Annotated in this window: 49 protein-coding genes (1 of these 49 only partly in view); 13 read left to right on the top strand and 36 right to left on the bottom strand. The window is 59.6% G+C overall.

Going from position 1 to position 57,671, the window contains the following annotated elements; translation table 11 throughout:
- The 6 genes from recX to EGT36_RS20320 form a co-directional block, all read right to left on the bottom strand.
- A protein-coding gene (gene recX / locus EGT36_RS20345) for a recombination regulator RecX (RefSeq protein WP_004437614.1) crosses the window boundary here: on the bottom strand, positions 1-156 show its 5' end (the start). It extends 435 nt beyond the left edge of the window; 156 of the gene's 591 nt are visible here — the first part of the coding sequence; the start codon lies at positions 154-156; the stop codon falls past the left edge of the window.
- A 62-nt stretch (positions 157-218) separates the two neighbouring features.
- Positions 219-1,139, bottom strand: a complete 921-nt coding sequence (locus EGT36_RS20340) for an SMP-30/gluconolactonase/LRE family protein (RefSeq protein ID WP_022563414.1) — start codon at positions 1,137-1,139, stop codon at positions 219-221.
- Between the two features lie 32 nt (positions 1,140-1,171).
- Positions 1,172-2,119, bottom strand: a complete 948-nt coding sequence (locus EGT36_RS20335) for an ABC transporter permease (RefSeq protein WP_125270919.1) — start codon at positions 2,117-2,119, stop codon at positions 1,172-1,174.
- On the bottom strand, positions 2,116-3,057 hold the full coding sequence (locus tag EGT36_RS20330; RefSeq protein ID WP_004437626.1) for an ABC transporter permease: 942 nt from the start codon (positions 3,055-3,057) through the stop codon (positions 2,116-2,118). The genes EGT36_RS20335 and EGT36_RS20330 overlap by 4 nt, the downstream gene beginning before the upstream one ends.
- The gene (locus tag EGT36_RS20325) at positions 3,054-4,517 is read right to left on the bottom strand and encodes an ATP-binding cassette domain-containing protein (RefSeq protein WP_125270918.1); all 1,464 of its coding nucleotides are present in this window, start codon (positions 4,515-4,517) and stop codon (positions 3,054-3,056) included. Before EGT36_RS20325 ends, EGT36_RS20330 begins: the two co-directional genes overlap by 4 nt.
- Positions 4,518-4,607: 90 nt before the next feature.
- The gene (locus tag EGT36_RS20320; RefSeq protein WP_004437634.1) at positions 4,608-5,624 is read right to left on the bottom strand and encodes an ABC transporter substrate-binding protein; all 1,017 of its coding nucleotides are present in this window, start codon (positions 5,622-5,624) and stop codon (positions 4,608-4,610) included.
- A 303-nt stretch (positions 5,625-5,927) separates the two neighbouring features.
- Between EGT36_RS20320 and EGT36_RS20310 the strand changes: the two genes are divergently transcribed.
- Positions 5,928-7,163: a GAF domain-containing sensor histidine kinase gene (locus EGT36_RS20310; RefSeq protein WP_125270917.1), complete on the top strand. Its 1,236-nt coding sequence runs from the start codon at positions 5,928-5,930 to the stop codon at positions 7,161-7,163.
- 1 nt (position 7,164) lies between these two features.
- A complete protein-coding gene (locus EGT36_RS20305; RefSeq protein WP_035207518.1) occupies positions 7,165-7,887 on the top strand; it encodes a response regulator transcription factor in 723 nt (240 codons plus the stop codon).
- A 4-nt stretch (positions 7,888-7,891) separates the two neighbouring features.
- Here EGT36_RS20305 and EGT36_RS20300 read toward each other — a convergent pair whose 3' ends face one another.
- Both EGT36_RS20300 and EGT36_RS20295 read right to left on the bottom strand, forming a co-directional pair.
- Positions 7,892-8,908, bottom strand: a complete 1,017-nt coding sequence (locus EGT36_RS20300; protein WP_004437641.1) for a DNA topoisomerase IB — start codon at positions 8,906-8,908, stop codon at positions 7,892-7,894.
- An 86-nt stretch (positions 8,909-8,994) separates the two neighbouring features.
- Positions 8,995-10,224: a PQQ-dependent sugar dehydrogenase gene (locus EGT36_RS20295; protein ID WP_125270916.1), complete on the bottom strand. Its 1,230-nt coding sequence runs from the start codon at positions 10,222-10,224 to the stop codon at positions 8,995-8,997.
- A 184-nt stretch (positions 10,225-10,408) separates the two neighbouring features.
- Between EGT36_RS20295 and EGT36_RS30580 the strand changes: the two genes are divergently transcribed.
- Positions 10,409-10,594, top strand: coding sequence for a hypothetical protein (locus EGT36_RS30580; RefSeq protein WP_004437649.1), 186 nt, complete (start codon positions 10,409-10,411; stop codon positions 10,592-10,594).
- Here the strand turns inward: EGT36_RS30580 and EGT36_RS20285 are convergent, their stop codons facing one another.
- From EGT36_RS20285 to EGT36_RS20275, 3 genes are all read right to left on the bottom strand, one after another.
- Complete coding sequence (locus tag EGT36_RS20285) at positions 10,595-11,221, bottom strand: class I SAM-dependent methyltransferase (protein ID WP_125270915.1); 627 nt, start codon at positions 11,219-11,221, stop codon at positions 10,595-10,597.
- Between the two features lie 7 nt (positions 11,222-11,228).
- Positions 11,229-11,897: a pseudouridine synthase gene (locus EGT36_RS20280; RefSeq protein ID WP_022563420.1), complete on the bottom strand. Its 669-nt coding sequence runs from the start codon at positions 11,895-11,897 to the stop codon at positions 11,229-11,231.
- A gap of 137 nt (positions 11,898-12,034) precedes the next feature.
- Positions 12,035-12,622 (bottom strand): IMPACT family protein, encoded by a 588-nt coding sequence (locus tag EGT36_RS20275; RefSeq protein ID WP_125270914.1) that lies wholly within the window; start codon positions 12,620-12,622, stop codon positions 12,035-12,037.
- A gap of 68 nt (positions 12,623-12,690) precedes the next feature.
- On the opposite strand from EGT36_RS20275, the gene EGT36_RS20270 reads away from it, so the two are divergent.
- The gene (locus EGT36_RS20270; RefSeq protein ID WP_125270913.1) at positions 12,691-13,920 is read left to right on the top strand and encodes a TIGR03862 family flavoprotein; all 1,230 of its coding nucleotides are present in this window, start codon (positions 12,691-12,693) and stop codon (positions 13,918-13,920) included.
- Here EGT36_RS20270 and EGT36_RS20265 read toward each other — a convergent pair.
- From EGT36_RS20265 to EGT36_RS20255, 3 genes are all read right to left on the bottom strand, one after another.
- Entirely contained in the window at positions 13,912-14,973 is a 1,062-nt protein-coding gene (locus EGT36_RS20265) for a quaternary amine ABC transporter ATP-binding protein (protein WP_004437660.1), read from the bottom strand. The two genes, EGT36_RS20270 and EGT36_RS20265, sit on opposite strands and share 9 nt — an antisense overlap.
- On the bottom strand, positions 14,966-15,853 hold the full coding sequence (locus tag EGT36_RS20260; protein WP_006698119.1) for an ABC transporter permease: 888 nt from the start codon (positions 15,851-15,853) through the stop codon (positions 14,966-14,968). Before EGT36_RS20260 ends, EGT36_RS20265 begins: the two co-directional genes overlap by 8 nt.
- A 212-nt stretch (positions 15,854-16,065) precedes the next feature.
- Positions 16,066-17,064 (bottom strand): ABC transporter substrate-binding protein, encoded by a 999-nt coding sequence (locus EGT36_RS20255; protein ID WP_125270912.1) that lies wholly within the window; start codon positions 17,062-17,064, stop codon positions 16,066-16,068.
- Between the two features lie 364 nt (positions 17,065-17,428).
- Between EGT36_RS20255 and EGT36_RS20250 the strand changes: the two genes are divergently transcribed.
- Positions 17,429-20,392, top strand: coding sequence for a PAS domain-containing protein (locus tag EGT36_RS20250; RefSeq protein WP_125270911.1), 2,964 nt, complete (start codon positions 17,429-17,431; stop codon positions 20,390-20,392).
- A gap of 17 nt (positions 20,393-20,409) precedes the next feature.
- Here EGT36_RS20250 and EGT36_RS20245 read toward each other — a convergent pair whose 3' ends face one another.
- The 10 genes from EGT36_RS20245 to EGT36_RS20200 form a co-directional block, all read right to left on the bottom strand.
- Positions 20,410-21,354 (bottom strand): 2-hydroxyacid dehydrogenase, encoded by a 945-nt coding sequence (locus tag EGT36_RS20245; protein WP_125270910.1) that lies wholly within the window; start codon positions 21,352-21,354, stop codon positions 20,410-20,412.
- Between the two features lie 245 nt (positions 21,355-21,599).
- A complete protein-coding gene (locus EGT36_RS20240; RefSeq protein ID WP_172965679.1) occupies positions 21,600-23,948 on the bottom strand; it encodes a polysaccharide biosynthesis tyrosine autokinase in 2,349 nt (782 codons plus the stop codon).
- 107 nt (positions 23,949-24,055) lie between these two features.
- Complete coding sequence (locus EGT36_RS20235) at positions 24,056-24,961, bottom strand: UTP--glucose-1-phosphate uridylyltransferase (protein WP_004437677.1); 906 nt, start codon at positions 24,959-24,961, stop codon at positions 24,056-24,058.
- Between the two features lie 67 nt (positions 24,962-25,028).
- Positions 25,029-26,024 (bottom strand): glycosyltransferase family 2 protein, encoded by a 996-nt coding sequence (locus tag EGT36_RS20230; protein WP_125270908.1) that lies wholly within the window; start codon positions 26,022-26,024, stop codon positions 25,029-25,031.
- The gene (locus tag EGT36_RS20225; protein WP_006698114.1) at positions 26,024-26,968 is read right to left on the bottom strand and encodes a glycosyltransferase family 2 protein; all 945 of its coding nucleotides are present in this window, start codon (positions 26,966-26,968) and stop codon (positions 26,024-26,026) included. The genes EGT36_RS20230 and EGT36_RS20225 overlap by 1 nt, the downstream gene beginning before the upstream one ends.
- Positions 26,965-27,963: a glycosyltransferase family 2 protein gene (locus EGT36_RS20220; RefSeq protein ID WP_125270907.1), complete on the bottom strand. Its 999-nt coding sequence runs from the start codon at positions 27,961-27,963 to the stop codon at positions 26,965-26,967. Before EGT36_RS20220 ends, EGT36_RS20225 begins: the two co-directional genes overlap by 4 nt.
- A gap of 17 nt (positions 27,964-27,980) precedes the next feature.
- Positions 27,981-29,162 carry a glycosyltransferase family protein gene (locus EGT36_RS20215; RefSeq protein WP_125270906.1) on the bottom strand — a complete coding sequence of 394 codons (1,182 nt, stop codon included), beginning with the start codon at positions 29,160-29,162 and terminating at the stop codon, positions 27,981-27,983.
- Between the two features lie 65 nt (positions 29,163-29,227).
- Positions 29,228-30,019 carry an endo-1,3-1,4-beta-glycanase ExoK gene (gene exoK, locus EGT36_RS20210; RefSeq protein WP_125270905.1) on the bottom strand — a complete coding sequence of 264 codons (792 nt, stop codon included), beginning with the start codon at positions 30,017-30,019 and terminating at the stop codon, positions 29,228-29,230.
- A gap of 4 nt (positions 30,020-30,023) precedes the next feature.
- Positions 30,024-31,172, bottom strand: a complete 1,149-nt coding sequence (locus EGT36_RS20205; protein WP_125270904.1) for an acyltransferase family protein — start codon at positions 31,170-31,172, stop codon at positions 30,024-30,026.
- Positions 31,173-31,543: 371 nt separating this feature from the next.
- Positions 31,544-33,022 carry a lipopolysaccharide biosynthesis protein gene (locus EGT36_RS20200; RefSeq protein WP_112637325.1) on the bottom strand — a complete coding sequence of 493 codons (1,479 nt, stop codon included), beginning with the start codon at positions 33,020-33,022 and terminating at the stop codon, positions 31,544-31,546.
- A 117-nt stretch (positions 33,023-33,139) separates the two neighbouring features.
- Here EGT36_RS20200 and EGT36_RS20195 point away from each other — a divergent pair, with 117 nt between their 5' ends.
- Entirely contained in the window at positions 33,140-34,105 is a 966-nt protein-coding gene (locus EGT36_RS20195; RefSeq protein WP_004437703.1) for a glycosyltransferase family A protein, read from the top strand.
- Positions 34,106-34,156: 51 nt separating this feature from the next.
- Positions 34,157-35,122: a polysaccharide pyruvyl transferase family protein gene (locus EGT36_RS20190; RefSeq protein WP_004437706.1), complete on the top strand. Its 966-nt coding sequence runs from the start codon at positions 34,157-34,159 to the stop codon at positions 35,120-35,122.
- A 178-nt stretch (positions 35,123-35,300) separates the two neighbouring features.
- On the opposite strand, the gene EGT36_RS20185 is transcribed toward EGT36_RS20190, so the two are convergent.
- Both EGT36_RS20185 and EGT36_RS20180 read right to left on the bottom strand, forming a co-directional pair.
- Positions 35,301-36,290 (bottom strand): glycosyltransferase family 2 protein, encoded by a 990-nt coding sequence (locus EGT36_RS20185; RefSeq protein WP_112637324.1) that lies wholly within the window; start codon positions 36,288-36,290, stop codon positions 35,301-35,303.
- Between the two features lie 109 nt (positions 36,291-36,399).
- On the bottom strand, positions 36,400-36,678 hold the full coding sequence (locus EGT36_RS20180; protein WP_004437712.1) for an exopolysaccharide production repressor protein: 279 nt from the start codon (positions 36,676-36,678) through the stop codon (positions 36,400-36,402).
- 339 nt (positions 36,679-37,017) lie between these two features.
- Here EGT36_RS20180 and EGT36_RS20175 point away from each other — a divergent pair, with 339 nt between their 5' ends.
- On the top strand, positions 37,018-37,284 hold the full coding sequence (locus EGT36_RS20175; protein WP_004437715.1) for a DUF6074 family protein: 267 nt from the start codon (positions 37,018-37,020) through the stop codon (positions 37,282-37,284).
- Positions 37,285-37,355: 71 nt separating this feature from the next.
- Here the strand turns inward: EGT36_RS20175 and EGT36_RS20170 are convergent, their stop codons facing one another.
- Both EGT36_RS20170 and rpsU read right to left on the bottom strand, forming a co-directional pair.
- Complete coding sequence (locus EGT36_RS20170; RefSeq protein ID WP_006698105.1) at positions 37,356-38,255, bottom strand: tetratricopeptide repeat protein; 900 nt, start codon at positions 38,253-38,255, stop codon at positions 37,356-37,358.
- Positions 38,256-38,388: 133 nt separating this feature from the next.
- Positions 38,389-38,616, bottom strand: coding sequence for a 30S ribosomal protein S21 (gene rpsU, locus EGT36_RS20165; protein ID WP_003508541.1), 228 nt, complete (start codon positions 38,614-38,616; stop codon positions 38,389-38,391).
- A 316-nt stretch (positions 38,617-38,932) separates the two neighbouring features.
- On the opposite strand from rpsU, the gene EGT36_RS20155 reads away from it, so the two are divergent.
- The 5 genes from EGT36_RS20155 to EGT36_RS20135 are packed head-to-tail and all read left to right on the top strand — an operon-like array spanning position 38,933 to position 44,426.
- The gene (locus EGT36_RS20155) at positions 38,933-40,186 is read left to right on the top strand and encodes a sarcosine oxidase subunit beta family protein (RefSeq protein ID WP_125270903.1); all 1,254 of its coding nucleotides are present in this window, start codon (positions 38,933-38,935) and stop codon (positions 40,184-40,186) included.
- Entirely contained in the window at positions 40,186-40,596 is a 411-nt protein-coding gene (locus tag EGT36_RS20150) for a hypothetical protein (RefSeq protein ID WP_037090607.1), read from the top strand. Before EGT36_RS20155 ends, EGT36_RS20150 begins: the two co-directional genes overlap by 1 nt.
- Positions 40,597-40,607: 11 nt before the next feature.
- Positions 40,608-40,922, top strand: a complete 315-nt coding sequence (locus EGT36_RS20145; RefSeq protein ID WP_125270902.1) for a sarcosine oxidase subunit delta — start codon at positions 40,608-40,610, stop codon at positions 40,920-40,922.
- Positions 40,919-43,879, top strand: a complete 2,961-nt coding sequence (locus EGT36_RS20140; RefSeq protein ID WP_113730393.1) for a sarcosine oxidase subunit alpha — start codon at positions 40,919-40,921, stop codon at positions 43,877-43,879. Before EGT36_RS20145 ends, EGT36_RS20140 begins: the two co-directional genes overlap by 4 nt.
- Positions 43,872-44,426: a sarcosine oxidase subunit gamma gene (locus EGT36_RS20135; protein ID WP_125270901.1), complete on the top strand. Its 555-nt coding sequence runs from the start codon at positions 43,872-43,874 to the stop codon at positions 44,424-44,426. Before EGT36_RS20140 ends, EGT36_RS20135 begins: the two co-directional genes overlap by 8 nt.
- Here EGT36_RS20135 and EGT36_RS20130 read toward each other — a convergent pair.
- From EGT36_RS20130 to EGT36_RS20095, 8 genes are all read right to left on the bottom strand, one after another.
- Positions 44,423-45,466, bottom strand: a complete 1,044-nt coding sequence (locus EGT36_RS20130; protein WP_113730389.1) for a DUF2332 domain-containing protein — start codon at positions 45,464-45,466, stop codon at positions 44,423-44,425. The genes EGT36_RS20135 and EGT36_RS20130 overlap by 4 nt on opposite strands.
- Before the next feature lie 21 nt (positions 45,467-45,487).
- Positions 45,488-45,976, bottom strand: a complete 489-nt coding sequence (locus tag EGT36_RS20125; RefSeq protein ID WP_004437750.1) for a MaoC family dehydratase — start codon at positions 45,974-45,976, stop codon at positions 45,488-45,490.
- 54 nt (positions 45,977-46,030) lie between these two features.
- Positions 46,031-47,986 (bottom strand): glycogen debranching protein GlgX, encoded by a 1,956-nt coding sequence (glgX, locus tag EGT36_RS20120; protein WP_125270900.1) that lies wholly within the window; start codon positions 47,984-47,986, stop codon positions 46,031-46,033.
- 197 nt (positions 47,987-48,183) lie between these two features.
- Positions 48,184-49,812 (bottom strand): alpha-D-glucose phosphate-specific phosphoglucomutase, encoded by a 1,629-nt coding sequence (locus tag EGT36_RS20115; protein ID WP_006698100.1) that lies wholly within the window; start codon positions 49,810-49,812, stop codon positions 48,184-48,186.
- Between the two features lie 4 nt (positions 49,813-49,816).
- Complete coding sequence (glgA, locus tag EGT36_RS20110; protein ID WP_125270899.1) at positions 49,817-51,259, bottom strand: glycogen synthase GlgA; 1,443 nt, start codon at positions 51,257-51,259, stop codon at positions 49,817-49,819.
- 5 nt (positions 51,260-51,264) lie between these two features.
- Positions 51,265-52,527: a glucose-1-phosphate adenylyltransferase gene (glgC, locus tag EGT36_RS20105; RefSeq protein ID WP_004437759.1), complete on the bottom strand. Its 1,263-nt coding sequence runs from the start codon at positions 52,525-52,527 to the stop codon at positions 51,265-51,267.
- Positions 52,528-52,548: 21 nt separating this feature from the next.
- Positions 52,549-54,756 carry a 1,4-alpha-glucan branching protein GlgB gene (glgB, locus tag EGT36_RS20100; RefSeq protein ID WP_004437762.1) on the bottom strand — a complete coding sequence of 736 codons (2,208 nt, stop codon included), beginning with the start codon at positions 54,754-54,756 and terminating at the stop codon, positions 52,549-52,551.
- Positions 54,756-57,218 (bottom strand): glycogen/starch/alpha-glucan phosphorylase, encoded by a 2,463-nt coding sequence (locus EGT36_RS20095; RefSeq protein WP_004437765.1) that lies wholly within the window; start codon positions 57,216-57,218, stop codon positions 54,756-54,758. The genes glgB and EGT36_RS20095 overlap by 1 nt, the downstream gene beginning before the upstream one ends.
- Positions 57,219-57,671: the final 453 nt, after the last annotated feature.

Below are 57,671 nucleotides of genomic sequence, written 5' to 3'. Positions count from 1 at the left end.
GTCGCGCAGCTGCTTTTCCGTCATCATGCGCTGTTCCAGCCGGTATAGAGCGGAATTGCGTGCCCAGGAGAGCATGCGGCTGGTTGGTTCAACGGCCGGGGCTTTGCCGTCGAACTCCATATCGTCAGTCAGGAAAAGGTTGGAATCGTCACTCATCGGCCAATTATAGCGCTCTGAAGCGATCTTGCCACTTCCTGCCAGACCAGCGTTTTCGGATTTCAGGGTGTCTGTGCACCGGTTGCGGCGACATAGACCGAATAGAGCGATTTTGTCGCGGTGATGAACAGGCGGTTCTTTTTCGGCCCGCCGAAGGTGAGGTTCGCCACTGTCTGCGGCACCTTGATCTTGCCGATGAGCGTGCCGTCAGGCGCAAAGCAGTGCACGCCGTCACCGGCGCTCGTCCACAGATTGCCGGCCGTGTCGAGGCGAAAGCCATCTGGCAGGCCATTGTCGATATTGCAGAATTCCCGGCCGTTGGCGAGTTTTACGCCATCCACGACGTCGAAGACGCGGATATGGCGGGGTCGGGTGACATCGTGGCTGTAGGAACTGTCGGCAATGTAGAGCTTCGTTTCGTCAGGCGAAAATGCGAGGCCGTTCGGCTGCACGAAGTCGTCGATGGCGATGTCGATCTTTCCGGTAGCGGGATCGAGCCGGTAGACATTGCGGGTCTTCTGCTCCGGCTCGGCCTTGTAGCCCTCGTAATCGGACAGAATGCCGTAGGTCGGGTCGGTGAACCAGACGCTGCCATCTGATTTCACCACCACGTCATTGGGTGAGTTCAGCCGCTTGCCGTAGTAGCTATCGGCAAGGACGGTGATCGAGCCGTCGACCTCGGTGCGGGTGACGCGGCGGCCTCCATGTTCGCAGGACACAAGACGTCCCTGCCGGTCGCGGGTGTTGCCGTTGGTGAAGTTGGAGGGCTGGCGATAAACCGAGATTCCGCCATCCGGCACCCAGCGAAGCATGCGCTCATTGGGGATATCGCTGAAAAGCAGGCAGTTCAGGTCGGCGAACCACACCGGTCCTTCTGCCCAGCGGCAGCCCGAATAAAGCTCTTCCAGCTCGGCATTGCCGACGATCAGGTGGCGGAAACGGTCGTCGTGAATTTCGTAAGGTGAAGTCTTGTCTGTGGTCATGAGCGTGGTCCGCTTTGGCTTGTCGTTCGGGGTCAGCGCGTGGCCTTCGGGCCACTCGCCAGAAGAATGACGGAGATGATGATGAGACCGGTGAGGATGAGGCGGATGCCCGCGCCGAAACCATAGGTATTCAGCATCGAGACCACCAGGAACATGAAGAGCGATGCGCCCCATATGCCGGGCACGTTGGAATCCCCTCCCGCCACCGCTGTGCCGCCGATGACAACGACGGCGATGGACATCAGCAGATATTCCGAGCCCATGTTGAGCGCCGCACCGCCGGAGAAGCTGGCGAGCAGATAACCGGCAATTGCCGCCAGCACCGCACAGAGGACGTAGGTGACGAAGCGTGCGCCATCCACGGGAATGCCGGTCATGCGGGCAGCGAAGGTGCTCTGGCCGATGGCGGCAATCCAGCGTCCGTAGAAGGAGCGGTCCAGCAGCAGCCATGCAATGACGGAAAGCAGCAGGGCGACCAGGGCGACGTTGGGAATGCCGAGAAAACTCGATGTGGCGAATGTGGCCAATGTTTCCGGCGGCTTGATGCGCAGGCCGCGGTTCGACCAGATGGCGATGGACTGCACGATGAAGCTCATGGAGAGCGTCGCGATGATCGGCGGGATGCGCAGGAGCTTGATCAGGGCATAATTGCCGATGCCGATGGCGATACCGATGAGGATGGCGATCAGCAATCCCGGCAGAATGAGGCTGTCCGATACATCCATGAACTTCAAGGCAAGCGTCCTCGACAGCGTCATCGTCGCGGGAACGCAGAGGTCGATATTTCCGGGCCCGAGCGTGATGACGAACATCTGGCCGATGCCGACGATGACAGAAAAGGCCGCGAAGGTGAGTGCTGCGTGCGACAGGCCGAATGAGCTTGCGCCGCCAGTGAAGAGCACGGTGATGATCCACACCGCAATGGTTGCGGCAAAGGACCAGATCCACGGTTTTCTGGTGAGGGAAGAGAGCCCGTTCATTGGTTTTTCTCCCGCTTTTCGAGACGGTTGAGCAGGATGCGCAATGCCAGCACGATGATGAGGATTGCCCCTTGCGCGCCAATCTGCCAGTCCGGCGAGATGCGCATGAAGGAGAGGAAGGAGCCTGCAAGCGTCAGCGTCAGCGCGCCGATGACGGCACCGATGGGCGATACTCTTCCGCCGACGAATTCGCCGCCGCCGAGGATGACGCCGGCAATCGACAGCAGCGTGTAGCGCAGCGCGATATTGGCGTCGGCCGATGTCGTCAGGCCCACGAGGGCGATACCGGACAGCACCGCGAAGAAACCGGCCAGCGCAAAGGTGGCGGCGCGGATGCCGATGACTGACCAGCCGGAACGCTCGACAGAGCGGAAATTTCCGCCGACGCCGCGCATCAACACGCCGAACGAGGAGCGCATGACGATGTAGTGGGCGATGACCGCAATCAGGATACTGGCGACGATCGCGATCGGCACGAAAGGCGGTTTTGCCGTCATCAACGTGCGGATGAAGGCAGGCGCCTGGCCGCCGGGCGAGGGGAGAATGAGCACGGCGAGGCCGCCCCAGACGAAACTCATGCCGAGTGTGACGACGATGGAGGGCAGGGCGCGGATATGGATGATGGCGCCGAGCAGTGCATAAACCGCGATCGCCCCGGCAAAGATCGCAATACCGAGCAATGGCGTCGTTTGCAGGAAGGTCGCGGTGACGCAGGCGCAGAAACTGACGAAGGTGCCCATCGACAGGTCGAGATCGTTGACCGACATGATGAGCATCTGCGCAATGGTGGCGAGTGCAATCGGCACTGCCAGATTGAACAGGAGGTTCAAGCCGGTGTAGCTCATGGCACGCGGCTGCATGTAGAAGACCGCGGCGAGCAGGAAGGCGAGCGAGGCGGCGGGAATGATGAGGCGGAGCGCGTTTGCCGAAAGTTTCATGCGTGGTCTTCTCCGGCAAAGGAAGCGGCCAGCACATTCTGCTCGGTAACGTCGTCGCCGACGAGTTCCGCCTGGATGGCGCCGTCGCGGAAGACATAAACCCTGTCACAGAGACGGATTTCATCCATCTCGGTCGAGTACCAGATGAAGGTGCGGCCGTGAGAGGCTTCAGTTCTCAAGATATCGTAGACCTCCTGTTTGGTGCCGATATCGACGCCGCGCATCGGATCGTCCATCAAAACGGTGCTGGCGGAGGTGGCGAGCGCACGGGCAAAAAGCACTTTCTGCTGGTTGCCGCCGGAGAGAGACAGGATCTTGTTGCCCATGTCGGGCGTGCGAATTTCGATGCGCTTTTTCCACTGCGCGCCCAGTTCGCTCTCCTTGCTCCTGTCCACAATGCCCGCGGATGAAATATCCCGCAGCGACGCGATGGAGAGGTTCTTCAGGATGCTCCACAGCGGGAAGGTGCCGTTGAGGCTGCGGTCGCCCGCGACGAAAGCGATATCGGTCTTGCGCGTCGGCAGCCAGCTGCTGTTGCGGGCAAGATAGAGGTCGAGAAGCGCTTCGGTCTGGCCATGGCCGCCGAGGCCGGCAAGGCCGATGATCTCTCCGCGGAAAGCCTCGAAGGCAAGGCCTTCGCCCCGGCGCGCCGGCATGGAAAGCATCTTTTCGCCAGCCTTGCGGCTCTCACCCTTTTGCCTGTCCTGCGGCTTGACGACGCTGCCCATGGCCTCCACCAGCGTCCGCGTGGTGAATTCGGCGGCGGGCCGGTTGGCCACCACGCGGCCATCCTTCATGACAACGATGCGGGTGGCGGTTGAAAGAATTTCACCGAGAATATGCGAGATCAACAGAACGGAGCCGCCGGTGCGCACAAAACGCCGGACATAATCCATCAACTGTTCGGCAAGGCCCGCGTCTAACGAGGATGTCGGCTCGTCGAGAATGACCAGCCTCGGGGCTTCAGGCGTGCGGCAGAAATTGATGGCGATTTCCACCATCTGCCTCTCTGCAATCGAAAGCTCGGCAATCGTCAGTTCGCAATCGATGCCGTGGCCGGGAAAAATCTCGTCGAGCGTCTGGCGGATCATGGAAAGAGCGCGCCCGCGCCAGTTCCGCCCGTTCATGGCGGCATGCATGATGCGGACGTTTTCGCTGATTGTCAGATTGGGGCAGAGCGAGAGTTCCTGAAAGACGCAGCGCACGCCGCTCGCACGCGCAGCGGCTATGCCGTGGCGGTTCTGGTTCCCACGATAGGAAATGGAGCCTTCATGCGGTGTGAGCCCGCCATTGATGACATTGACGATGGTGGATTTGCCTGCGCCGTTGTGGCCAACGAGCCCGAGGCATTCCCCGGCGCGGATGACGAGATCGGCCCCATCCAGCGCCCTGACCGCGCCGAACACGACCTTCACGCCGCGCGCGGCGACGACTTCTTCCGCCTCGATGATGTCATTCATGAGCAATTACGCCAGTGATCTGAAATTGAATGTAGGCATCACTGCGGCGCTTCCTTCGAAAGCGCCGCAGGATCAGGCAGGAACCGCGGGTTACTTCGCCGCGGAAATCACCTTCTGGGCATCCTCAAGCGAATATTCCACATTCGCCACGCCACCCTTCTGGGTGTTCTTGAGGTTGTCCTCGAGATTGGCCTGGTCGATGCGCAGGAAGGGCACCGTCAGGTCCTTCTTCACATCCTTGCCGTCGAGAATTTGCTGCGCCACCCAGAAAGCCAGCGTCGAAACACCGGGTGCGATGGAGACGGACATGGTCTCATAGCCGCTCGCATCCTTCTGCTGTTTCCACCATTGCAGCTCGTCTTCGCGGTTGCCCATGACGATGGTCGGCGTCGGGCGCTTGGCGGCGGCAAAAGCCTGGGCCGCACCGTAACCGTCACCACCCTGCGTTACGACGGCCGCGATCTCGGGAAGGCTTGGCAAAATGCCGGCAACGGCGCGCTGGGCGACATCCTGTGCCCAGTCGCCATTGACCGAACCAACGATCTTGAATTGCGGGTTCTTGGCGACGGCGTCGACAATACCAGCATGGATTTCGTCATCCACGGAAACACCGGCCAGGCCGCGAATTTCGAGCAGGTTGCCGCCCTTCGGCATGGCCTTGGCAAGGTAGTCGATCTGGCTTGCGCCCATGGCCTTGAAGTCGACCGCAATGCGCCATGCGCAAGGCTCGGTGACGATGCCGTCGAAGGATACGACGGTGATGCCGGCATCGCAGGCTTCCTTCACCGCGCCGTTGAGTGCAGTCGGCGAAGCGGCGTTGATGACGATGGCGTCGTAACCCTGCAGGATCAGGTTCTGGATCTGCGCCGCCTGTTCGGTCGCCTGGTTTTCGGCTGTCGTGAAGGCGTCAGCTGCGGCCACCTGCTTGTCGGCAACCGCCTGCTTGGTGATCTTGTCCCAGCTGGTCAGCATCGCCTGACGCCAGGAATTGCCTGCGTAATTGTTTGAAAGCGCAATCTTTTTTGCCGACGTATCGGCATGAGCGGTGATCGGCAGCGCTGCACATGCGACAGCGGCCGATGCCAGAAGCATCTTCCTGAAAGCCATTTGATTTCCTCCCTCGTGGCTTGCCCTTTTCGAGCCCGGAATTCTCGCACGCCGCAAATCTCCTCGGCGGCAGGCGGAATTCCTTTGCACTGGAGCTCCTTTCCCCAGTAGAAGCGAGAATGACCAAGAAGATTTGGCTTGTATAGGCGGATCGCGGCAATCTTCCTGCGGATTTCCGCATAAAGCTTGCGGGAACCCGCAGGACGAAAGGCCACTGCCGGGCGCAGAATGAAGAATGCGGACCCGATGGGTTAAATCTTCGCCGCAGGAATTGGAGGCAGACGCTTGGGAGGGCGTCCGCACATGCTGGATACGCCGAAAAGTGCTCTTTTTCATCACTATATGGGCATTTCGAGGCTGCTCGCCGGGCAGCTGGAGTTTAATGCCATCATTCAGGCGGTCGCAACCGAGATCAGCCATATCATCCCGCATGATCACATGGATGTCTGCATCAAGCAGCTGGATGACAAGTATCACATTGCCTATGAGAGCGGTCTGGTCAGCGCCTGGAGCCGACAGCCGCCCGCACTTCTCACCGGAAGCCCGATCCGGTCGCTGTTGTCGGGCTCGGTCGAATATCTTTTAAGCGGCGACGCCTGTTCCGATCCGCGCTTTCATTTCGAAGGGTCATTTTCCAGCCCCATCATCGAACTTGGCCTGCACAGCCGCCTGCATGTCCCCATGAAGGTGCATGGCGACATCATCGGTGCGCTCAGTTGCTCCTCGCACCAGTCGAACGCCTATACGATGGAAGATGTCACCAACGCCCGCGCCGTTGCGGATTTGCTGGCGCCCTATTTCTACGCCATTCGTGCCGCTGAACAGGCCAAGCGCTCGGCCATCGAGGAGGCGCGCGCCAATGCCCGCGAAGAAGGCCTGCGCCTCGGCGCGCTGCAATTGACGGAAGCGCTGGAGGCCGAGCGGCAGCGCATCGGCATGGACCTGCATGACCAGACTCTGGCCGACCTGACGCGGCTTGCGCGGCGTATCGAGCGCATGAGCCACACTCCCGATATTTCCGGCGAGATGCTGGAGCCGGTGGTGCGCAGCCTGCAGCACTGCATGCAGGATCTGCGCGAGATCATCGAGGAGGCGAAGCCTTCGATCCTGCAATTGTTCGGCGTCGTTGAAGCCATCGAGACCTATGTGGACCGCTCCGTGCGCGACAGCGGATGCGCTATCGACTGGTCAGTGAAGGACGAGACGGAGGGGCTGGTTGAAAGGCTGGACAAGACGGTGGCCATATCGCTCTTCCGCATCGTGCAGGAGGCCGTGAACAATGCCATTCGCCATGCCCAGCCCGAAACGATTGCCGTGAGACTGGCCGCAATCGACGGCGGGTTGCGGGTGACGGTGAGCGATGACGGCAATGGCGGCGGTGACAGTGGTGCCCCCGGCGGTCTAGGCATGGGCAACATGAAGACGCGGGCGCGGCTGATCTCTGCCCGGTTCGACAGAGGCGGCAACCGTGGTGGGGCGGGTACATGCATCACCGTCACCCTGCCTGCGGGCGCTTTCAATTTCCGGGAGGAGATGTGACATGGACGTGCTCATCGTTGAGGATGATGCCCTGCACCGGGCCTATCTGAACGAGGCGGTAAGAGCCGCCCTGCCGGAATGCGACAAGGTGCTGGAGGCGGCAAACGGCAGAACCGGCGAAAAGCTGGCGCGGGAAAATCGCGCCGCCCATATCGTCATGGACTTGCAGATGAACGAGCGCAACGGCATCGAGGCGGCCCGCACCATCTGGAAGGAAAGGCCGGATACCCGCATCCTGTTCTGGTCCAATTATTCCGACGAGGCCTATGTACGTGGCGTTTCCCGCATCGTGCCTGAGGGTGCCGCCTATGGCTATGTGCTGAAATCCGCCTCCGATGACCGACTGCGGCTGGCCCTTCGCAGCATCTTCATCGAGGCGCAATGTGTGATCGACCGGGAAGTGCGCGGCCTGCAGGAGAAGAGCCTCGGCAAGGCGCATGGCTTTACTGATTCCGAATATGAAATTCTTGTCGATGTCGCGCTTGGACTTACCGATAAGGCGATTGCGCGCCGGCGGAACCTGTCGCTGCGCAGCGTGCAGAACCGTCTGCAAAGTCTCTACGAGAAGCTGAACGTGCATCAGGCGGCCGGCGATGACGAGGCGGAAGGCCGGTATAATCTTAGAACCCGCGCCGTTACCGTCGCTTTCCTGCGCAAGCTTTTGAATTACAGCGCGCTGGAAAAGGCCGAGCGCGAACTGGCGGAATGGCTGGGAGGCCGCTGACCTGTCAGGGTAAAAAGGCCAGCAGACGTCGTTCATCCGCCCTGAGGCCGGAGACGGGTTTTGCCCCGACCTTCAAGATGCGGCTGAGCTTTTTCTGGGCCTTTTCCTCCGTGGCGATATCGAGAACAGCGGGGTGCACATAGCTCTTGCGGCAGATGGCAGGCGTATTGGAAAGCTCGGTCGCCGCAGCCTGGCACATGCCTTTTATGCTCGGTTTTTCACCGGCTGCCACATGCTCCATGGCGTTGCAGAAGGCCGCGAGCGTTCCGCCCCAGGTGCGGAAGGTCTTGGCGGAAATGCCCTGGCCGCCGATGCGTGAGAGATATGCGTTGAGATCGCTGGAATCGACGGAGTGAACCCGGTTTTCACTATCCTGCCAGACGAAGAGTTCCTTGCCGGGCAGATCGGCGATCTCTTCAAGAATTTTCTGGAGGCGGGGGTGGCGTAATTGCCGTTTCACCTTCTGCCCGCCTTTGGCGGCGAAGCGCAATTCGATGGTTTCACCGAAGGAAACGTGCCGCTTGAGCAATGTCGTTGCGCCATAGGTGCCGTTACTCTCAAGATAGGAGCGATTTCCGACGCGCAAATAGGCGGCATCAAGCAACAGGGTGAGGGCTGCAAGCGTCATTTCCTGCCCGTGGTCCTGTTTACCGACGTCGGCCATGGCGCGACGGCGGATGGCAGGGAGCGCCCTTCCGAAGCTTTTGAGCTGGAAGAACTTCGTTTCTCCCCTGAGCGTATGCCAGTCGGGATGATAACGATATTGCTTTCGGCCGCGGGCATCAAACCCGGTGGCCTGCAGATGCCCCGACGGGTCGATGCAGATCCAGACATCCTTATACGCGGGCGGTACACCGAGCGATTTGATGCGCTTCAGCTCATCACTATCGCAGAGGAGTTCGCCGCCCGGCAGCCGGTAACAGAAACCGCGTCCGCGCTTTTCGCGGGAAATACCCGGTTCCTGATCGCTGACATAGGCAAGTCCGATTTTGGCAAGAAGGCGGGTTGGCGGCTGTGGCATTGTTTTTCCCGGCAGGTTTCACGCTGCGGCAAACGAAAAACAGGCCGCCTTCGTTCCGGCGGCCTGCTGTTCCTGTCATGGCTTTCTCAGGTGGCCTTGGCGATCCGTAAAATTTGCGAGTTGCCGCCGCCGCGTTCTTCAGTCACGGCGTAGACAGCGCCATCCGGACCCACTTTCACATCACGAATGCGCGCTTCCAGCGGCAATCGGCTTTCCGTCGCAACCCTGTCGCCGTCAATGTGCAGGATGACGAGGCCTTGGCTCACCAGACCGCCGACGATGAAGGCCCCCTTCCACTCGGGAATCTGGTCGCCGTCGTAAAAGGCCATGCCGGACGGGCCGATGACGGGGTCCCAATAATAAACCGGCTGTTCCATGCCTTCCCTCGCGGTGGCGCCTTCGCCAACGGACCGGCCGCTATATTCGACGCCGTAGGTGATCACCGGCCAGCCATAATTGAGGCCCGCCTTCGGCAAGTTCAGCTCATCGCCGCCTTTCGGGCCATGTTCCACTGTCCAGAGCCTGCCCTGTCCATCCAGCGCTGCCGATTGGAGGTTACGGTGGCCATAGCTCCATATCTCGGGGAGGGCGTTCTGCTGGCCGGCGAAGGGGTTGCCCTCGAAGGCCTTGCCTTCGGCATAAATGCGGAAGACCTTGCCGAGCCCGCTCGAGAGGTCCTGCGCCTGCACACGCGGCGTTGCGTCTGAACGTTCACCGACAGTGACGTAGAGCTCATTGTTCTGGCCGAAAACCAGCCGTGATCCGAAATGCTTGTCGCCATCATAGGTCGGCATCTGGCGGAAGATCACCGAGACGTCTTCCAGTTTCGCCGCTCCACCGTCTTCTGTCAGTTTGGCCGATGCGACGGAGGTGCCGTTACCGCCCTCACGCGGCTCGGAAAAGGAGAAGAAGATTTTACGGGAGGTTTCGAAATCGGGCGCCAGCGCTATGTCGAGAAGCCCGCCCTGTCCATCGGAAGCCACCTCCGGCACGCCTTCTATCGCCGACCCGGCCTTGCCGTCAGCGACGATATGCATGGCGCCCTCCTTGGCAGCGACGATCATGCGACCATCGGGCAGGAATTCCATGGACCACAGATGCGGCAGACCATCGGCGACGACGGTTTTTTCGATGCTCGGCTGGGCAGTAGCCTGCGGCGCGCGCGTCTGGCCCTCAAAAGCCGGTTTCTGATCCGGCGCATTCGGCCGTTTCGTTTCGGCAGCCGGGGCGGTCTGTGCGTTGGCTGCACCGGCCAAAGGAACGGCAAGCATCGCGCACAGGATCGTCGAATTCAGAAATCGGTTGTTGTGGAACATGGGTCTCCCTTCCGTCGTTTAGGTCACGCAGGAAACCATTTGGGGAGGATTTCGTTTCCTTCGACAGTTTCAAGAAAACTTGATCATTGCGTGTGCAGGCGTCACGCTCTTTTCTCATCCATGCGAATTCATAGGGAACCGCGAGCCGTGCGCTGCGTTTGGCCTCTGTTATACGGAGGGCGCCATGCAAATCATCGACAACAAGACCATAGACGCGAACAGAACCAAGCCGATCCTCAACGTGGCGGAGTTCTGCCGCCGTTATCGGCTCGACAAGGCTGAGGAAGTCAGGCTCAGAAAGCTGTTCGGTGAGTTCGCCTCGCGGCATGAGCTTCTGATGAACGCGCAGCGAAAGCCGAACTTCCGCTGATCATTCATCCTCGTCGTGGGATTTTCCGAAGATCATGAAGACATCATAGCGGGTGTTCTTACCCAGTATCTGATGTGAGGGTCTGCGAACACCCGGCATCGGGTCGGCGCGGAGCGGCCACTTCAGAACCACCCGCTTCGTCGCATTCTCCAGCGCAGCCTCCATCAGCTCAACCTGGTCCGGGTCGGCGCCGACCAGTTCTCTCAGCACCCGCATCTCTTTTTTCACCAACGCCGTGTTTTGGCGCGGCGGATGCATGGGGTCGACAATCACCACCTCCGGTGACAGCTCTTTCAGCAGATGCCGGGAGTCGCCATGGAGCAACGTCATGCGCGCCGCCGCCTCGGCATAAGCGCCGCCCGCTTCCAGTGCACGACGAATGCCGTCAGCGAGGTGGGCGTGCATTTCCGGCGAGCGCTCGATGAGGGTGACGTCAGCCCCGAGCGATGCGAGCAGGAAGGCATCCCGCCCGAGGCCAGCCGTGGCATCGACGATTTTTGGCGTGCGGCCCTTGGTGAAACCTGCGGCCTTGGGCAGTGCCTGTCCGCGCCCCTCGCCGGAACGAAAACGGTGCCCCACCGCGCCGCCGACGAAATCCACCACGAAACTATCGTTTTGTTCCTTCATATCGACCTCAGAACGGAGAGGGCACGGTATAGATGACATCCCGGCCGTCCGGATGACGGAATGCCACTTCCTGCGCATGCAGCATCAGGCGGGGCGCGGCGGAAAGCGCCTCACCTTCGGCATAAAATTCATCGCCGAGAATGGGATGGCCAAGCGCCTTCATATGCACCCGCAATTGATGGGTGCGCCCGGTGAGGGGAGTGAGCGCCAGCCGCGTCGCTGGAAGCGGCAGTCGTTGCAGCACCTGCCACAGGCTCTGCGCGGACTTGCCATTTTCGTGGTCGACCCGGTGGCGGGGCTTGTTCTCGGGATCGATGGCGAGCGGCAGGTCCACTTCTCCGGCCTCTCCCTCAACCTCTCCCCAGACAATGGCAACATAGGATTTGCGCGTCTGGCGGTTTTCAAACTGCGACGCAATTGCCGCGTGCGCCTTGCGGTTCAGCGACATCAGCACGATGCCCGAGGTGTCCTTGTCCAGCCGGTTGATCATCAGCGCTTTCGGGAACTGCTTCTGCACACGCGTCATGAGGCTGTCGGAAAGCGCCGGATCGCGCCCCGGCACCGATAACAGCCCGCTCGGCTTATCAAGCACCAGCAGATCGTCATCGCGGTGCACGATGGTGAGCCAAGGGTCGAGTGGCGGATTATAGATAGGGTTGGAAAGCTCGGATGACATGTCGCTTCCTTAGCACGAATTGCGCATTCGGACAGGCGGTAGAGCATTTCCAGGAAAGGTGGCCCCGGTTTTCCGACCGGAAATGCGCCGAAATAAAGAGTTAGAGGGTTTCCGCGATTCCAAGAAAAGCGAAAACTCTAGTCGGGAATATGGAGATTGACGCGTCCGCTGGTCAGGTCGCTGAGGAGCTGCGTTAGTCGTTCAGTTTCCTCGGCCGGAACCGAAAGCACCATATCCGCGCCGGTGCCGGTAAAGTCTTCCCTCTCAAGCCGCAGGTTCGGCGTGGCGGAGAGGCGTGATTTCACCAGTGCCAGGTCTGAGAAAGGGCAACTCAGCGTGGCGCTGACATAAGCGATGACCGGTGACGTCTCGCCGAGGCGAAGACAGGCGGCCGCCGTGCCGCCATAAGCGCGCATCAGCCCGCCGCTACCGAGCAGAATGCCGCCAAACCAGCGGATGACGAGAACCGCGACATTGTCGAGTGACTGACCGTCGATAGCCTGAAGGATCGGTTTACCGGCCGTTCCCGAGGGTTCGCCGTCATCGCTAAAACGATAGGTCTGACCCGCTCGCCATGCCCAGCAATTATGGTTTGCATCGGGATCGGAATGTGCCGCGAGGAATGTTTTCGCATCCTCTTCACCCGTCACCGGCGCGGCAAAGGCGATGAAGCGGCTTTTCTTGATATCCTGCGAAAAGGTGACGGGGCGGTCGAGCGTGAACATGGGCGCTTCAATATCGCATATATTCGCCTGCGGAAATCGCTATAAGGCTTTCAACGGTGAAGATGGCAATGGAGAGGGTTTTGGGCGAGGCGAGGCAGGTCGCAATTATCGGCGGCGGACCGGCGGGGCTGATGGCGGCAGAGATGCTCTCGGCTGCAGGCCATGCCGTGACGGTGTTCGAGGCGATGCCGACAGTGGCGCGCAAATTGCTGATGGCCGGAAAATCCGGTCTCAACATCACCCACGCCGAAGATTACGACAGTTTCCGCCACCGGTTCGGCGATGCGGAACCGAGGCTGCGCGCCGCTCTCGATGATTTCACGCCTGATATGCTGCGCGACTGGGCGCAGGGGCTGGGGCAGGAAACTTTCGCCGGCACTTCGGGCCGGGTGTTTCCCACCGTCATGAAGGCTTCGCCGTTGCTCCGGGCATGGCTCGCCCGGCTGGAGGCGCAGGGGGTGACCATCAGGCCGCGGCATCGCTGGACGGGTTTTTCCGGCGAGCACCTGGTTTTCGCGACACCGGAGGGCGAGATCATCATCAAGGCCGATGCCGTTCTTCTGGCGCTCGGTGGCGCAAGCTGGCCGCGTCTCGGTTCGGACGCCGTATGGGTTCCGGCGCTGGCGGAGAGAGGCGTGGCGCTTTCCCCGTTCCGCCCCGCCAATTGCGGTTTCGACGTTGACTGGAGCGATGTCTTCCGCTCGCGTTTTGCGGGGGAAGCGGTGAAATCCACCATCACCATTTCGCCAGCCGGAGCCTTTCAGGGCGAATTTGTCATCACGAAGCATGGTATTGAGGGCAGCGTGATCTACGCCCATTCCGCCGCGCTGCGCGACCGGCTGGACGAGGCGGGCAAAGCGTCGCTCGCAATCGATCTTGCGCCGGGACGTACGGTGGAACGCCTCAGCGGCGATCTGGCGAAACTCGGACGGAAAGAGAGCTTTGTAAACCGCATGCGCAAGGCGGCCGGCTTATCGGCCGTGAAGGCCGGGCTCCTGCGGGAAATCTTTCCCGACATCGCCGCCATGCCGGACGAGTTCGTTGCCGCGAGAATAAAGCATGCAGAGATACCGCTCTTGCGGACGAGGCCGATTGCCGAGGCAATTTCGTCCGCCGGCGGTATCGCGTGGAACGGCCTTGATGAAAACTACATGCTGGAAAAGCTCCCCGGCATATTTGCTGCCGGGGAAATGCTGGATTGGGAAGCGCCCACCGGCGGTTATCTCCTGACCGCCTGTTTCGCCAGCGGCAAGGCGGCCGCAAAGGGCATGGCCGCGTGGCTCGAAGGCTCAGCCTGACAAACGTTCAGCCATGCCTGCTTCCTCACCATGTGCGGTTCGGACGAGGCAGCGCATGATGGCATCGGTGGTGATTGCACCAAGCGCCTTGCCGTTTTCTCCGACGACCGTGGCGCTGCTGACATTTTCCCGGACCAGCGCGCGCAGGCCCTCTTCAACCGTCATATCCGCATCGAGCTGAAGGCGGGACTGGCCGGCAAATTCCGGCTGCACCACGGCGCCAAGGCGAATGACGCGGCCGCGATTGACCTCCTCCACGAAGGCCTCGATATAACTGTCCGCCGGCGACATGACGATTTCGGCGGCCGTTCCCTGCTGGATGATTTCGCCATCGCGCAGAATGGCGATCTTGTCACCCAGCCGCAGCGCTTCGTCGAGATCGTGGGTGATGAAGACCACGGTCTTCTTCAGCTCCTTTTGAAGTTCCAGCAGCACCGTCTGCATGTCGACGCGGATGAGCGGATCGAGGGCCGAATAGGCCTCGTCCATGAGCAGGATTTCGGCATTGTTGGTGAGCGCCCGGGCGAGACCCACACGTTGCTGCATGCCGCCGGAGAGCTGGTTGGGGTAATGGTTGGAGAAGCCCTCCAGGCCGACCCGCCTGATCCAGACCTCTGCCCTTTCTTCGCGCTCGCGCTTGTCGACGCCCTGCACCTCAAGGCCGTAAACGACATTCTGCAGCACGTTGCGGTGGGGCAGGAGACCAAATTTCTGGAACACCATCGCCGTCTTGTGGCGGCGAAATTCCAGAAGATCCGCTTCGTTGAGGCTGCACACGTCTGTGCCGCCATAGAGGATTTCGCCGGCGGTCGGGTCGATCAGCCGGTTGACATGGCGGATCAGCGTGGATTTGCCGGAGCCGGAAAGGCCCATGATAACGGTGATCTGCCCGCCCGGCATGGTGATGTTGATGTCACGCAGGCCGAGCACATGGCCGTGCTTGGCGTTGAGTTCCGATTTGGACATGCCGGCTTTGACGGCTTCGACATGATCCCCCGCTTTGGAGCCGAAAATCTTGTAAAGACTGCGAATTTCGATCGATTGACTAGCCATGCGCCACTTCCCGGTGTTTTTGCAGGCGAAGGCCATAGGCCTGGCTGATGCGGTCGAAAATGATGGCGATGCCGACGATGGCAAGCCCGTTGAACACGCCGAGCGTGAAATATTGGTTGGCGATGGCCTTCAGCACCGGCTGGCCGAGGCCCTGCACACCGATCATGGAGGCGATGACGACCATGGCAAGCGCCATCATGATGGTCTGGTTGATGCCGGCCATGATGGTGGGCAGCGCAAGCGGCAGCTGAACTTTAAAAAGCTTCTGGCGTTTGGAGGAGCCGAAGGCATCGGCCGCCTCCAGAACGTCACGGTCGACCATGCGGATGCCGAGATTGGTGAGCCGGATCATCGGCGGAATGGCATAGATGACGACGGCGATGACACCTGGGACACGGCCGATGCCGAGAAGCATGACGACCGGAATAAGATAGACGAAGCTCGGCATCGTCTGCATCACGTCGAGAACGGGGTTGATCACGTTCTGCAGGCGGTTGGAGCGCGCCATGGCGATGCCGATGGGCAGGCCGACGATAATGGACAGCACGGCGCAGACGAAGATCATCGAAACCGTCTTCATCGTGTCTTCCCACATGCCGAACCAGCCGATGGCGAAGAGAATGCCGCAACAGAGCGAAACAATGGTGGCGCTGCGGCTGCCGAACCAGGCAAGAGCGCCGACAATAAGAATAACGACCGGCCAGGGGGCGCCGATCAAAAGCCTTTCCGCCCAGATGAGGAAGCTCTGGAGTGGGGTGAACAACCCCTCGATTGCGCCGCCATAGGTTCGGGTGAACGCCCGGAACCCCTCGTCGATGACTTTTTTCAGCGCGCGCAGAGCATCGTCATTCATGGTCGGAAATTTGAAAAGCCATTCCATATCCTGTTCTCCATGACGAACCGGAGGCGGGGATCGATGTCCTCCGCACTCCGGGAGTAAAATCGCCAGAGCGCCGCGCGGCCAACTGGACGCATGGGCGGAACGCTCTGTTGAACCGGCGCATCGTTATCAGCCAAAGCCGGGTAGCCGATGCGGTTCGGCGTCGCCGCGGGAGACGCCGGTTGCCGGGCAGATATGTCAGGACGCGCTTTTTAAAGGGCGGCCTTGACCTTTTCCGCGACCTCGGGCGAGACCCAGCCCTTCCACAGGGCTTCGTTGTCCTTCAGGAACTGCTTGGCGCCGTCTTCGCCGGTGGCCTGATTATCCGTCATCCAGGCGATCAGCTTGTTGACGGTGGCGTTGGTCCAGGCACGCTTGTTGAGATAATCCATTGCCGGACCGGCACGATCGGCAAAGGATTTGCTGACCAGCGTTTGTACGTCATCGATCGGCCAGGCGTTCGGCTTCGGATCGGCGCAATCGGCAACGGATGTGCAGCGTTTCCATTCGGCCGCGTCGTACTCAGTGCCGAATCCAAGTTTCACCATTTCGTATTTGCCGAGCAGGGAGGTGGGCGCCCAGTAATAGCCGACCCAGGGCTGCTTGGCTTCATAGGCCTTGGCGATGGAGCCGTCGAGACCTGCGGCAGAGCCGGTGTCCACGAGGGTGAAGCCGGCCTTCTCGCCGCCAAACGCCTTGAACAGCTGCGCGGTGACGACTGTGCCGCCCCAGCCCTGCGGGCCGTTGAACACAGCACCCTTGGACTTGTCTTCAGGCGATGGGAAGAGCTCGGGATGCTTGAAAAGATCGGGAATTGTTTTGAGATCGGGGTTGGCGTCAGCGACGTATTTCGGAATCCACCAGCCCTGAACAGCGCCATCGGAAAGGATTTTTGCGGCCGCGACCACTTTGCCGCCTTCCAGACCCTGCTTGACGATTTCCGGCTGCAGGCTGACCCAGGCCTCAGGTGCGATATCCGGCTGGCCTTTTTCGGCCATGGAGGTCAGTGTCGGCACCGTATCGCCGGTAACGATTTCGGCGGAGCAGCCATAGCCTTTTTCGAGAATGAATTTGTCCAGGTTGGCGGCAACTTCAGCGGATTGCCAGTTCATGCTGGCGATTGTTACGTTTCCACAGTCGGCGGCATGGGCTGCGCTGCCTGAAAAGGCGAAGCCGGCGGAAAGAATTGTGGCACCCAAAAGTATTTTCATTGTTGTTCCCTCTGGTCGCGGTGTGGCGATGACCCGGGCGCTGACGGCACCGCGACCGCCAGCACCCTTATTGAGGCTTAATAAATCTTTTGTCGCCATCCCGTTTGCGGCAATTTCTGGCGTATTGAGGATGCCATTCGCCGGACGAAGGCGCGATCACAGGGCCATATTAGCGAAAATTTCGGAATTAAGATATTGAAACATATAGTTTTTTAGCGGCGCCTCAACGATATTTCACAAGCGAGGGAACTTTTTCATTTTTTTGAAAAGTCTTGGAACAATCAGGCGAAGTTTCTGTTCTCTTGGACTTTTATCCCGTTCTGTATTACGGGAGATTTCTTCTCGATTTTTGTGGTGATTTTGAATGACCAATCTTCATGCTGCCCCGGTATGGCCCATCGGCGGCGGTGAAACTGGTGAGCTTGTGCGCCGCTTCGACTGGTCGAAGACATCGCTTGGTTCGATTTGCGACTGGCCGCAAAATCTGAGGCAAAAAGCCAATTCCGTCGTCAATTCACCTATTCCGCAGGTGCTGATGTGGGGCCGCGATCATGTGATGATCTACAATGACGGTTATGCGGAGATCGCCGGTAATTACCATCCGCAGGCGCTGGGCGGCACGGTACCCGGGATCTGGCCGGAAATCTGGGACTGGAATAGCCGCATTCTCGAAGCCGGTTTTCGCGGTGAAGTGTTGGCATATCGCGACCAGCCAATGACGCTTATGCGACATGGCATACCGGAAGAGGTGATCTTCGACCTGTTTTACACGCCTATCTATAATGAAGGTGGCACGGTTGATGGCGTATTGTGCACCGTGCTCGAAAATACCGACAAGGTGAAAGCCGTTGAGGCTATGGAGCAGAGCCGCAAGGAATTGAGCCGGCTCACCAACGCCCTGCCCATTCTGGTCGGATATGTCGATCGCGATTACATCTATAAATTTGCCAATGACGGTTATCTCGAATGGTTCGGCCGAAGTGGTGAAGACGTCATCGGGCGCAGCGTTCCCGAGATTGTCGGCGAGGCATTTTTCGATGCGCGCAAGGCCTATCTCGACCGGGCGCTTGCCGGTGAGAAGATCGTTTCGGATACCGTCATCAGCAGACCGGATGGCACCAAGCGCGCCGCTGAAATCCGGTATGTTCCGCGCTACATTGCCGACGGCTCCGTCGACGGCATCTATGTCCTGATCATCGATATCGAGGAGCGGAAGCGCTCGGAGCAGGAAATCCTCATCAGCAACAACCGTTTCCGCGCGGCGGTGGAGGCCGTGCACGGTGTGCTGTGGACCAACAGTGCCGAAGGCAGGATGCTGGGTGAGCAACCGGCATGGGCGGCGTTGACGGGCCAGACGCCCGAAGAATATCAGGGCTTCGGGTGGGCGGACGCCGTTCATCCGGAAGACAGGCAGGGTTCAGTCGATAGCTGGAACAAGGCGGTCGCGGAAAAATCGACCTATATCTGGGAACATCGCGTGCGCAGACATGACGGTGTCTATCGTACTTTCGCGATCCGCGGCGTGCCGATTTTCGACAAGTCAGCTGCTATTGCCGAATGGGTCGGCGTTCACACCGATATCACCGAGCAGCGCCGTGCCGAAGATACCCTCAAGGAACATGCGAGCAACCTTGAGCGTGAAATTCGCCATCGCATCCGGGCGGAAGAGCAGCTCCGGCAACTGAATGAGGGGTTGGAAGCCCGGGTCGAAGCTGAAATGGCGGAGCGCCGTCAGACCGAAAAGGCCCTTCAGCAGGCGCAGAAAATGGAATCGATCGGTCAGCTGACCGGTGGCGTGGCGCATGATTTCAACAATCTACTGCAGGTGATCGCCGGCAATCTGCAATTGCTGGCGAAAGATGTGATCGGCAATGAACGTGCGGAGCGCCGGCTGGAGAATGCGCTCGCGGGCGTCCAACGTGGTGCGAAGCTCGCGAGCCAGCTTCTGGCCTTCGGCCGCCGTCAGGCGCTGGAGCCGCGGGTCATCAATATTGCCCGTTTCGTAACCGGCATGGATGACCTGCTTCGCCGCTCGCTTGGTGAGGCGATCGAGGTGGAGGTCATCACGTCAGGCGGCCTCTGGAACACCTATGCCGACCCCAACCAGGTGGAAAACGCGCTTCTCAATCTCGCGATCAACGCGCGCGATGCCATGGAAGGGCACGGAAAGCTCACCATCGAGGTAGCCAATGCTGTTCTCGACCGCGATTACGCCCGCAAACATTCCGAGGTCACGGCCGGGCAATATGTGATGCTCGCGGTAACCGATACGGGTTCGGGCATGTCGCCGGAGATACTCGAAAAGGTCTTCGAACCGTTCTTCTCGACCAAGCCCGAGGGCAAGGGCACGGGCCTTGGCCTTTCCATGGTCTATGGTTTCGCCAAACAGTCCAGCGGGCATGTGAACATCTATAGCGAGGTGGGGCAGGGCACCACGGTGAAAATGTATCTGCCGCGTTCCGCAGCCGATGAGGACAGGGAGGTCGTGGTGCATAACGGCCCTGTCGAAGGTGGGACGGAGACGATCCTCGTGGTTGAGGACGATGAAGAAGTGCGCGGTACGGTCGTCGAAACTCTGAGCGATCTCGGTTACAGGGTGCTGACCGCACGCGACGCACAGGCGGGTTTGACGGTGGTGGAAAGCGGCATTCCGATCGATGTCATCTTCACCGACGTCGTGATGCCAGGCCCCTTGAAAAGTCGGGAAATGGCGCGTCGCGCGCAGGAGCGGTTGCCCAATCTCGCCGTTCTTTTCACCTCGGGTTACACCGAAAACTCCATCGTGCATGGCGGCAAGCTGGATGCAGGTGTGGAACTGCTATCCAAACCCTATACGCGTGAAGCGCTGGCGCGGCGCATCCGCCACGTCATAGCCAACCGCAAGCAGGTTTCGCTGTCGAGGGCGCGGCCTGGTTCTTCAAAAATCCCCGAACCCGCCATGGCGGTCGACAACCGGGAACGGTCAATCCAGGTTCTTCTGGTCGAGGATGACGAGCTGATCCGGATGAATTCCATGGAGATGCTTTCGGAGAGCGGCTTTGCCGTTGTTGAGGCTGGCAACGCGGCGCAGGCGCTGAAGGTTATCGAGTCGGAGCAGATCGACGTTCTCGTTACAGATATCGGCCTGCCGGACATGAAGGGCGGTGAACTGGCGGTGGAGGCCCTGCGCCGCAGGCCGGGTCTTGCCATCGTCTTTGCGACGGGCGACAGCCATCTGCCGGAGGGGGCGCCGGAAAGCGCAGTCCTGCTCACCAAGCCCTACGATGAACAGCAGATCATTGCCGCCGTTGAAAAGGCCCATACGGCGAGGCCGGTGGCGGCCGAATAGGCCGCCTTGATGCCGGTTCAGTAACCGCGGTCCATGTCGACGGTTTCCGGCAGCTTGCCCGTTTCCCGCCATGTGCGGACGTTGCCGGCCACGATCCGCGCCGAACTCTCCCGGCTTGTCGGCGCGGAAATATGCGGCAGGACCGTAACTTTGGGATGCTGCCAAAATGGCGAAGCCGCAGGGAGTGGCTCGTGTTCGAAGACATCGAGGACGGCATGCGAGAGCTTGCCGGAATCGAGCGCCGCGATCAACGCATCGGCGACGATGACGGCGCCGCGGGCGAAATTGATGACTGACGCGCCCTGTTTCATTGCGGCGAGACGGCGGGCATCGAGAAGACCGCGCGTCGCATCGGTAAGCGGCACAAGGCAGATGAGAATGTCGCTTTTTTCCAGCAATGCCTGCAGCCCTGCATCGCCGGTCAACGTTTCCACGCCTTCGATTATCTTGGCCGAACGGCTCCATCCTGCGACGTTGAAGCCGGCATGGATAAGACGCTCCGCCGCGGCCGCGCCGAGTGCTCCGAGCCCCAGGAGACCGATGGTCATCTCGCCGGGGTGGCGGTAATCCAGTTCCTGCCAGAGCGCCTTTCGCTGATTTTCGCGATAGGCGGGCATGTCACGCTGCAGATAATAGGTCCATGCCAGCACCGCTTCGGCCATGACGCGGGAAAGTTCCGGGTCCTTCAGCCGAACGATGGGGGGAGCCTTGCTGCCCAGTTCCAGCACCAGCCGCTCCACGCCCGCCCACAGGCTGTGGATCCATTTGAGGCCGGGAAGAGCGGCGATATCGGCCGGATCGGGATTGGCGACAATGGCAAATTCCACTGCCCGCCGCTGCTCGTCCGTCAATTCGGAAAAGGAGAGGATCTCCTCCTCCGGCATGGTGGCGCGCAACGCCTGTTTCCAAACGGCCTCCGTCTCTGCGTTCATCCGTGAAACAAAGGCGATTGGTGAAGACATGGTATTGGTCCTGCTTGCGATTTTTGCGTGACGCCATCAATGCGCAATTTCGGCGGGTAATGCCATGGGTGGAATGGGGGAATTTGTGATTCTTCCGTCATGCCGGACTAGATCCGGTATCCAGCCGCCGCGCGTCTGCGCGGCGCCAAGACTTTTTTCAGCCCAAGGACTTGGGCTGGCTGGACCCCGGCTCGGGGGCCGGAGTGACGGAGTGTGGATCCAACCGGCCTGTTAAATCTCTGCCACTACGCATCTTCTTTCACCGGCGGCTTTGCATCGCCGTAATAGGCCGAGAACGACTCGTGGTAATGCTCCGAACCGCCAGGTCCGGCATAACGCTGCAGTTCCGTCATGTCGGTCTTGTTGAGCACGATGCCGAGCGTCTTGTTGGCGATCTGCGGTTCGTTGGCCATCAGGTTCTGCACCATCTGGATCGGTGTCTTGCCCCATTCGGTGACGAAGACGAAGCCGTCCACCTGCGGCGCAAAGGCCTTGGCGTCGATGACGGGCACAACGGGTGCAAGGTCAACGATGATGTAGTCGCAGGCCTCGCGAGCCGAGTCGATAAACTTGCGCATGCCGGAAGAGGAGAGCAATTCGCTTGAATGGGCGAACTGGTTGCTGGTCGAAACCGGCAGAATGCCCATCTTGGTGCGCGTGTCCACTTTCACCGCCTGCGTCCACGGCACCTCGTCAAGCACGACCTCCACCAGACCGGCGGATTGGCGCGTGGTCAGCATGCGGCTGAGACCCGGATTGCGGATGTCGGCATCCACCACAAGCGTGCGCTTGCCGGTGGAGGCGATCAGGCCCGCGAGGTTGAGCGCAACGACCGATTTGCCCTCATTCGGCAGGCAGGAAATGACGCCGATGACCCGGCACTGGCGCTCCTGAATGACGACATCCGCCGTCAGTTTCACGTTGCGCAGCGTTTCCGCAAAACTGGAGCGCGGACTGTCAACGGCAAGGCGCAGCATTTTCTGGAACGAAACCTGGCCGCTGTCCTCAAGCGTGGCATTCTCGCCGCCGGGGGTTGCGGCGCTGTTTCCGGTCTTGGCGTTTTCCACACCCCTTTCGCCGATGAAGGGGAGGTAGCCGAGAAAGCGCATGCGCAGGTTATCACGCACATCGTTGCCGGTGTGGAAGAAGCGGTCGCGGAATTCGAGAAGTGCCGCAATGCCCCCACCCAGCATCAGGCCCAGTACGACCGAAAGCGCCATTGTCATGGTCTTTTTCGGGCTGGAAGGCGATGTGGGAAGACCGGCCTCGGAGATGATGCGGGCTTTGGCGATCGGCAGCGACTGCTTCTGCGAAGCCTCTTCGAAGCGTCCGAGATAGGACTGGTAGAGGGTGCGCAAGGCCGTCGCCCGCTGCTCGAGCTCGCGTAGCTGCACCATGGTGATATTGGCTTCCGAATTACGGCCAGCCACCTTGTCGATACTGTCGCGCAACGACTGTACGCGCGAATTGGCGACGTCGTATTCGTTCTTGAAGCTGCCGGTCAGCTGCTGCAGTTCCTGGAAGATCTGCTGCGCCACTTCTTTCTTCTCGGCGTCCAGCGCGGCTGCCTGCGGATGGTCTGCTCCGAACTGCTGCACAATGCCCCGCTGCCGGTCGGAAATGGTGATGTAGCGCTTGCGCAGATCCTGAATAACGGAATTGTCGGTGTCACGGGCCGAGACGACGGCGTTGTCCACGGCCGTTTCCGGGCCGCGGTCGATGATGGATTTATACTGATTGTAACGGGCGGAGGCCGTCGCGGCATCCGCCTGTGCCGCAATCAGCTGGCCATTGAGATCGGCAAGCTGGCCTTCCGACATCAGTTCGCCGCGCGAGGACACGATATTTTTGTCGGACCTGAATTTCTGCACCGCAAGCTCTGCCGCCTGGGCGCGCTGGTTAAGGTCGGTCAGGCGTTCCTGCAACCAGACAGAGGCCCGCTCGCTGGCGTCGAAATTGGCGTTCAGCTGCTCGGTGAGATAGGCCTGCGCGTAGGTCTTGGCGATGTGTGCGGCCAGCTGGCGGTCAGTCGAACGGGTGGAGATTGCGATGACGGAACTGCGACCGACCCGCTCCACAGTCAGCGACTGCTGCAGCACGGCGGCAGCCTTTTCGCGGCGCCCGGCACGGATTGCGGCTTCGGAGACCGGCGGATCGCCCGGCAGGACGAGATCGAGGATACCGCGCACGGAGGATTTGACGAGCTCGACCGGCGACATCGGCGGATTGACGATGGTGTCGTTCTCGTCAAGCTTGGCCTTGTCCACCACGGTCAGCGCCATTTCCTTGGATTTCAGGATTTCCACGGCGCTGGCGATGCGGTTGTCGACGATCTGGGCAGCGGGCACAGGCGATTCCTCTTCCGCATAACGGGAGAGGCTTTCATCGAGCAGCACCTGCGTCATCGCCGTATAAACAGGGGTCGCAAGCACCAGGTAAAGTCCGGCCAAAACTACGGCGGCAATGACGGAGGCGGCAATGACGTTGGCACGGCGCACCACGGCGGCCCACAGGCGGTCGAGGTCGATGAACGTGTCGGAATCCTTGCCGGACTCCGGAAAACCGATATTGGATTTAAAGGTCTTGTGGTGCATGGACCTACCTTGTGAATTAAAAATGGTACGCGGGAAGCCGAGCAACTCTCGCCTTCCCGCCTCCCGTTATGGTGCGCCGGCCGCCTCCCCCGGCGGCGCGATGAAAGTCAGGCCGCCTGCACGCGGCTTTCGTGGTTTGCCACCAGTTCCTTCACCGAAGCGAGAACCTGCGCTTCCATGTCGGCGCGCAGCAGCGAGAAGGCGACGTTGGCGGCGATGAAGCCCTGCTTGCTGCCACAGTCAAAGGTGCGGCCGCTATATTTCTGCGCATGGAAGGCCTGCTTTTCGGCGAGCCGCTTCATGCCGTCGGTAAGCTGGATTTCGTTGCCCGCGCCGCGCTCCTGCTTGGCGAGAATATCGAAGATTTCCGGCTGCAGAATATAACGGCCATTCAGGTAATAATTCGAAGGCGCCCTGGATGGTTCCGGCTTTTCGACCATTTCGGTCACGGCGAAGCCGTGATTGACCTTCTGGCCGACGCCGACGACGCCATAGGACGAAACTTCTTCCGGCAGGCATTCCTCGACACCGAGAATATTGCCGCCGACTTCATCGTAAAGCTCCATCAGACCGGCAATGCAGCCGCGCGCGCCATAGGAGACCATGTCAGGCAGCAGCAGGGCAAAAGGCTCCTTGCCCACCAGTTCGCGCGCGCACCAGACGGCGTGGCCGAGGCCAAGCGGCACCTGCTGGCGGGTATAGCTGACGGTGCCGGCAACCGGCAGCATCTTTTCCAGCTGCAGCACCTGCACGGTCTTGCCGGAGCGGGTCAGCGTGTTGATGAGTTCAGGCGCGCTGTCGAAATAGTCTTCGATGGCGGTCTTGTTGCGGCTCGTGACGAAAATAATGTGCTCAATGCCGGCCTGCATGGCTTCATCCACGGCATATTGAACGACCGGCCGGTCGACGATCGTCAGCATTTCCTTTGGCATCGCCTTGGTGGCGGGCAAAAACCGCGTGCCGTTGCCGGCTACCGGAATGACGGCTTTTCTGACAGTTCTCTTCAGGTCCATCGCGTTCTCCTTCATCAAGGTTTGATCTGTCCCCAGTCCCCGCGCAGACATGGTCCGCGCGCAAATTTTATGAAATCTGCCTTTTCACCCCTGTATTCGCCGAGGGCGCAAACACGGCGTCCCGCAGCCTCCTCAGCCGCACTGCAATCGGCATTCTCAGGTGCCCCAGCACGGCAGGATCTCGGATTGTGGTCTTCAAGGCGCCGAGTACCGAGCGGCGCTTGATGTTGTCCACCAATGTCAAAAAATTATGCGCCAGCCGCAGGCTGCGGGCTCTCGCCTGCTGCGCGTCCATGGCGGCCGGCAGCAAGGTGTAGTGGCTCAGGAATTCTTCGTCCGCCCGCATCATCGCTTCGACGTGATGAAGTTCGAGGACGCGGGAAATCGAACCTTCGCGGATATTGTAGATGTAACCCGGCTTCGGTTCGATGACGCAGAGGCCGCCAGCGGCAAGCGCCGAGGCGAGAAGAATATAGTCTTCGCCGATGCGGATATCCTCACGGAAGCGCAGTGCTTCGTTATTAAGGAAATCGCGCCGGAACATCGGTTTCATGTAGCCGAAATTGAAGGTGGAGCGGAACAGGATGTTGGAAGAAATAAAGTCCTCCAGCGTGAGAACAGGCCGTTCCTCCAAAAACTCTTCGGGAAACATCGTCTCCATCGGCCGGCCATCGGTGTAGACGACATCGAGATTATCGACAGCGATGTCAGCGTTGGCGGCTTCTGCCCGGCACATCATGCAGGCGGAGCGCTCCGGGCGGATGACATCGTCGGAGTCGAGCACGGCGATCCAGCGCCCTGTCGCGGCCTCGATGCCGGCATTGCGGGCGCCGCCCGGACCGCGGTTTTCTTCGAGCGCAAGCAGCCGCACGCGCGTATCGATTGCGGCGATCGCTTCAACGAAGGAAATGGTATCGTCAGCAGACTGGTCGTCGACGACGATCACTTCCAGCGTCACGCCCTGCTGATCGAGCGCGCTTTGAACCGCGGCCTCAATCGTATCGGCGGCATTATAGGCGGCGATAACGAAGCTGATGTCTGGCGGAGAGGTGAGGTTTTCCATCAGGTCGCCTCCACGGCACCATATTGCCGGATTTCGCGCACACCGAAGGCGCCGCTCATCGAACCCATATGCAGCGCGCCTCGCAACGCATAACGGTTGCGGCGTACGGCATTGAAACCGCTCAAGGCGGCAAAAAGAGCGCAATAAAGCACTTTCGAACCAGCTTTCACCACCTGGACGACGCGGCGCGCACCGGGTTTCTTTTCAGCCAGCACCCGTCCATGGGTCTGGCCGGAACGGAACCGGCGCTTGGCAAGCCATAGAAAGCTTGCCCGATTTTCCGGAACCGGCTCCGACAAGACAGCGTCTTCCGCAAAGACGATACGGCCGCCAGCGGCGTGGAGATGCGAGAAGAAATGTGTGTCTTCGCCGCCGCTCTGGCCAAGCGCCAGCGCGAAGCGCCGGCCCTTTACCGATGGCGCTTCCATCCTGAGCAGCGTGTTGCAGGTATAACCGGTGATGATCTCGCCATTGACCCAGACGGGAACGGTCGAGTGGAAATCTCCGCGTTTCATCCAGCCCGGCGCGTTGTCCCGGTAAACCGCAGTGACGGGGCCAAGAACGGTTTCTGCACCGGTCTCGTCGGCCTTTTCCAGAAGCGCGGCCAGCCAGTGTGGCGGCGCCGTTTCGTCGTCGTCGATAAAGGCGAGATAATCCGCCTTGCATTCCGACAGGCAGGCATTGCGGGCAATCGAAATATTAGATTTCGGGCAATGCACATAGGTGATCTCGAAGGGGGCGGTTTCGCGCAGGCGATCGACGCTTGCCTTTGCGCTGGGCTCCTCGTCATTATCGGCGACAATCAGCCTAACTTTCACGCCTTCAGGCACATCCAGCTCGAAGAGTGACAGAAGTGTGGCGACAAGCGCCGGGCGTCTGTAGGTGCAGATGCCGATATCGACGGTCTTGAGATATTGTGTGCCGGTGACGGTGTTGTCGGTCATGAGACAGCCTTTCTTCCCCGGAATTTCAGGAGTTCCAGCCAGAAGCCGGTGGACCAGGCCAGATGCATCACCATTGCCGAAAAAGCGGCGAGCGGGCCGTATGGATTTTTCTGACCTATTGCCATCCACAAGCCATAACCCACACATGCGGCAATCCAGAGGCCGAGCGGAATAAGGGCTGCCCAATGCACCAGCGACAGCAGCGCGAAGATGAAGACCGGCAACACGGCGAGCGGAATCATCTGGCGGATTTTCGGGATGGAGCGATGTTTCAACAGGTTCTTCGCCCGGCCGCGGCCATAGGCGAGATATTGCTTGAAGAGCGGCATGACGCTGGCGCGCGGATAATAGGTCATGCGGGTCTTGTCGGTCATCCAGATGCGGAACCCAGATTTGCGCAGCCGGAAATCCAGCTCCGCATCCTCATTGTGGCTGAAGCTCTCATCATAACCGCCGACCGCATCGAAAGCGGCAATCCGCATCAGCGCGTGGTGCCCGTGATCGATCCAGTGGCCTTTTGCGCCTTCGCGGTGCTTGGAACCGCCATTGCCGAGCTTGGAATTCTGGGCAATGGCAGTCGCCTTCTGGAACAGGCCGTAGCCGACCGTATCCATCGCGACGACAACGGAGTCCGCACCCGTCCGTTCAGCGTCCTCGATCAGCCGCTGGCAATAATCATCGGGATAATCGCCATGGGCGTCGATGCGGATGAGATAATCGAAATCCTCGCCGAAGGTGGCGACGGCAAGGTTGATGCCGGCGCTCTGGATACGCTTCGGATTGGCAAGAAGCGTGACGCGTTCGTCCTTTGCCGCAAAGGCGGCAACGATATCGCGGGTTCCATCCGTGCTGCCGCCATCGGCGACGACGATGCGGAACAGGCGCCCCTGCATTGCGCCGGTGAATTTGACAAGCAACCCCTCGATCGTCTTCGCCTCATTGAAGCAGGGTATGACGATCAGCGTTCTGATGCCGGAATGACCTGGACCTTCCATGATTTGCCCCCTACGCACTACACGGGTGAAAACTGCGCTTCACGGGCGTGGCCGGAAGCGGATTTGGCGAGTGAGGACAATTGCTGCACCAGCAGACGGCAATCGTCGCGGTCGGTCAGCCATTGTTTCCTGTCTGTTGCCGACAGGGTGTGGAAGGCATCCGCATAGGTTTGCGGGGTCATCCGGTTGAAGAGGGCGGCAAGATCGTCAGCGCCCGCCTGTTGCAGGACGAAGCCGATATTGCGTTTTTCAATGAAGCGAGCCGTTTCCGTGCCGGAAAGTGCAATCGGCAGAGTGCCGTAAAGGCAGCCCTCGTAAAGCCGGTTGGGCAGCAGCCAGCTGGAATTCTGGCCTTCTTCGAAAAAGTCGATGGCCCAGGTAAGTTGCACCTCGTTATAGATCGCGGCCAGGTCCTCGGGGTTTTTGTAAGGTCCGTTGAAATGCACATGTGGAGCAGCCGCCACGAAGCCATCGAAATCAGCAAACTCCGAATAGGCCGGCCGGCCACGCAGGATGATTTCGACCCTGCCTTCCATGCGGCGAGCGAACTCAGCGAGAATTTCAAGCGATTTGCGGCAGCGAAGCGCGCCGAACCAGCCGATTTTCCATGGCTCGCCGGGCGCGGGCGCCCGTGGTCTTGGCGTGGCGGCAATGGTGTCGTCGAGCGCCAGCACCTTGTTTTCCTGCAACAGGACAGGAAGGTCGAGGCCCGACACGGGCTTGAAATAATGCTCCACGAATGCCGGGGAACTTGTCACCAGAAGCTTTGCGTCGCGTGCGAAATAACGCTGCGCGGCATTCAGCATCTGTCCGGGCTTGCCTTCGTTGAGCAGCAGGCGATGAATATCGAGACATTCGTAAACCAGCGCCGGGCGGCCGGAATAGATCGACATGGCGCGCTTTGCCAGAGCCAGCATTTCGAGGTTCCTGGCGAGAACGACGTCGGGTGCCGGAATTCCGTTCAAGACTTTGCCGAGCGAAAGGCTGGCTTTCGCCACTGCCGCCATGCGCTGCAGAAATTGCCCGTCGGCGGTTTCTCCGAGCACGACAGGTACGACGCCTTCGATCTCCGCCAGCCGGTTCTGTCCGCGCCGGAAACCGGCCAGCGTGACCCGCGCCCCGCCTGCAAGCAGCGTCAGCACCCGCCGACGAATGGCGGGGTCTGACAGATCATGCGCGAGGTAGAGAATATGGATCATGCAGGGTTCCGGTCGGTTCGCGGGTCAAAGACGCCGCAGCACAGGATTTGGTTCAAAAAAATCGGTCAATTCAGAGCGCAGGCAATGCTTTCCGGGAACTGGCATTTATCGCCGAGCGCGGTGAAGGCGAAGCGGTCAACGACCATCTGCGATGGCCCGGCATAGGCAAACTTGCCCATCCAGTCCTTCAGCGTATCGGTGCCCCACAGGCTGAAGAAAATCTTCTGGGCGTTCTGCGGAATTTTCGTCGCGTCCGTCACCTCATGAACGAGCTTGCCGTTGACGTAATAACGCAGGCGCTGCGGTTCCCAGACGAAGGCATAGTCGTTGAAGCCGGCATCGGCGCCGCCTTCCACCGGCACCAGCTTCTCATTGCCGCCCTTGGCGGACACATATTGATTGAGCTGCACCTGACCGGTATTTTTGCCAAGAACCTCAAAGTCGATTTCGTCGTGCGGTTTTTTGTCGGTCGGGCCGATATAGGTGAAGAAGGCGGAGTTCAGGCCAGGGCCGGTGGCGGCCTTCATGCGCGCTTCATAGGTGCCGTAACGATAACGGCCCTTGGTCTGGATTTCACCGCAGGCGAAGTTGCGGTCGCCAGCCTTGGCTTCCTCGAAGCCCAGCATCAGCTGGCCGTTCTCCACCGTTGCCAGCTTCTTCGACCAGGTGCAGTTCTGGTGCGCGCCATTGTTCCAGCCGTCAGAAGCGTACCAGAAGCTTCTGTCCATCTGGTCGAAATTCTCCATGAAGGACGTGCCATTGCCCTCTTGGGCGTTGACGGGGGCCGTGAATGCCGTTGCAGTGAGGGCGGCGGCAAGAAGAATGCGTGTCTGAACGCGGGTGACAAATGTTGTCATTGGTTCACCTCTGTCGTTGCGAATAAAGTGTTTCGGATGTGGGTGGGCCTATCGTGGAAGCCTGTTTGGCCGCGAATTCGGCCTTTGCCTTGCCTTTGCCGCTGCGGCTTCCGGTCAATACGGCATAGACGGCCGGCAGGTATTTGCGGGTCTGGGCATTGCTGATCACCAAAATGACGAAGGCGCAAAGCGTCGCGCTGATGTAGAAAGCGGGATAGAAATCCGGCCCGCCCTTGTTCCAGACCATCCACATGATGACCAGCAGCGGATAATGGGCGCAGAATATCCAGAAGCTGAGACTGCCGGTCTCGGCAAGCCTCTGACCAAGCCGGCTGCGGATCAAGATCGATGAAGACACCCAGAAGCCGAGCGCGCCGAAGACCGCGAGCAGATTGCGCGAGATATTCAGCCAGAATGTGAATTCAGGGCCAGTAAAATAGAGACCTGTGGCGAGAATGGCCGACGCGGCAAATGTCAACAACATGATCGGCAGGGCATAAGGATCAAGTGCCTTGACGTCGACCCGGTGCAGCGCAAGCGCGATGCCGAGCGAAAAGCTGAAGAGGATGGATTTTTTCTGGACAATGAAGATCTTCAGGTCCGGCATGGCCGTGATGATCAGCAGGATTATGAGCGTCGGCAGCGCAAAGCGGCGCATCAGAAATGCGAGCACCGGCGACAGCAGAATGCAGACAAAAAGGTCGCGCAGGAAATAAAGCGGCACATTCACCGGCAGCTCTTCCAGCGCCGTACCATGGCTGAGTATTTCGCGCGGGCTGGCGTTCCATAGGTCGGGAAAATATCCGACGCCAACCTCGAACAGCTGGATCAGCAGCACGGCGGCAAACAGTGCGCCATTCCACAAGAGGAATGGCAGCAGCACGGTTTTCGTCTTGGAGCGGATCGTCGCCGGATAATCGAAAGCGCTCATGCCGCGGCGAAACAGCAGATAACCGGAAATGGCGCTGAGACAGGGCACGCCGATGCGAAACAGCGCGTCGCCCAGGAAAACCCGCAGCCAGTCGAAAAAGCCGTAAAGGCCAAGAAAGGGGCTGGTTTCGGCATTGTGCGGCACATGCACGAACACGATTCCTGAAATCAGCAATATGCGCATCAAGTTGATACGGGAGGATAGGTTCTGATCGACAGTCACATCAGTCACCCCTATTGGGCGGCGTCTCCCCACGCCGCGTTGCAACCAGAGCGAACTTAAGCCCGCACTGGGAAGTCTGGTTTCGACTTTGGGATAAAATGTGGCGACGCGGGAAAAACACAAGATTAGATTTTGCGGGTGAATGTCTGGCGTCAGCACAGTTTCTATCGCGTGAAAAAATTAAACGATTGAAATAAATGAATTTTATCTAAACTCACGCTTCATTAAAAATCTCTGAAGGGTGCGAATTTGTCATTTGCCGTGATGTTGCGCTGCAAAAAGAGCGCCGAACCCACCTTGCCACGGCGAGAAAAATCACCGTGACAAGGCCCCTTAACGGCAGAAATGAGGCGCATTTTTCTGTGACATTTCTAACCTTGAGTTGCGGTATTTGGCATGCGCCGTGATTTGACCATGCCCAGGATTTTTCCCAGCAGGGCACGTTCAGTCAGCAGGATCAGTATTGCATAGATGGCGCCGCCCACGGCAGCACCGATAAGAACCTGAAGGGTGGCATTGGGAACGCGATCGGCGAGAAGGTGAAGCAGATAGCGCACCGCAACGGCCATCACGAAAGCGGCTATCATCGGTCGACTGCTGACATAAAGGCCCCGGAAGAAAGGCGTGTCGCTGGCCTTGAACACGGCCCAGGAGTAAGCGACCAGTGTGACCGCGTTCACGATGCAAAGCCAGACCATGGCGTCGATCAGCGTGCCATAAAGTGCGGCGAGCCACACTGCCACCGTGGTGACGATGGCGCGGATCGTCGCCGACCAGAACAATACGCGGCCGTAACCAGCACCCTTCAGATACGGGATGAAGGTGCTGCACGGTGTGAGAATGGCCTTGGACAGGGCGAGCAGCCCGAGGACAGGCCAGGCATAGGCCCAGTTCTGGCCGAAGATGACAAGCATGGCCGGCTCGGCCACGGCCCAGAGACCGAACATCATGGGCGCGAGCAGTACGGTCAGCACCTGCGTGCTGAACATCAACGCATCACGACGGCGCTGCGGGTCGTCCATCATGCGGCTGAAGGCGGGAAACAGAACCCCCATGACGGCGGATAAAACCACCTGGTTGGGAATGCTGGCGAAACGGTTGGAGGCGGAATAGGCGCCGGCATCCGCCAGACCCAGGTGACGGGCAATGACCACCATCGGCGATTGGAAGGTGACAAAATTGGCGATTTCCGAGCCCATCAGCCCCGAACTGAAGCCGAGAAGCGGCACCAGCCGGCGTGGCTTCATGACAAAACGCGGGCAATAGCGGGAAACCGCATAAAGCCCGACGAGACGGATGAGAGCTGCGGCAAAAAGCTGGATGATAAGCGCCCAGACGCCGAACCCCATGAAGGCGAGCGCGACCGCGACAATCGCTGCGATGCTCTCCGAGGCCATGCTCCAGAGCGCATCCTTGCTGAAGTTCATCCGTCGCGCCAGCAGCGAATAGGCGACATCGCCGGCAAGCTGCAATGGAATGAGGAAGGCCATGATGCGCAGCAGGTATGCGCTTTCCACCGCCCCCAGCAGTCCGCCGAAAAATTCCGCCCAGATGTAGAGGACGGCTGCCATGGTGAAGGAGATCGCCAGATTAGCCCAGAAGACGGTATGGATCGTTTCCATATCCTCTTCCTTCTCAACGATGAGAGCGGAGGTGAGCCCCGCGCCGGCAATCATGGTCAGGAACTGTACAACCGTTAGTCCTACCGCTACCACCCCGAATTCCTCCGGGGAAAGCAGCCTTGCAAGAATAGGGACCGTGACAAATTTAAGCCCGAATGTCCCTGTTTTTGATAAAACGCTCCAGCCGACATTCGTGGTGATGGTCTTTACATTTGGCGCTGGGGGCATACAAGCATCCTGTTTCTGGAGGCCGGCGGGAGGAAGCCGGTTGGGAGTTGCCGATACCATCGGGGCCGCTTTTAGGATCGGGCCCGACACTTCTTGATCAACGCAAGGGGCGAAACAATGGCAAGATTTACTGTCGTCATTCCCTACTATCAAAAGCAGCACGGTGTCCTGGGACGTGCACTCGCATCGGTTTTTGCGCAGACCTACCAAGACTTCGATCTTGTCATCGTCGATGACGAATCGCCATACCCGATCGATCAGGAACTTGCGGAACTTTCGCAGGAACAGAAAGACCGGATTCTTGTCATTAAGCAGGCCAATGCCGGCCCGGGCGGCGCCCGCAACACCGGTCTGGACAATGTGCCTGACGGCACCGACTACGTTGCCTTTCTTGATTCCGACGATATCTGGACGCCCGATCATCTGCGGAATGCAGCCTTTGCGCTCACGACTTATGGCGGCGAGTGCTACTGGGCGTCCATGCAGGCAAGTGACGAATTTTATTATCATTTCGCCATTTCCGAACTGGAGAAGAATGAGGGTGCGGCACGGCTTTCGGAGAAGCCGCTGGTGATCGAACTGCCGGATCTCGCAAGCGTCATGCTGCGGAACTGGAGCTTCCTGCATCTCTCCTGCATGGTGATCGGTCGTCCTCTTTTCGAGAAGATCCGTTTCGATCCGGCGCTCAGACTGGCGGCGGAAGACGTGCTGTTTTTCTGCGATTCCATCCTTGCATCGAAGCGGACACTGCTCTGTGACGACGCCGGCGCGATGCGCGGCATGGGCGTCAATATCTTCCACAGCATCGACAATACCTCGCCGGAATTCCTGCGCCAGCAGTTCAATACCTGGGTGGCGCTCGATACGCTGGAGGGACGTTTTTCTCGCCGGCCGGCCGACGTGGCGTCCATCGCTTCCTATAAAAACACCGCGCGCAAACAGGCTCTCTGGAGCCAGGCTGGCAACCTGAAACGGCGCAAGGCTCCCGAATTCGGTTTGCTGCTAAAATGGGCAATGCGCGATCCGGCACTGCTGCGCGCCGCTTTCGAACTCGGCGCCGGAAAAATCGTCCGCTCCAGATGAGCGAATTTTCGCCCGCAACAATTTATATGTTTTTCACCCAGGAGTGACCTCATGAAACCTTACCACTGGGAATCTCATCACGGAAATTTCGGTGACGATCTCAACCTGTGGCTGTGGGACTTTCTGCTTCCGGGCCTGCGCGATGTGCATGACGATGTCATGCTCGTGGGCGTCGGAACGGTGCTCAACGACGTTCTTTTGCCCGCCAAGCAGCGCAAGCTGGTGATCGGCAGCGGCTATGGTTATGGCGCGGTGCCGGATACCAGCACCGAGTTCTGGGATATCCGGTGTGTGCGCGGCGAAAAAACCGCCGCCAAGTTGGGGCTCGCTCCCGAAAAAGGCATTGTCGATCCCGCCGTGATGGTCACCGAGATGCCTGATTTCAAAGGGCTGCCAAAGCTCCACAAGAAGACCTTCGTCCCCCATTGGGAATCGGCGGAATTCGGCATGTGGGAAACCGTCTGTGAACCGGCAGGACTCACCTATCTCGACCCGCGCGGCGAGGCAAAAGCGGTCATCCGCGCCATTGCCCAATCGGAATTCATCGTGGCTGAATCCATGCATGGTGCAATCCTTGCCGATGCCTTCCGCGTGCCGTGGGTCGCCGTCAGCACTTCACCATCGATCAACAGCTTCAAATGGAGCGATTGGGCCGGCAGCGTCGGAGTCGAATATCAGCCGCGCTATGTGCCGGTTTCAACCCGCGCCGAAGCGGCGAAAAAGGGCTCACGCTTCTGGGGCATGAGCTTCCCCCCACCGCCCGCCCCCGTTGTCACCGCCGATTCCGTCTCTGCGCTTGAGGGCCGGGCGCATGAGGGCGATGTAATGGTGCGTCCGCAGGAAACGCAATCCCGCTCGTTGCGGAAGCTTGCCAAGCAGGTGCTGGCCGCACCTTCCACACTGGCGCTCTGGCAGGCAAGCCGAGCGGAACCGCGTCTTAGCCCGGATGGCAGACTGGAGGAACGCAAGGAGCGTTTCGCCGCCGTTCTGGAAACGGTGAAGCGGGATTATCTCTAGAGGTGAGGAGCGGATGTCGCAGAAAATTTTCTGCGGCTTTTGCTTGAGGACACCGTTGCCGCATCGCCATGCTTGGGTCTGTCCCGAGCATCTGCGACTGAACGCTTAGAGGATAAGCAAATCCCCGGGGACAAGCCCGGGGAAGACGGCAGAGATTTGTCGTGAGTTGTCTTTTCCCTTAGGAAACCGGCGTGCCGTCCAGCAGATAACGCACGTCCCGCACCGGCGCCGCTTTGCGGAAGCGGGCGGTCTTGTCGCTCCAGATACCGCGTGTAATGGCGGGCAGGGCGGGCAGACGCGCAAGGGCGTGGCTCAGCGCTCCGCCCACACCCTTCTGTTTTTTTGTATCGAGAAAATGGCGAAGCTCGAATTTGGCGCGGATGTGTTTCTCATGCTCGCGCAGGATCGCCGTTTCCTCTGCCGAGAGCCGGCAACCGGCGAGAATCGCCCTGTCTGCTTCGTAGAGAAGACGGAGATCTTCGGTTCTGTGGCGGCCACTCAGCGAGTTGCCGCGAACGATCGCACCGTAACCGCAATGACGGATGACCTTGTAGCGCGCGCCGGCCGCCAGCGCGCGCACGTAAAGTTCGTAATCCTCGCCAAGTCGCAGAGCCTCGTCATAACGCAGCGCATGTTTGTCGAGAAAGGCGCGGCGTATCACCGGTTTCAGGAAGCCGGTTTCCCCGCGCTCCACACCCGGCCTGGAAATATTCCCTTCCACGAATTCCGTCAGCGACAAAAACCGCGCCTGGGGCTCGAAGCGGGCCGGCTGCATGGAGGACGCGCCCGGAACGGATTGCTGGATGAAGGCGATATTATCGGCCACGAGGTCCCAGTCGTCATCGGCCAGCATGGCAGCGAAACGGCCGCGGAAGAAAAAATCGTCCGCATCGAGAATGCTGATGAGGGGAGCGGAGGAAATCGAGATGGCATGATTGCGCGCAGCCGATGGCCCGCGGTTGACGTCGAATCGCACCACCCGCAGGCGGCCCGTGCCGTCATCCGCCGCATGCGCCACGTCGCTCGTTGTATCGGTGGAGCCATCGTCGATCACCACGACTTCACCGACCCCTGGCTCCGCAAGGGCGGAACGAATGGCGATATCGATGGTATCAGATGCATTCTTTGCAGCGATGATGACGCAAATGGGCTGTGAACCGCTCACCATGGGGTGTCCTTCTGCTTTGACGAACCTTCAGGATTTGGCCAGCAGAAAGTGTCAGCGATATGGATGCAAGCGATTTTTTGCGATGCAATAAAAGCGGATGCGAAAAAACTTACATATCCGTCAGCTTTGCCCCATGCGGCGGTGCGCTTTTCGCGGTGTCTGCTGCAATTGTTTCAGCGCTGAGGTCCCGGGAAAAGGTCTCCCGCATCCGGCGTTTTTCACGGGCGACCAGAACCAAAATCGCCACGAAGTAACCGACTTGCAGAATGACTGCGCAAATGAGGGTCTGAATGAACGCCGTATAGAAGGAGCCGTGGATGAAATATGTCGCAACCGCAAAAGCAAGCAAAGCACCGATCATGCTGAAAAAAACACGAGGTGCATACATGTTGCTCTCCTCCCGAGAACGATTTCTCCATTTTTGACTGCGCTGCGGCATTTTTCTTCTTTGCAGGAAATATACGATGAGACCGGTGCTGTTTCAACACACATATACTTCTTCTACCTCCCGCGGCATGAAATTTCGGTAATCTTGATTGGTAAATTCCTCAGTAACTGCCGATTCGCATCGATGACGTCGGCCAGACAACAGTGATGCCTGCTTCCGATAAGTCTAAAACCGCCTCCGGTGCGGGCCTTGCGGAGCATCCGGCCGGCTCTGCAGACTTCGTTAACCATCTCGCCTTTAAAAAGTCGGTATTGATTCCTCGAAGAGCAGGGTGCCCGCGTGACGACGAGTTCAGAAGTAATCGCCTTTCCGGCAAAGAACCGCATTGCCGACGTAAAACGATGTGCAACCATGCTCGACCGGCTGCATGGTGTGGAGGCGAATGATTTCTGGCGCAGGGAGTGCCGTGAACTGGCCGCCCGTCTGACGGCGCTTGGCTATGAGGACGCCGCCATGCGCCGCGAGGTCATGGAATTTCAAAACGCCGTGCAGGCTGAATTGTGGGCGGTGGATGCCGCGCCCGAGGCACGCCGCGACAGCCATTGATGGTTCTTTTTCTTCATTAAAAAAGCCGGCGGATTATAAACCAGCCGGCTTTTTTATTGGTTCCGGACGCCTTAGGAGGCGCCAGCGGCGCCGCGCGTGCGGGCAACGCCATCCAGTGCGGGCTTGTATTTGGGATCGAGTCGCGCCGCATGCGCATAGGACTTGGCCGCCTTGGCCATCTCACCGCGTCGCTCATAGACCAGCGCCTGGTTGGCCCAGGATTCCGCCACATTCCCGTCAAGCGAAATGGCGTGGTTGAAATCCGCGAAGGCGTTTTCGTCGTCATTGAGCGCGACGTAGGAAAGGCCGCGACCGTTATAGGGCTCCGGTGACGTCGATGACAACGAGATTGCCTTGGAGAAGTCCTCGATGGCCTGGGCATGCTGGTTACGCAGCTGGTAGATCAGGCCGCGATTGTGCCAGGCGCGACCGTCTGTGGTTTCCAGCTCGATGGCGCGGGAGAAATCGTTGAAGGCTTCGTTGACGCGTCCGGACTGCCGGTAAAGATTGCCGCGACCGATCAGCGCCACATCGTAGCTCGGATTGATCTGCAGGGCGGCGTTGTAGTCCTGAAGGGCCTGCTGCTGCTGGCCGCTATTGCGGTAAACCAGCGCGCGGTTGGCATAGGCCTGGTAAAAGCGCGGGTTGAGCTGCAGCGCCTTGTTGAAATCTTCGATGGCGCGGCGCGAATCGCCGGCGCGGCCGTAGGCCGAGCCGCGGACGTTGTAACCCTCAGGATCCTGCGGATTGGCGTTGATGACCGAGGTGAGCGAGGCGATGTTTTCCTGCGAGCCCTGTGCGCGGTCGATCCTGAACACATCTTCCGTCTGGTTGGATGTCGCGCAGCCGGAAAGACCGGCAAGCACGGCGCAGACGACCAGAGAAGCGCGGAACCCTCTGTTGTTTTTTAATGGCAACCGGCGCGTGGAGGCATCGGCGTTTTTCACAACACAGGTGTCGACAGCGATCATTCGGTGTGGGTTCCCTCGCAGGCCGGTCTCACGGTCGTTTTCAAGAGCGTTCTCCGGCCACAAACACAAAGAGCGGCGGCGAATTGATCGCCCCCGCCCAACAAGCATTCAAAAACGTCCAAAAGACGGCCTATTAACGGCCTGCGCGGGGGCCAGCAACCAGACCTTCGCGCTGTGCACGCTTGCGTGCCAGCTTGCGAACGCGGCGAACGGCTTCAGCCTTTTCGCGAGCGCGCTTCTGGGAGGGCTTTTCGTAATAATCACGCATCTTCATTTCACGGAAAATGCCTTCGCGCTGCATCTTTTTCTTCAGGGCGCGGAGCGCCTGATCAACGTTATTGTCGCGGACTAGTACCTGCACGTTAAACCCGTTCCTTTAGTTTGGTTATCTTGCTGTGTGAATAAAGGCATTCGCACGCAAACAAAAAGTGGTTCATCCGGCTGTTGAGCCGGGCGATTGGTGACGTGCAATAACAGATCATTTGCAGCAAGTCCAGCCGGTAGCGCATATTCAGCCACAAAATGCGCGCCGTCCCGCAATCTTTCGGCCATGTCGAAACAAAACCATTGCCGCGTCGCAAAATGGATATTGCCTCCCATCCCGATTTGCCATGTGTATGATACGGGCCGGGGCTATGTTCCAGGCCTCTGGCCGGTTCTCGAGGAGCAGATTGCGAATGCGCAAATATTCCGTTTTTGCCGTGGCGCGTGAGGCGCTCAGGGGTCATAAGGGCTGGGATGCGCAATGGGCCTCACCCGAGCCGCGCAAGGACTATGATGTCATCATCATTGGCGGGGGCGGCCACGGTCTCGGAGCGGCATATTATCTTGCCAAGGAACATGGCATTACCAATGTCGCGGTTCTGGAAAAAGGCTGGCTTGGCGGCGGCAACACCGGTCGCAACACCACCATCATCCGCTCCAATTATCTCTATGAAGAGAGCATGGATATTTACGAGCATTCCCTGAAACTGTGGGAAGGCTTGAGCCAGGATCTCAATTATAACGTCATGTATTCGGCGCGCGGCGTGATGATGCTGTCGCACAATATCCATGACCGGCAGTCCTTCAGCCGTCATATCAATGCCAACCGTCTTTATGGCATCGACAATGAGTGGCTGACGCCGGAGCAGGCAAAGGCGTACTGTCCGCCGCTCGACATATCCGGCAATGCGCGTTACCCGATCAATGGCGCAGCCCTTCAACGTCGCGGCGGCGCGGCACGCCATGACGCTGTCGCCTGGGGTTATGCGCGCGCGGCCTCCGACCGCGGCGTGCATATCATCCAGAACTGCGAGGTGACCGGCATTCGCCGCGGGCCTGATGGCGCGGTGACGGGTGTCGAGACAAATCGCGGCTTCATCGGCGCAAAGAAGATCGGCGTATCGGCCGCCGGTCATTCCTCCGTCATCATGAAGATGGCAGACGTGCGCGTTCCCTTGCATTCGAACCCGCTGCAGGCGCTGGTTTCGGAGCCGCTGAAGCCGATTTTCCCCTGCGTTGTCATGTCCAACACGGTGCATGCCTATATTTCGCAGTCGGACAAAGGCGAGCTGGTCATCGGAGCTGGCACCGACCAGTATAATTCCTACTCCCAGACCGGTGGTCTGCAGATCATCACTCACACGCTCGACGCTATCTGCGAGCTGTTTCCGATCTTCCGGCGGGTGAAGATGATGCGCCAGTGGGGCGGCATCACCGATAACACACCTGATCGTTCCGCCATCCAGAGCGTGACGCCGGTGCCAAACCTTTTCGTTAATTGCGGCTGGGGCACCGGCGGCTTCAAGGCGACGCCGGGCTCCGCCAATCTCTTCGCGCATCTCATCGCCCGCGGTGAACCGCATCGTCTGGCGGCCGGGCTGACGCTAGACCGGTTCCGTACCGGCCGCCTGATCGATGAGGCTGCCGCTGCCGCGGTGGCGCATTGATGCTGGCGGCGGCCATGCTTGCGATCAATATATCAGGCGCGGCCGAGGCCGTGCCCGCCGGTAGCGTCATTCCCGGGGCCGAGGATTTTCGCAGCCAGAAGATTGCGAAGATGCAGGGTGAGAAAGACTGGCCCTTCACGGCGGAAAAAGGCCTGCTTTTGTGTGCTCCCAGCCTCGCGGACAAGATGGTCTATTTTGTCGGCGAGAAGGAGGATGGCGAGCAGGATTATCCCTTCGCGATCGACACCGACATGATGGCGGTCGCCATCGTCAATATGGGCCGGGCCTCGGCGTTGCGCCCCTTCGATAATTTTGAGCAGCTTTTAAAGCGGCTTTCCCCTTTTGTAGCCATGGGGAAGCGGCTGTGTGACCAACCCGCCGGAACGATCCTTCCGGAAAATTCTCTCTAGGTGGAGCGACGATGCTTCTGATCCATTGCCCCTATTGCGGGGAAGACCGTTCCGAACTGGAATTCCGCTGGGCGGGCGAAGCCCATATCGCCCGGCCGGAAAACATCGCCGATATCTCCGACGAGGCCTTCGCGGAATATTTCTGCATCCGCGACAACGACAAGGGCCTTGTTTTCGAGCGCTGGCGTCACATTCACGGCTGTGGCCGCTTTTTCAACGCCGCCCGCGATTCGGTGAGCGACAGATTCCTGATGACCTACAAGGCGGGTGAACCGAAACCCGATATTGAAACGGTCCTTTCGGCAGAAAAGGGAGCCGGGCAATGAGCGGCGATTATCGTATCAAGGGCGCAGGCCGTCTCACGCCGGCGAGAACCGCGCGCTTTACCTTTGACGGCAAGATCTATCCGGCGCTGGAGGGCGATACGGTTGCGTCAGCCCTTCTGGCCAATGGCGTGCATCTGATCGGCCGCTCGTTCAAATACCACCGTCCGCGTGGTTTCCTGTCGGCCGGGCCGGAGGAGCCGAATGCGCTGATTGACGTTTCCCGCGACAGCCTGCGCAAGCAGCCCAACGTGCGCGCCACGGTGCAGGAAGTCTTCGACGGCGCGATTATCGCCTCGCAGAACCGTTTCCCGTCACTGTCCTTCGATCTGAGCGCCATCAACGATCTTCTGTCGCCGATGTTCGCGGCCGGTTTCTACTACAAGACGTTCATGTGGCCGAAGGCCGCCTGGCACAAGATTTACGAACCGCTGATCCGCCGCGCCGCCGGTCTCGGCAAGGCGCCGAGCGAGCCGGATGCGGATCATTATTCCGGCCGTTATGCCCATTGCGACGTGCTGGTGGCCGGCGCTGGTGTCGCCGGTCTCACAGCTGCGCTTTCTGCCGCGAAAACTGGCGCCAGCGTCATTCTGGTGGATGAGAATGCGGAAGTCGGTGGTGCGTTGCGCTTCGACACTGGCGCTGTAATCGACGGCCTGCCCGGTTATGAATGGGCGCAGAAGGTGCTTGCCGAACTGCAATCCATGCCCAACGTCCGGGTTCTGACCCGCACGACGGCCTTTGGTTATTACAACCACAATTTTGTCGCGCTCGCCGAACGCGTCACCGATCATCTCGCGACGCCGGCCAAACATCAGCCGCGCGAGCGCCTTTGGCAGGTCCGCGCCAAAAAGGTCGTGCTGGCGGCCGGTGCGATCGAGCGCCACATGGTCTTCGCCAACAATGACCGGCCTGGCATCATGCTGGCTTCGGCCGCCCGCACCTATCTGAACCATTACGGCGTCGCCGTGGGCCACAATGTCGGTGTCTACACCGCTCATGATTCCGCCTATGAGACTGCCTTTGATCTGAAGAAGGCCGGGGTGAAGATCGCCGCCATCGTCGATTGCCGCGAAAATCCGGACCAGCGTCTGCTGGACGAGGCCCGGGCGCTCGGCATCGAGGTGCTGGCGGGTCACAGCGTTTACAACACCGCCGGCCGCCTGCGCGTATCTTCCATGACGGTCGGCCGCAATGGCGGGTCGAACAAACGCAAGATCGCCATCGACGCGCTTGTTGTCTCCGCCGGCTGGACGCCTTCAGTGCATCTGTTCTCGCAATCGCGCGGCAAGCTCAAGTTTGACGCGGCTAACCAGCGTTTCCTGCCTGACATTCATGTGCAGAACTGCGTCTCCATCGGCGCCTGCAATGGCACGGATGATCTTTCGGCGCTGATCGCCGAAGCCGCGGCTGCGGGTGGCGGCGCGGTAGCGTTTTCCGGCGAAAATGCGCGGACCTGGACCGGCGGCATGATTGGCGCTGCCGAAGGCGCAGGTGAGGGCACCGGCGTCAAGGCTTTCATCGATTTCCAGCACGATGTCTGCGCCAAGGATATTCGCCTTGCCGTGCGCGAGGGCATGCATTCGGTCGAACACATCAAGCGCTTCACCACCAATGGTATGGCGTCCGACCAGGGCAAGATGTCGAACATGCATGGCCTTGCCATTGCATCGGAAGCGCTCGGCCGGGATTTGCCCAAGGTCGGCCTCACCACCTTCCGCCAGCCCTATACGCCGGTTACTTTCGGCACGCTCATCAACCATTCACGCGGCGCGCTGTTCGATCCCGCGCGCAAGACGCCGATGCACGACGAAGAGCTGGCGGCTGGCGCGGTATTCGAGGATGTCGGCAACTGGAAGCGTGCCTGGTTCTTCCCGCGGGCGGGCGAGGACATGCATGAAGCGATCAACCGTGAATGCAAGACGGTTCGTGAGAGCGTTGGCGTGTTTGATGCCTCAACCCTCGGCAAAATCGAGGTGGTTGGCCCGGATGCGGCGAAGTTCCTGAACCTCATCTACACCAATGCCTGGGATACGTTGAAACCCGGCCGCTGCCGTTATGGCATCATGACCCGCGAAGACGGCTTCGTTTACGACGACGGCGTTGTTGGGCGCCTGGCCGAAGACCGTTTCCACGTGACGACGACCACGGGCGGCGCGCCGCGCGTTCTCCAGCACATGGAGGACTATCTCCAGACCGAATTCCCCGATCTCAATGTCTGGCTGACATCGGCAACCGAACAATGGGCCGTGATTGCCGTGCAGGGGCCGAAGGCGCGCGAGGTTATCGCGCCTTTCGTCGAGGGTATCGACCTTTCGCCGGAGGCCTTTCCGCATATGGCGGTGGCGGAAGGCAAGTTCTGCGGCGTGCCGACGCGGCTTTTCCGCGTCTCCTTCACCGGCGAACTCGGTTTCGAAATCAATGTGCCTGCCGATTACGGCGCGGCCGTCTGGTCTGCAATCCGGGAGAGGGCTGAAGCCGTCGGCGGCTGCCTCTATGGTACCGAGACAATGCATATCCTGCGTGCCGAAAAGGGCTATATCATCGTCGGGCAGGATACGGACGGCACCGTGACGCCCGATGATGCCGGGCTTGCCTGGGCTGTCTCCAAAAAGAAAACGGATTTCGTCGGTATTCGCGGTCTGAAACGCCCCGATCTAACGCGCTCCGGCCGCAAACAGCTTGTTGGCCTGAAGACGAAGGACCGGCTGACCGTTCCGGAGGAGGGCGGTCAGATCGTTGCCGATCCAAACCAGCCAAAGCCAATGACCATGCTTGGCCACGTCACTTCAGCCTATTGGTCGGAAAATCTCGGCCACTCCATTGCTTTCGCCTTGGTGGCGGATGGCAGGGCGCGCATGGGCGAAACGCTCTATATTCCGCTTGCCGATAAAACCATTGCCGTCGAAGTGACCGACATGGTCTTCCTCGACAAGGAAGGAGCCCGTCTCAATGGCTGATATGCTGCACGCAAAACGCAAATCCGTGCTTGAGGATTTTCACGGCGCTTCCCCCTTCGTATCGCTGAAGCCTGCGGCTTCTGCCTCGCGGTTGTCGCTGCGGGCACGCGAGAGCGCCGTGCCGGCGCTGTCCGAAGCGCTCGGTCTTGCCCTGCCGACCAGCCCGAAAAGCTCGGTCACCTCTGGTCTGCGATCCGCTCTGTGGCTCGGCCCGGATGAATGGCTGGTGATCGATCAGGGCGAAAGCGATCTCATGGTGGCGCTTGCCGGCGTTTCCGGCCTGTTTTCGGCAACTGATATTTCCCACCGCAACACCGCCATCATCGTTTCCGGCGCTGGCGCGGAAGCAGCTCTCAATGCCGGCTGCCCGCAGGACCTTTCTCTTGCGAGGTTCCCGGTAGGTGGCTGCTCACGCACTATTTTCGGCAAGGCGGAAGTGGTCCTGCTGCGCACGGCGGATGACACATTCCGGGTGGAGTGCTGGCGCTCATTCGCGACCTATGTCGGCGGGCTGCTGCAGGAGGCGGCTGAGGACGTGGCGGTTTAACTCTCTGTCCAACCCCGCCATTCCACCCATCGCCCATGGAAATCGGCGCGGCCGATTTCCTGCTTTTCGCCGCCCGGCCAGATTTGAAGCGTCATTGCAGCACCGCCGGGCGTCGCATCCGCTTCCATTTGCAGCCGGGCAAGCGGGGCGTCCGGCGTGGCGCGGGCGCCGGCCTCGGCAATCACAGTCTCGCCGGCCTGTTTCAGGTCATCGGGCAGATATTGCCAGGCGACGGAATGATAGATGACATGGGCAGCGCCCGGATATTGCGTGGCAAGGCGGCGTTGCAGCCAGTCGACAGCGTCGGCCTTCTCGACATGCAGAGCGTGTTCCATCGCTATGCGCAGGGCGGCGGCCGTTCGTTCGAGCCTGTCCGTCTGGTCGGCCCAGACATAGGACATCAGCCGCAGACGATCTTCCGCGGATGACGGATCAAGTGGGTTGATATCGCAGCCGGCGCGCTCGATAACGTCGATCCGCTCATGGGGGGGTGTGTCGCCGCGCCATTCCGGTGACAGGAAAACATCGGACTGTTCACCCCAGGCGAGATCGCCGAGGCGATATCGGTAACGGTCAAATTGCAGGTTGAGGCCAGCGCTGGCCCCGACTTCGGAAAGCACCAGCGGCTTGCCCGTCATTTTCGCAATCGAAAGAAAGCCAGGCAGCAGAACGGCAGAACGGCGAACCTCGTTGGTCTGCGGCGGTGATTGCAACCTTTCGAGGATGAAGGCGGAATGAAAACGCAGGGCGTTTGCACATGCCTGCCAGAGCGCTTCTTCGTTTTCCGGCGGAATATCGGCGAGCGGCGCAATCTTTTCCTCTATGGCAAGCGCATGCAGGGCGCCGGCCAGCCGTAGCGGTACGGAATCTCCGGATGGGCCGACATCGCCGGACCAGGACAAAATTCGCTCGCCGACCTCTGTCTGGCGGTCGAGCCTTGTTGCCATGGCGCGGCAAAGCCGTGCCGTGAAGGGAGAGCCGAGGCTGTCGCAGGCTCTTGCCTGAACGAGAAACGCATTCCTCACGGCTTCGTCATGCATGCGGTCTCTCCCTCGTGGGTTTCAGGCGTCCTCCGGCCTGTCCTCCGGATTGAACTGGCTGATGGTGGTCCAGCGCGCGGTTAGCGCCGGCTTTTTCTCGTTTTCGATTTCCACCGTCACATCGTAGGTGGTCATCAGCATGGAGGCTCCGCGAAAGCGCGTCTCAGCCAGGGTGAAACGGCCGCGCACGCGAGCACCGCTTTTGACCGGAGCGACGAAACGAATGGCGTCGAAGCCGTAATTGATGCCCATGGTCTGCTCGCGAATGCGCGGCAGGGCGTCGTAATTCAGGGCCGAAAGCAGAGACAGCGTCAGGAACCCATGCGCAATGGTGCCGCCAAAGGGACTTTCCGCTTTGGCGCGTTCCGGGTCTGTGTGGATGAACTGGTCATCCAGTGTTGCTTTTGCGAAGCTGTCGATCATTGTCTGGTCGACCGTGATCCAGTCGGAAACGCCCATTTCTGTGCCAACGTGGTTTTTCATCTCGGCCAGCGCAATTTCTTTTGTCATGTTACCTCGTCCGCATTGTCTCCCGCGACTTATACGGCTCGTGACGCGACGGGATCAACCGCGCAGATAAAACACCACCGAACGGGCTGGAAGGAAGGCGGGGTTACCGAAATCCGTGCCGATGGCGGACCAGCCATCGCCCGGCAGGGTGAAAGGCACGATCTCACGGCTGCGGTTTATCAGCACGGCAAGTTCAGCGTCGGCACCAGTTTCCCGGTCGAGGGTGGAAAGCACCATGGCAAAAGCCTGCGCAATTGGCCTTTCCCAGTCTGCCGTCGTCATCGGCTCGCCGGCGGGGGCGAGCCATATCACATCGCCATGGCCTGAGAAGAAGCCTGTCCCCGAAAACACGTCGAAACGTTTGCGCAATGAAGCGAGAAAGGCCGTATGGTCGATCAATTCGCGGGAAAGCGATGACCAGTCGACCCAGCTTATCTCATTGTCCTGGCAATAGGCGTTATTGTTGCCTTGCTGGCTGCGGCCGCCCTCGTCGCCCGCCGTGAGCATCAGGGCGCCGCGAGAGACGAAAAGCGTGGAAAGCAGCGCCTTCACATCTGCAATCCGGGCTGCTCCAATGACGGGATCGTCTGTCAGCCCCTCAAAACCATTGTTCCAGGAATGGTTGTCATTGTGGCCGTCGCGATTGCTCTCGCCGTTTTTCTCATTGTGCTTATGTTCGTGGCTGACGAGATCGTACAGGGTGAAACCGTCATGGGCAGCGAGAAAATTGACGCTGCGGGTGTGCTGGCGGCCATGGCGGGAAAAGATCGGCGAGGAACCGGAAAGCGCATCGGCCAGCGCCCCGGTCGTGCCGGTGTCCCCGCGCCAGAACCGGCGCATGTCATCGCGGGCGCGATCGTTCCATTCGAGGAAGCTTTCCGGAAAATTGCCGAGCTGGTACCCGCCGGGGCCGATATCCCACGGTTCGGCGATTAGCAGGCGGTCATAAAGCAATGGGTCCGAATGCATGGCCGAGAGCGTTTCGCTTGCCATTTCGAAGCCATTGGCCGTTCGTCCGAGCACTGGGGCCAGATCAAAGCGGAAACCGTCCACGCCGGCACTGAGAACGAAATGCCTGAGAGAATCGATAATAAGCTGCCGGATATAGGGATGGTCGCAGGCGACCGTGTTGCCGGTGCCGGTATCGTTGACCAGAACCCCCGGTTTGCCCGGCGGGTGACGAAAGGCGGTGAGATTGTCGAGCCCGCGCAGCGATAGAACCGATCCTTCGATATCGCTTTCACCCGTGTGGTTGAAGACCAGATCGAGAATGACACCGATGCCCTGCGCATGCAGCGCTGCAACCGTCTCGCGCAGTTCGCGCACGCCACCGGGACAGAGTCGAGGATCAAGCGCCATGAAGCCGACGGGATTATAACCCCAGGCATTGGAAAGGCCGAGAGGCGGCAGGTGACGCTCGTCGATCCACGCGGTAATCGGCATCAGCTCCACCGCGTCGACGCCGATTTTTTTCAGGTGGGCGAGGATGGCGGGATGGGCGAGCGCGGCGACGGTGCCCCGGATGTCTTCCGGCACCTCGGGATGCAGCTGTGAAAAGGACTTCACGGAAAGTTCGTAAATCAGCCCACCTTCGGTGAAAAGCGGGGGTTGGCGCTTGAACGGCTCATGGCTGGCAAGAATTGCCTTGGGCACGATGTGGCCCGTTTCCTGACCAAAGGCAAAAAGGGCTGGATTATGCCGGAAGGAACGGTCTATCTCCGTGGCATAGGGGTCGAGCAGTAACTTTGCGGGATCGAACCACAGGCCATGTTCGGGCGAATAAATACCGTGAGCGCGAAAGCCGTAACGCGTACCCGGACCAGCGTCGGAGACGATCAATCCGTGAATGTCGCCTTCGCCGCGCACCATTGGCAGGCGCGCCATCTCTTTTTCCCCGGCCGTATCGAAAAGACAAAGATCGATCTGGGAGGCGTGCCGGGAATAGACCGTGAATTCCGTTCCGTTTTCCGTCTGCAGCGCGCCTTTGGGGAAAACGGAAGGTGTCTGCATTATCTGTCTCCGCTAGATAATATCTCTTCTGAAAGGTATCGGCAGAATAGGAGGGTTGGAAACCCTCCTCCGTCATCCTCGAGCAAGCCCGAGGATGACGCCGAGCAGGGCGGCGGACGTGTCACTCCAACGAGTTGCTTTGTGAACTCATCGTATTGTGCCCGGCGCTCTCAGGAGAAAGCAGCGCCGCAGCCAGCTTATGTGATAACGCTCGGCGCGCTTCGTCCCGTATGGGCCTTGATGCCGGCGATCGTATCGGCAACTGCAATCAGGTCGGCGAGCGCTTCCTGCGTTTCGATGCCGTGACGCGCCGCGTCCGGCTCGTAACGCTCGACATAGAGACGAAGTGTGGCACCTGCCGTACCGGTGCCGGAAAGGCGCAGCACGATGCGCGAACCGCCTTCGAACAGGATGCGGATACCCTGGTTCTTGCTGACGGACTGATCGACCGGATCGTGATAGGCAAAATCATCTGCCGCGGCGACCTTCAGATTGCCGTAGCTGGTGCCGGGAAGCGTCGCGAGCTTTTCGCGCAGGGTCGCCACCAGCGTGTTGGCGGCGTCCGAATCCACTTCCTCATAGTCGTGGCGGGAGTAATAATTGCGGCCATATTCGGCCCAGTGCTTTGTGACGATGTCCTTCACGCTTTCCTTGCGGGCGGCGACGATGTTCAGCCAGTAGAGCACGGCCCAAAGACCATCCTTCTCGCGTACATGATTGGAGCCTGTGCCGAAGCTTTCTTCGCCGCAGATCGTCACCCTGCCGGCATCCATGAGGTTGCCGAAGAACTTCCAGCCGGTTGGAGTCTCGTACATGCCAAGGCCGAGCTTTTCGGCGACACGGTCAGCTGCCGCACTTGTCGGCATGGAACGGGCGATGCCGGAAATGCCTGCCGCGTAACCGGGCGCCAGTCTGGCATTGGCGGCGATGATCGCCAGGCTGTCTGATGGCGTGACGAACATGCCCTTGCCGACGACCATGTTGCGGTCGCCGTCGCCATCGGAAGCAGCGCCGAAATCGGGGCCTTCCGGGCTCATGACATCGTCATAAAGCTCCTTGGCGTGGACAAGGTTAGGGTCGGGGTGATGGCCGCCGAAGTCCGGCAGCGGTGTAGCATTGCGGACCGAGCCCTTCGGAGCGCCAAGCCGCTTTTCGATGATCTCAACGGCATAAGGGCCTGTGACGGCGCTCATGGAATCGACCACGACCTTGAAGCCGCCGGCGATGAGGGCACGGATGGCATCGAAATCGAACAGCTCTTCCATCAGGGCGGCATAATCGGCGACCGGGTCGATCACCTCGACCGTCAGATCGTCCACCTTGAAGCTGCCCACCTTGTCGAGGTCGATATCGGCGGCGTCTGAAATTTTGTAGCTGTCGATGACCTTGGAACGGGCGTAGATCGCGTCGGTGATCTTTTCCGGGGCGGGACCGCCATTGCCGATATTGTATTTGATGCCGAAATCTTCGGTAGGGCCGCCGGGATTGTGGCTGGCGGAGAGCACGATACCGCCGAAGGCCTTGTATTTGCGGATGATGTTGGATGCGGCCGGCGTGGAAAGAATGCCGCCCTGACCGACCAGAACCTTGCCAAAGCCGGCAGCGGCGGCCATCTTGATTGCCTTCTGGATGACTTCGCGGTTGTAGTAACGGCCATCGCCGCCGATCACCAGCGTCTGGCCTTCAAAGCCCTCAAGCGCGTCGAAGATCGACTGGATGAAGTTCTCGGCGTAATTTTCCTGGGCGAAGACGGGCACCTTCTTGCGCAGGCCTGAAGTGCCCGGCTTCTGGTCCTGATAGGGCTTCGTCTGAACAGTCTTGATCATTGGTTCAATGGCCTTTCGAAATAAGCTGGCTGTAAAGCGCGGCGTAAAGGCCGGCGCTCTTTTCCCAGGAAACATCGGATTTCATCCCGAGTTTCTGCATTTGTGTCCATAGTTTCGGGTCGTGATAATAACGGATGGTCCGGCGGATCGCCTGTTTGAGTCCATCAAGCGTGACGGGGGAAAATTGCACACCGGTCGCCGACTTGTTGGCGATAGCGGCATGGTTGGCGTCGATCACCGTGTCTGCAAGGCCGCCGGTGCGGGCGACGACCGGAATGCAGCCGTAACGCAACGCATAAAGCTGGGTGAGGCCGCAGGGTTCGAAGCGCGAGGGGATGATGATCGCGTCGCAGCCCGCCTGCATGAGATGTGACAGGGGTTCGTTGTAACCGATGGCAACGCCGACGCGGCCATGGTGGCGGGATGCGGCCGCCAGGAGCGCACCTTCCAGCGCCACATCGCCCGCGCCCAGCACCACCAGACGGCCGCCGAGGGAAACGATCTCGTCCACGGCTTCGGCCATGAGGTCGATGCCCTTCTGCCAGGTGAGGCGTGAGATGACGCAAAACAGCGGGCTGTCATCGTCATCGATGCGAAAATGTTCGGCGACAGACTTCTTGTTCAGGGCCCGGTTTCTGAGATTGGCGGCGGAATAATTGTCATGAATCAGATGATCCGTTGCCGGGTTCCAGACGTCCGCGTCGATGCCGTTGACGATGCCGTGCAGCACATGGGCTCGGCTGCCGATAACGCCGTGCAGGCCCATGCCGAATTGCGGGGTGAGGATTTCCTCGGCATAGGAGGGACTGACGGTGCTGAGCGCCGTCGCCGTCTGCAGTCCACCCTTGAGGAAACTCACATCGTTATAATATTCCACGCCCTCCATGCCGAAAGCATGGGCTGGTAGCCCAAGCTTGCTGAAGATGTTGGCGCCGAACTGCCCTTGGAAGGCAATGTTGTGAATGGTGAGCAGGCTCGGAATTTCAGGCGTTTCGGCATAACGCATGTAGACTGGCGCCATGGCAGCCTGCCAGTCATGAGCGTGCAGGATATCCGGCCGCCAGTCGGGAAATTCGCCGGCTGCAATGCGGGCCGCCGCCAGCGAAAGCGCCGCAAAGCGCTTCCAGTTGTCGGGATAATCCTTGCCCGTCTGGTCGAGATAGGGCCCGCCGGAGCGCTCGTAATAAGCGGGCGAATCGAGGATGAGGAGATCCAGTCCCTCGTGCCGGGCTTCGAGCAGATCGGCCTTTTCGCCCAGCAGGTCGGTGAATTCGTAACATTTCACCGCGTTCGTCACGGCAGCTTTCACCGCTGGGTACCTGGGTATCAGCGTGCGCGTCTGTACGCCATAGGCTTCGAGCGCGATGGGGAGCGCGCCGGCAACATCGGCGAGCCCTCCGGTCTTGATCAGGGGGTAGATTTCGGATGAAACCGAAAGGACATTCATCGGCGCTACAGGTCCAGCTTGTCGATCATCGATTGGGTGATAAGGCAGATGCCGTTTTCGGTACGGCGGAAACGTTTGGCATCCAGTTCTGGGTCTTCTCCTACAATCAGTCCTTCCGGAATGACCACGCCATGGTCGATGACGACATTGCTGAGCTGGGCATGACGCCCGATCTTCACACTCGGCAGTACTACGGCATTCTCAAGGCGGGAGTATGAATTGGCGCGCACGCCTGTGAACAGAAGGCTGCGGTTGAGCGACGCACCCGAAATGATGCAGTCACCGGAAACGACCGAAGACACGGCCGAACCACGGCGGTTCTCGTCGTCATGGACGAATTTTGCCGGCGGGGTGATTTCCGCATAGGTCCAGATCGGCCAGGATTTGTCGTATATATCGAGGTCAGGCACCACATCCGTCAGGTCGATATTGGCCTGCCAGTAGGCGTCGATGGTGCCGACGTCCCGCCAGTAGGGGCCATGCTCGAAATCCGAACGCACGCAGGAGTCTGCGAAGCGGTGGGCGACGGCTTTGCCGTGTTTCACGATATAGGGAATGATGTCCTTGCCGAAATCGCGGCTGGAGGTGGGGTCTGCGGCGTCGCGGCGCAGCGCTTCCATCAGGAATTTCGTGTGGAAGACGTAGATGCCCATGGAGGCGAGCGCAAAACCCTCATTGCCGGGAATGCCGGGCGGATCGGCGGGCTTTTCAATGAAATCGATGATCTCGTCTTTTTCATTCACATGCATGACGCCGAAGCCGGTTGCTTCCATACGCGGCACTTCAAGGCAGCCGATCGTCACATCCGCACCGGAATCGACATGCTGCTGCAGCATGTATTCGTAGTCCATTTTATAGATATGGTCGCCGGCGAGGATGACCATGTATTCCGGCCCATAGGGCTCGATAATGTCGATGTTCTGGTAAACCGCGTCTGCCGTACCTTCATACCATTGCGTTTCGGAAACGCGCTGGGAGGCGGGCAGGATGTCGAAGCTTTCGTTACGTTCGGGGCGGAAGAAGTCCCAGCCGCGCTGCAGGTGCCGAATGAGGGAGTGCGCCTTGTATTGCGTGGCGACGCCGATGCGGCGAATGCCGGAATTAAGCGCGTTGGAGAGCGCAAAATCAATGATGCGCGCCTTGCCGCCGAAATAAACGGCGGGTTTTGCCCGGCGGTCCGTGAGTTCCTTCAGGCGGCTGCCTCTGCCGCCCGCGAGGACATAGGCCATTGCATCACGCGCCAAAGGCTGAACTCTTTTTTCCGACATGGTGTCCTCCCTCTCTGTCTGTCAGTTTTCCGGCTCGAGCATAATCGTGGCGAGCGGCGGCAGGACGAGCATCGCCCCGATATCGCCGCCGGCATCGACCGCCTGAACGCGTCCGCCATTTCCCTTGCCGCTGCCGCCATAAATTTCGGCATCGGTGTTGAGAATCTCCCTCCACCGCCCCGCCTGGGGCAGCGGCACATAATAGTTTTCCCGATAGACCGGGGTGAGGTTGCAGATGACCGCGACCGGCTTTTCGCCGGGCGCCGTGCGCAGCCAGGCGAAGACGGAATTCTCGTGATCATCGACCACAAGCCAGCGGAAGCCGTCAGGTTCGCAGTCCCGGGCATGCAGGGCGGCTTTGGATCGGTAGGTGAGGTTGAGATCACGCACGAGGCGGCGCATGCCCTCATGCATCGGATATTGGCGCAGGTTCCAGTCGAGCGCGCCCTTTTCGCTCCATTCGCTCCACTGCGCAAATTCCTGACCCATGAACAGCAGCTTCTTGCCGGGATAACCCCACATGAAGCCGTAATAGGAGCGGAGATTGGCGAATTTCTGCCAGTCATCGCCGGACATTTTGGCGATCAGCGACCCCTTGCCGTGCACAACTTCGTCGTGGGACAGCGGCAGCACGAAATTTTCGGTGAAGGCGTAAAGCAGGCCGAAGGTCAGTTCCTGATGATGGAACTTGCGATGCACAGGCTCCCGCGAGAAATAACTCAGCGTGTCGTGCATGAAGCCCATATTCCACTTGAAACCGAAACCGAGGCCACCCTCATGAACGGGCTGCGAAACTTTCGGCCAGGAGGTGGATTCCTCGGCAATCGTCATGACGCCCGGATGGGTGCCATAAACGAGGGAATTCATCTTCTGCAGGAAGCGCACGGATTCGAGATTTTCACGCCCGCCATATTCGTTCGGGATCCACTCGCCTTCCTTGCGGGAATAATCGAGATAGAGCATCGAGGCGACCGCATCGACGCGCAGGCCGTCGAGATGGAATTTTTCAGCCCAGTAAAGCGCGTTGTTGATGAGGTAGGACATGACCTCGACGCGGCCGAAATTATAGATCGCCGTGTTCCAGTCGGGATGGAAACCCTGACGCGGATCGGCGTGCTCATAGAGTGCCGTGCCATCGAACCAGCGAAGTCCATGTTCGTCGGTCGGAAAATGGGCGGGAACCCAGTCCAGCAAAACGCCGATGCCAACCTTGTGTGCGCCATTGACGAAGCGGGCAAACCCTTCGGGATCGCCAAAACGTGCGCTTGGGGCGTAGAGACCCGTCGTCTGGTAACCCCAGGAAGGGTCATAGGGATGTTCCGTAATCGGCAGGAACTCGATATGGGTGAAGCCCATATCCGTACAATAGGGAATGAGCTGGGCGGCGAGCTCGTCCCAACTTAGGAAGGTGCCGTCCTCACGACGCTGCCAGGAGCCGGCATGGACCTCATAGATGCTGATAGGCTGGCGACGCTGGTCCACCTGCGCCCAATGCTCCCTATGGGCCTGATCTTCCCATTTTTGCGTCAGTTCGGACGTAGTGACGGAAGCGTTCTTCGGCCGCAACTCGGCGCGGCGGGCATAGGGGTCGGCTTTCAGCGGCAGCAGCTCGCCGTTTGCACCGAGAATCTCGAATTTGTAGGCGCAGCCGGCGTAGACGTCGGGCGCGAAGATTTCCCAGATGCCCGTATCCTTTCGGAAACGCATCACATGCCGGCGGCCGTCCCAATTGTTGAAATCGCCAACGACGGAAACGCGCCGCGCATTCGGCGCCCAGACGGCGAAGTGAAAACCTTCAACGCCTTCGAGCTTCAGCGGGTGCGCGCCCATCTTGTCGAACAGCCGCAGATGCGATCCTTCCCGGACGAAATAATCATCCATGGGGCCGAGAACCGGGCCGAAGCTGTAGGGGTCTGTCACAGCCCACTCGGCATCATCGCGGCAGGCGCGGTAACGCACCGGCTGGCGTTTGGAAATATCGATCGGGCCTTCAAAAAAGCCGTCCGGGTCCAGCTGCTTCAATTCGCCCACGAAATTTCCGTCCAGCGTCAGGACGGAAACCTCCTCGGCACCCGGAATGAAACAGCGGGCAGAAAACCCTTCCGGCGTTTCGTGAACGCCGAGAAGGGCAAAGGGATTGGAATGCAAACCGCTCTTGATCGCCTCGATTTCAGCCTTCGTGATGTCGCCAGTCTTTTTCTCGTCGGCCGAATTGAGCGGTTTTTTCATCAGGCTCTCCAGATCTCGGTGGCATATTGGCGGATAGTCCTGTCGGACGAGAACCAGCCCATGCGCGCCGTATTGCGCACTGTTTTGGCGTACCAGCTATCCGGATTACTCCAGATCGCATCTACTTCTCGCTGCGCACCGGCATAGGCGTCGAAATCGGCGGCAACCATGAACCAGTCGCTGTTGTAAATACCGTCGATCAGGCCGGCGAATCGCGAGCGGTCATCCGGCGAGAAGACGCCTGATGCGATGGACGAAAGGGCCTGCGACAGTTCCGACGATCCTTCGATGATCGCGCGGGGATTGTGACCCTCTGCACGGGCTCTGGCCACCTCATCGGCCGTCATGCCAAAAATGACGATGTTTTCTTCACCGACATGATCGCGCATTTCAACGTTGGCGCCATCGAGCGTGCCGATGGTGAGTGCGCCGTTGAGGGCGAATTTCATGTTGCCGGTGCCGGAGGCTTCCATGCCAGCCGTCGAGATCTGTTCGGAGAGATCGGCGGCGGGTACCATGATTTCCGCGAGCGAGACGTTATAGTTCGGAACAAATACCACTTTCAGAAGCCCGCGCACGGCCGGATCGTTGTTGATGACCCGGGCAATATCGTTGGCAAGCTTAATGATCAGCTTCGCGTTGTGGTAACTCGGCGCCGCTTTGCCTGCAAAGAACTTAACGCGCGGAACCCAATCCAGTTCCGGGTGAGAACGAATCTGGTCGTAAAGCGCGACGGTTTCCACGAGGTTCAGAAGCTGGCGCTTATATTCATGGATACGTTTGATCTGGATGTCGAACATGGCCGACGGATCGACGCGAATGCCCATGCGCTGCGCCACCGTATTGGCAAGGCGCACCTTGTTCAGACGCTTCACCTCGGCGAATTTCTCGCGGAACGCGGCATCATCGGCGAAACGGTCGAGCGCTGTCAGCTTTTCCGCATCATCGAGGAAATCGTCGCCGATCGTTTCGCGAAGCAGGCTGGTGAGGCCGGGATTGCACTGCATCAGCCAGCGGCGCGGTGTGATGCCGTTGGTCTTGTTGTTGATACGGTCAGGATAGAGGCCGTGGAGATCGGCAAAGACCGTCTCCTTCATCAGCTCGGTATGGAGGGCAGAAACGCCGTTGATCGAATGAGAGCCGATGAAAGCGAGATTGCCCATGCGCACGCGGCGCTCGCCGCCTTCATCGATGAGCGAGATGGAGCGGATCTGCTGATCCGCCATCTTCTTTTCCTTGCGGGCAAAGAGCAGCGTATTTGCGTTGATGGCGTAGACGATCTGCATGTGCCGGGGCAGAAGACGTTCGAGCAGCGGCACGGGCCAGCTTTCCAGCGCCTCCGGCAGCAGCGTGTGATTGGTGTAGGAGAAGGTACCCTGGGTGATCTTCCAGGCCTCATCAAATTCCAGCCCGTGCACATCGCATAGAAGACGCATCATCTCCGCAATGGATATGGCCGGATGTGTATCGTTTAGCTGGATCGAGACCTTTTCCGGCAGCGAAGTAAAATCCGGATATTGCTGCAGATGGCGGCGCAGAATGTCCTGCAAGGAGGCGGAGGAGAAGAAGAATTCCTGCCGCAGGCGCAGTTCCTGACCGGCAGGCGTCGCGTCAGCAGGATAAAGAACCCGCGTCAGGCTCTCCGCCTTGTTGCTTTCACGCAGCGCGCCGATGTGGTCGCCAGCGTTGAAGGCAGCCAGCAGAATGGGATCGATCGGCTGTGCCGACCAGAGGCGGAGCGTATTGACGCGCGTGCCGCGCCAGCCGACGACCGGCGTGTCATAGGCCATGGCGATGACGCGTTCGGCCGGTTTCCAGACGAAACGCTGCGGATCTTCATAACCGCCGATTGTCTCCACCGATCCGCCGAAGCCGATTTCATAGGAGCTTTCGCGGCGTTCGAATTCCCAGGGGTTACCGTGGGCAAGCCATGTTTCCGGCAGTTCCACCTGCCAGCCATCTGCCATCTGCTGGCGGAAGAGGCCGTGCACGTAACGGATGCCGTAACCATAGGCGGGGATATCAACGGTCGCCATGGATTCCATGAAACAGGCGGCGAGACGGCCAAGGCCGCCATTGCCGAGCGCGGCATCCGGCTCCAGCCCGGCGATGACGTCAAGATCGACGCCGAGGGAGGACAGCGCGTCGCGGATTTCATGCATCAGGCCGATATTGGAGATGGCGTCGCGCATCAGGCGGCCGATCAGGAATTCGAGCGACAGGTAATAAACGCGCTTGGAATTGTTGGCATAGGCCTTGCGGGTGGATTCCATCCACTTGTCGATGATGCGGTCGCGTACGACGAGAATGGTCGCGGTCAGCCAGTCATGCGGCTTGGCAACCTTGACGTCCTTGCCGATACGGTAGGTGAGGCGTTCGATGATTTCCGACGCCATGATTTCCGGGTTGGAACTGCGCGGCGCGGGACGGGGGAGATCGGCGGCGTTGAGATTATTGATCATTGGTCGGTCAGCACCTTGGTGGGAGGAGAGGGTCTGATGAGGTCGATCCGTGTTGCCTTTGCTGATGCCAGTTTATGCATCGATATGGAGGTGTGGCAACAGCAATTTTTTCGGAAAGTTGAACGGCTTAGGGTGATGAAAAATAAGAATTTTTACTCTGCGTTCCGAGGATCGCCGAAGGGATTGCCGGCCCATTATGGGTCGGTCCTGAACGGGTTTGCACGGTCGTCGCGATGGCGGGCAACGTGCAAGAAAGGGAGAGGCTGCAACACTTCTAAATGGTTCACCGGTCCTGAAATCTGTTTCGCTCTAATATTCCGTTTTGCGCGTCGAGCCGAAAATCGTGCTTATTCCGATCCGACGCCATGGACCACACACTAGCCTTCGCGGTTGCAAAAATTCAATGAAAATAAACGAGGCATCGCGGCAGCCGCACCGGTCGACGGAAGCGAC

This window comes from Agrobacterium sp. FDAARGOS_525, assembly GCF_003938925.1.
Lineage (GTDB): Bacteria > Pseudomonadota > Alphaproteobacteria > Rhizobiales > Rhizobiaceae > Agrobacterium > Agrobacterium pusense.
Note: the sequence above shows the minus strand (reverse complement) of the source record. Positions and strands in the feature narration are given on the sequence as shown.

Coding starts and splice junctions, on each gene's coding strand:
- EGT36_RS20225 (WP_006698114.1), bottom strand. CDS start 26,968: ATGACCGACAACACCGTCACCGGCACACAATATCTCAAGACCGTCGAT.
- EGT36_RS20215 (WP_125270906.1), bottom strand. CDS start 29,162: ATGATCCATATTCTCTACCTCGCGCATGATCTGTCAGACCCCGCCATT.
- EGT36_RS20320 (WP_004437634.1), bottom strand. CDS start 5,624: ATGGCTTTCAGGAAGATGCTTCTGGCATCGGCCGCTGTCGCATGTGCA.
- EGT36_RS20180 (WP_004437712.1), bottom strand. CDS start 36,678: ATGTATGCACCTCGTGTTTTTTTCAGCATGATCGGTGCTTTGCTTGCT.
- EGT36_RS20155 (WP_125270903.1), top strand. CDS start 38,933: ATGCGCAAATATTCCGTTTTTGCCGTGGCGCGTGAGGCGCTCAGGGGT.
- EGT36_RS20255 (WP_125270912.1), bottom strand. CDS start 17,064: ATGAAAATACTTTTGGGTGCCACAATTCTTTCCGCCGGCTTCGCCTTT.
- EGT36_RS20195 (WP_004437703.1), top strand. CDS start 33,140: ATGGCAAGATTTACTGTCGTCATTCCCTACTATCAAAAGCAGCACGGT.
- EGT36_RS20170 (WP_006698105.1), bottom strand. CDS start 38,255: ATGATCGCTGTCGACACCTGTGTTGTGAAAAACGCCGATGCCTCCACG.
- EGT36_RS20280 (WP_022563420.1), bottom strand. CDS start 11,897: ATGTCATCCGAGCTTTCCAACCCTATCTATAATCCGCCACTCGACCCT.
- EGT36_RS20300 (WP_004437641.1), bottom strand. CDS start 8,908: ATGCCACAGCCGCCAACCCGCCTTCTTGCCAAAATCGGACTTGCCTAT.
- EGT36_RS20130 (WP_113730389.1), bottom strand. CDS start 45,466: ATGCATGACGAAGCCGTGAGGAATGCGTTTCTCGTTCAGGCAAGAGCC.
- EGT36_RS20140 (WP_113730393.1), top strand. CDS start 40,919: ATGAGCGGCGATTATCGTATCAAGGGCGCAGGCCGTCTCACGCCGGCG.
- exoK (WP_125270905.1), bottom strand. CDS start 30,019: ATGACAACATTTGTCACCCGCGTTCAGACACGCATTCTTCTTGCCGCC.
- glgB (WP_004437762.1), bottom strand. CDS start 54,756: ATGAAAAAACCGCTCAATTCGGCCGACGAGAAAAAGACTGGCGACATC.
- EGT36_RS20335 (WP_125270919.1), bottom strand. CDS start 2,119: ATGAACGGGCTCTCTTCCCTCACCAGAAAACCGTGGATCTGGTCCTTT.
- EGT36_RS30580 (WP_004437649.1), top strand. CDS start 10,409: ATGCAAATCATCGACAACAAGACCATAGACGCGAACAGAACCAAGCCG.
- EGT36_RS20135 (WP_125270901.1), top strand. CDS start 43,872: ATGGCTGATATGCTGCACGCAAAACGCAAATCCGTGCTTGAGGATTTT.
- EGT36_RS20250 (WP_125270911.1), top strand. CDS start 17,429: ATGACCAATCTTCATGCTGCCCCGGTATGGCCCATCGGCGGCGGTGAA.
- EGT36_RS20310 (WP_125270917.1), top strand. CDS start 5,928: ATGCTGGATACGCCGAAAAGTGCTCTTTTTCATCACTATATGGGCATT.
- EGT36_RS20145 (WP_125270902.1), top strand. CDS start 40,608: ATGCTTCTGATCCATTGCCCCTATTGCGGGGAAGACCGTTCCGAACTG.
- glgX (WP_125270900.1), bottom strand. CDS start 47,986: ATGCAGACACCTTCCGTTTTCCCCAAAGGCGCGCTGCAGACGGAAAAC.
- EGT36_RS20200 (WP_112637325.1), bottom strand. CDS start 33,022: ATGCCCCCAGCGCCAAATGTAAAGACCATCACCACGAATGTCGGCTGG.
- EGT36_RS20185 (WP_112637324.1), bottom strand. CDS start 36,290: ATGGTGAGCGGTTCACAGCCCATTTGCGTCATCATCGCTGCAAAGAAT.
- EGT36_RS20245 (WP_125270910.1), bottom strand. CDS start 21,354: ATGTCTTCACCAATCGCCTTTGTTTCACGGATGAACGCAGAGACGGAG.
- EGT36_RS20220 (WP_125270907.1), bottom strand. CDS start 27,963: ATGGAAGGTCCAGGTCATTCCGGCATCAGAACGCTGATCGTCATACCC.
- EGT36_RS20235 (WP_004437677.1), bottom strand. CDS start 24,961: ATGGACCTGAAGAGAACTGTCAGAAAAGCCGTCATTCCGGTAGCCGGC.
- EGT36_RS20295 (WP_125270916.1), bottom strand. CDS start 10,224: ATGTTCCACAACAACCGATTTCTGAATTCGACGATCCTGTGCGCGATG.
- EGT36_RS20340 (WP_022563414.1), bottom strand. CDS start 1,139: ATGACCACAGACAAGACTTCACCTTACGAAATTCACGACGACCGTTTC.
- EGT36_RS20240 (WP_172965679.1), bottom strand. CDS start 23,948: ATGCACCACAAGACCTTTAAATCCAATATCGGTTTTCCGGAGTCCGGC.
- EGT36_RS20095 (WP_004437765.1), bottom strand. CDS start 57,218: ATGATCAATAATCTCAACGCCGCCGATCTCCCCCGTCCCGCGCCGCGC.
- glgC (WP_004437759.1), bottom strand. CDS start 52,527: ATGTCGGAAAAAAGAGTTCAGCCTTTGGCGCGTGATGCAATGGCCTAT.
- EGT36_RS20270 (WP_125270913.1), top strand. CDS start 12,691: ATGGAGAGGGTTTTGGGCGAGGCGAGGCAGGTCGCAATTATCGGCGGC.
- EGT36_RS20260 (WP_006698119.1), bottom strand. CDS start 15,853: ATGGAATGGCTTTTCAAATTTCCGACCATGAATGACGATGCTCTGCGC.
- EGT36_RS20190 (WP_004437706.1), top strand. CDS start 34,157: ATGAAACCTTACCACTGGGAATCTCATCACGGAAATTTCGGTGACGAT.
- EGT36_RS20265 (WP_004437660.1), bottom strand. CDS start 14,973: ATGGCTAGTCAATCGATCGAAATTCGCAGTCTTTACAAGATTTTCGGC.
- EGT36_RS20230 (WP_125270908.1), bottom strand. CDS start 26,024: ATGGAAAACCTCACCTCTCCGCCAGACATCAGCTTCGTTATCGCCGCC.
- EGT36_RS20330 (WP_004437626.1), bottom strand. CDS start 3,057: ATGAAACTTTCGGCAAACGCGCTCCGCCTCATCATTCCCGCCGCCTCG.
- EGT36_RS20305 (WP_035207518.1), top strand. CDS start 7,165: ATGGACGTGCTCATCGTTGAGGATGATGCCCTGCACCGGGCCTATCTG.
- EGT36_RS20125 (WP_004437750.1), bottom strand. CDS start 45,976: ATGACAAAAGAAATTGCGCTGGCCGAGATGAAAAACCACGTTGGCACA.
- EGT36_RS20150 (WP_037090607.1), top strand. CDS start 40,186: ATGCTGGCGGCGGCCATGCTTGCGATCAATATATCAGGCGCGGCCGAG.
- EGT36_RS20285 (WP_125270915.1), bottom strand. CDS start 11,221: ATGAAGGAACAAAACGATAGTTTCGTGGTGGATTTCGTCGGCGGCGCG.
- EGT36_RS20275 (WP_125270914.1), bottom strand. CDS start 12,622: ATGTTCACGCTCGACCGCCCCGTCACCTTTTCGCAGGATATCAAGAAA.
- glgA (WP_125270899.1), bottom strand. CDS start 51,259: ATGAATGTCCTTTCGGTTTCATCCGAAATCTACCCCCTGATCAAGACC.
- EGT36_RS20115 (WP_006698100.1), bottom strand. CDS start 49,812: ATGATCAAGACTGTTCAGACGAAGCCCTATCAGGACCAGAAGCCGGGC.
- EGT36_RS20325 (WP_125270918.1), bottom strand. CDS start 4,517: ATGAATGACATCATCGAGGCGGAAGAAGTCGTCGCCGCGCGCGGCGTG.